The sequence below is a fragment of the Arthrobacter sp. efr-133-TYG-120 genome (assembly GCF_030209785.1).
Lineage (GTDB): Bacteria > Actinomycetota > Actinomycetes > Actinomycetales > Micrococcaceae > Arthrobacter.
The window spans coordinates 56,996-112,783 of the sequence record NZ_JARVRI010000036.1; the positions used below are offsets into that span (position 1 = coordinate 56,996).

At 63.4% G+C, this 55,788-nt stretch carries 58 protein-coding genes (2 of these 58 only partly in view); 39 read left to right on the forward strand and 19 right to left on the reverse strand.

The window, feature by feature from the left end; translation table 11 throughout:
* Positions 1-149, reverse strand: partial view of an SOS response-associated peptidase gene (locus QRN51_RS18975; RefSeq protein ID WP_284991366.1) — the beginning only. It extends 586 nt beyond the left edge of the window; the window shows 149 of its 735 coding nt (coding positions 1-149); the start codon lies at positions 147-149; its stop codon lies off the left edge, out of view.
* 104 nt (positions 150-253) lie between these two features.
* Here QRN51_RS18975 and QRN51_RS18980 point away from each other — a divergent pair, with 104 nt between their 5' ends.
* From QRN51_RS18980 to QRN51_RS19005, 6 genes are all read left to right on the forward strand, one after another.
* Positions 254-790: a universal stress protein gene (locus QRN51_RS18980; protein WP_284991367.1), complete on the forward strand. Its 537-nt coding sequence runs from the start codon at positions 254-256 to the stop codon at positions 788-790.
* Positions 787-1,287 (forward strand): fluoride efflux transporter FluC, encoded by a 501-nt coding sequence (locus QRN51_RS18985; RefSeq protein ID WP_084784312.1) that lies wholly within the window; start codon positions 787-789, stop codon positions 1,285-1,287. The genes QRN51_RS18980 and QRN51_RS18985 overlap by 4 nt, the downstream gene beginning before the upstream one ends.
* Complete coding sequence (crcB, locus tag QRN51_RS18990) at positions 1,284-1,652, forward strand: fluoride efflux transporter CrcB (RefSeq protein WP_284991369.1); 369 nt, start codon at positions 1,284-1,286, stop codon at positions 1,650-1,652. Before QRN51_RS18985 ends, crcB begins: the two co-directional genes overlap by 4 nt.
* Before the next feature lie 64 nt (positions 1,653-1,716).
* Positions 1,717-2,280, forward strand: a complete 564-nt coding sequence (locus QRN51_RS18995; protein WP_284991370.1) for a GNAT family N-acetyltransferase — start codon at positions 1,717-1,719, stop codon at positions 2,278-2,280.
* Positions 2,281-2,313: 33 nt separating this feature from the next.
* Positions 2,314-2,820, forward strand: a complete 507-nt coding sequence (locus QRN51_RS19000) for a hypothetical protein (protein ID WP_284991372.1) — start codon at positions 2,314-2,316, stop codon at positions 2,818-2,820.
* Positions 2,821-3,007: 187 nt separating this feature from the next.
* Positions 3,008-3,154, forward strand: coding sequence for a lmo0937 family membrane protein (locus QRN51_RS19005; RefSeq protein ID WP_113990531.1), 147 nt, complete (start codon positions 3,008-3,010; stop codon positions 3,152-3,154).
* Positions 3,155-3,233: 79 nt separating this feature from the next.
* Here the strand turns inward: QRN51_RS19005 and zapE are convergent, their stop codons facing one another.
* From zapE to QRN51_RS19025, 4 genes are read right to left on the reverse strand one after another with little or no spacing between them, the layout of a single operon-like run.
* Positions 3,234-3,752, reverse strand: coding sequence for an AFG1/ZapE family ATPase (gene zapE / locus QRN51_RS19010; RefSeq protein WP_284991373.1), 519 nt, complete (start codon positions 3,750-3,752; stop codon positions 3,234-3,236).
* Complete coding sequence (gene corA, locus QRN51_RS19015; RefSeq protein WP_059387449.1) at positions 3,752-4,747, reverse strand: magnesium/cobalt transporter CorA; 996 nt, start codon at positions 4,745-4,747, stop codon at positions 3,752-3,754. The genes zapE and corA overlap by 1 nt, the downstream gene beginning before the upstream one ends.
* Before the next feature lie 17 nt (positions 4,748-4,764).
* Entirely contained in the window at positions 4,765-5,190 is a 426-nt protein-coding gene (locus tag QRN51_RS19020; protein ID WP_284991374.1) for a DUF1761 domain-containing protein, read from the reverse strand.
* A 9-nt stretch (positions 5,191-5,199) separates the two neighbouring features.
* The gene (locus tag QRN51_RS19025) at positions 5,200-5,760 is read right to left on the reverse strand and encodes an Lrp/AsnC family transcriptional regulator (protein ID WP_059387451.1); all 561 of its coding nucleotides are present in this window, start codon (positions 5,758-5,760) and stop codon (positions 5,200-5,202) included.
* 169 nt (positions 5,761-5,929) lie between these two features.
* On the opposite strand from QRN51_RS19025, the gene QRN51_RS19030 reads away from it, so the two are divergent.
* From QRN51_RS19030 to QRN51_RS19040, 3 genes are all read left to right on the forward strand, one after another.
* Entirely contained in the window at positions 5,930-7,192 is a 1,263-nt protein-coding gene (locus QRN51_RS19030; protein ID WP_284991376.1) for an MFS transporter, read from the forward strand.
* A 66-nt stretch (positions 7,193-7,258) separates the two neighbouring features.
* Positions 7,259-7,924: an ArsR/SmtB family transcription factor gene (locus tag QRN51_RS19035; RefSeq protein WP_284991377.1), complete on the forward strand. Its 666-nt coding sequence runs from the start codon at positions 7,259-7,261 to the stop codon at positions 7,922-7,924.
* Positions 7,921-8,148, forward strand: coding sequence for a hypothetical protein (locus tag QRN51_RS19040; RefSeq protein WP_059387453.1), 228 nt, complete (start codon positions 7,921-7,923; stop codon positions 8,146-8,148). The genes QRN51_RS19035 and QRN51_RS19040 overlap by 4 nt, the downstream gene beginning before the upstream one ends.
* Before the next feature lie 34 nt (positions 8,149-8,182).
* On the opposite strand, the gene QRN51_RS19045 is transcribed toward QRN51_RS19040, so the two are convergent.
* Positions 8,183-8,686 (reverse strand): Lrp/AsnC family transcriptional regulator, encoded by a 504-nt coding sequence (locus QRN51_RS19045; protein ID WP_059387454.1) that lies wholly within the window; start codon positions 8,684-8,686, stop codon positions 8,183-8,185.
* A gap of 131 nt (positions 8,687-8,817) precedes the next feature.
* On the opposite strand from QRN51_RS19045, the gene QRN51_RS19050 reads away from it, so the two are divergent.
* Positions 8,818-9,981, forward strand: a complete 1,164-nt coding sequence (locus tag QRN51_RS19050; RefSeq protein WP_284991379.1) for a trans-sulfuration enzyme family protein — start codon at positions 8,818-8,820, stop codon at positions 9,979-9,981.
* Between the two features lie 6 nt (positions 9,982-9,987).
* Here QRN51_RS19050 and QRN51_RS19055 read toward each other — a convergent pair whose 3' ends face one another.
* Positions 9,988-11,262, reverse strand: coding sequence for an MFS transporter (locus tag QRN51_RS19055; RefSeq protein ID WP_284991380.1), 1,275 nt, complete (start codon positions 11,260-11,262; stop codon positions 9,988-9,990).
* A gap of 107 nt (positions 11,263-11,369) precedes the next feature.
* Between QRN51_RS19055 and QRN51_RS19060 the strand changes: the two genes are divergently transcribed.
* Both QRN51_RS19060 and QRN51_RS19065 read left to right on the forward strand, forming a co-directional pair.
* Positions 11,370-12,344, forward strand: coding sequence for a LysR substrate-binding domain-containing protein (locus tag QRN51_RS19060; RefSeq protein ID WP_284991382.1), 975 nt, complete (start codon positions 11,370-11,372; stop codon positions 12,342-12,344).
* A gap of 34 nt (positions 12,345-12,378) precedes the next feature.
* On the forward strand, positions 12,379-13,293 hold the full coding sequence (locus tag QRN51_RS19065; RefSeq protein WP_284991384.1) for an N-acetylglucosamine kinase: 915 nt from the start codon (positions 12,379-12,381) through the stop codon (positions 13,291-13,293).
* A gap of 9 nt (positions 13,294-13,302) precedes the next feature.
* Here QRN51_RS19065 and QRN51_RS19070 read toward each other — a convergent pair whose 3' ends face one another.
* Complete coding sequence (locus tag QRN51_RS19070; RefSeq protein ID WP_284991386.1) at positions 13,303-14,346, reverse strand: pirin family protein; 1,044 nt, start codon at positions 14,344-14,346, stop codon at positions 13,303-13,305.
* Between the two features lie 56 nt (positions 14,347-14,402).
* Here QRN51_RS19070 and QRN51_RS19075 point away from each other — a divergent pair, with 56 nt between their 5' ends.
* From QRN51_RS19075 to QRN51_RS19105, 7 genes are all read left to right on the forward strand, one after another.
* Entirely contained in the window at positions 14,403-14,861 is a 459-nt protein-coding gene (locus QRN51_RS19075) for an NUDIX hydrolase (protein ID WP_059387458.1), read from the forward strand.
* A 137-nt stretch (positions 14,862-14,998) separates the two neighbouring features.
* Positions 14,999-16,084, forward strand: a complete 1,086-nt coding sequence (locus tag QRN51_RS19080) for an ABC transporter ATP-binding protein (RefSeq protein WP_284991388.1) — start codon at positions 14,999-15,001, stop codon at positions 16,082-16,084.
* Complete coding sequence (locus QRN51_RS19085; RefSeq protein WP_284991389.1) at positions 16,084-16,806, forward strand: ABC transporter permease; 723 nt, start codon at positions 16,084-16,086, stop codon at positions 16,804-16,806. Before QRN51_RS19080 ends, QRN51_RS19085 begins: the two co-directional genes overlap by 1 nt.
* The gene (locus QRN51_RS19090) at positions 16,803-17,549 is read left to right on the forward strand and encodes an ABC transporter permease (protein WP_284991390.1); all 747 of its coding nucleotides are present in this window, start codon (positions 16,803-16,805) and stop codon (positions 17,547-17,549) included. Before QRN51_RS19085 ends, QRN51_RS19090 begins: the two co-directional genes overlap by 4 nt.
* Positions 17,546-18,490, forward strand: a complete 945-nt coding sequence (locus tag QRN51_RS19095; RefSeq protein ID WP_284991392.1) for an ABC transporter substrate-binding protein — start codon at positions 17,546-17,548, stop codon at positions 18,488-18,490. The genes QRN51_RS19090 and QRN51_RS19095 overlap by 4 nt, the downstream gene beginning before the upstream one ends.
* 142 nt (positions 18,491-18,632) lie before the next feature.
* Complete coding sequence (locus QRN51_RS19100) at positions 18,633-19,853, forward strand: pyridoxal phosphate-dependent aminotransferase (RefSeq protein ID WP_059387460.1); 1,221 nt, start codon at positions 18,633-18,635, stop codon at positions 19,851-19,853.
* Positions 19,854-19,903: 50 nt separating this feature from the next.
* Complete coding sequence (locus tag QRN51_RS19105; RefSeq protein ID WP_059387461.1) at positions 19,904-20,758, forward strand: polyphosphate kinase 2 family protein; 855 nt, start codon at positions 19,904-19,906, stop codon at positions 20,756-20,758.
* Here QRN51_RS19105 and QRN51_RS19110 read toward each other — a convergent pair.
* On the reverse strand, positions 20,755-21,012 hold the full coding sequence (locus QRN51_RS19110; protein ID WP_059387462.1) for an exodeoxyribonuclease VII small subunit: 258 nt from the start codon (positions 21,010-21,012) through the stop codon (positions 20,755-20,757). The genes QRN51_RS19105 and QRN51_RS19110 overlap by 4 nt on opposite strands.
* 3 nt (positions 21,013-21,015) lie before the next feature.
* Entirely contained in the window at positions 21,016-22,371 is a 1,356-nt protein-coding gene (gene xseA, locus QRN51_RS19115; protein WP_502870884.1) for an exodeoxyribonuclease VII large subunit, read from the reverse strand.
* 246 nt (positions 22,372-22,617) lie between these two features.
* Here xseA and QRN51_RS19120 point away from each other — a divergent pair, with 246 nt between their 5' ends.
* Together QRN51_RS19120 and QRN51_RS19125 are read left to right on the forward strand one after the other, a co-directional pair.
* Positions 22,618-23,508 carry a hypothetical protein gene (locus tag QRN51_RS19120; protein WP_284991396.1) on the forward strand — a complete coding sequence of 297 codons (891 nt, stop codon included), beginning with the start codon at positions 22,618-22,620 and terminating at the stop codon, positions 23,506-23,508.
* On the forward strand, positions 23,505-24,590 hold the full coding sequence (locus tag QRN51_RS19125) for a 4-hydroxy-3-methylbut-2-enyl diphosphate reductase (RefSeq protein WP_284991398.1): 1,086 nt from the start codon (positions 23,505-23,507) through the stop codon (positions 24,588-24,590). The genes QRN51_RS19120 and QRN51_RS19125 overlap by 4 nt, the downstream gene beginning before the upstream one ends.
* 62 nt (positions 24,591-24,652) lie before the next feature.
* On the opposite strand, the gene QRN51_RS19130 is transcribed toward QRN51_RS19125, so the two are convergent.
* Entirely contained in the window at positions 24,653-25,867 is a 1,215-nt protein-coding gene (locus QRN51_RS19130) for a DNA recombination protein RmuC (protein ID WP_284991399.1), read from the reverse strand.
* Between the two features lie 123 nt (positions 25,868-25,990).
* On the opposite strand from QRN51_RS19130, the gene ychF reads away from it, so the two are divergent.
* Entirely contained in the window at positions 25,991-27,076 is a 1,086-nt protein-coding gene (ychF, locus tag QRN51_RS19135; RefSeq protein WP_234748400.1) for a redox-regulated ATPase YchF, read from the forward strand.
* 21 nt (positions 27,077-27,097) lie between these two features.
* On the opposite strand, the gene QRN51_RS19140 is transcribed toward ychF, so the two are convergent.
* The 3 genes from QRN51_RS19140 to QRN51_RS19150 are packed head-to-tail and all read right to left on the reverse strand — an operon-like array spanning position 27,098 to position 29,130.
* Complete coding sequence (locus QRN51_RS19140) at positions 27,098-27,865, reverse strand: SCO1664 family protein (protein ID WP_059387465.1); 768 nt, start codon at positions 27,863-27,865, stop codon at positions 27,098-27,100.
* Entirely contained in the window at positions 27,865-28,413 is a 549-nt protein-coding gene (locus QRN51_RS19145) for a DUF3090 domain-containing protein (protein WP_284991402.1), read from the reverse strand. Before QRN51_RS19145 ends, QRN51_RS19140 begins: the two co-directional genes overlap by 1 nt.
* Before the next feature lie 24 nt (positions 28,414-28,437).
* The gene (locus QRN51_RS19150) at positions 28,438-29,130 is read right to left on the reverse strand and encodes a histidine phosphatase family protein (protein ID WP_059387466.1); all 693 of its coding nucleotides are present in this window, start codon (positions 29,128-29,130) and stop codon (positions 28,438-28,440) included.
* A 342-nt stretch (positions 29,131-29,472) separates the two neighbouring features.
* Between QRN51_RS19150 and QRN51_RS19155 the strand changes: the two genes are divergently transcribed.
* A complete protein-coding gene (locus tag QRN51_RS19155) occupies positions 29,473-29,985 on the forward strand; it encodes a DUF1877 family protein (RefSeq protein WP_284991403.1) in 513 nt (170 codons plus the stop codon).
* A 13-nt stretch (positions 29,986-29,998) separates the two neighbouring features.
* Here the strand turns inward: QRN51_RS19155 and QRN51_RS19160 are convergent, their stop codons facing one another.
* A complete protein-coding gene (locus QRN51_RS19160) occupies positions 29,999-30,778 on the reverse strand; it encodes an alpha/beta fold hydrolase (RefSeq protein WP_284991404.1) in 780 nt (259 codons plus the stop codon).
* 84 nt (positions 30,779-30,862) lie between these two features.
* On the opposite strand from QRN51_RS19160, the gene QRN51_RS19165 reads away from it, so the two are divergent.
* The 4 genes from QRN51_RS19165 (at position 30,863) to QRN51_RS19180 (ending at position 37,657) form a co-directional block, all read left to right on the forward strand.
* Entirely contained in the window at positions 30,863-32,629 is a 1,767-nt protein-coding gene (locus tag QRN51_RS19165; protein ID WP_284991406.1) for a GNAT family N-acetyltransferase, read from the forward strand.
* Positions 32,630-33,068: 439 nt separating this feature from the next.
* Positions 33,069-34,844, forward strand: a complete 1,776-nt coding sequence (locus tag QRN51_RS19170; RefSeq protein ID WP_059387469.1) for an ABC transporter family substrate-binding protein — start codon at positions 33,069-33,071, stop codon at positions 34,842-34,844.
* 180 nt (positions 34,845-35,024) lie between these two features.
* On the forward strand, positions 35,025-36,566 hold the full coding sequence (locus QRN51_RS19175) for an ABC transporter permease (protein WP_284991408.1): 1,542 nt from the start codon (positions 35,025-35,027) through the stop codon (positions 36,564-36,566).
* Positions 36,563-37,657, forward strand: coding sequence for an ABC transporter permease (locus tag QRN51_RS19180; protein ID WP_284991409.1), 1,095 nt, complete (start codon positions 36,563-36,565; stop codon positions 37,655-37,657). The genes QRN51_RS19175 and QRN51_RS19180 overlap by 4 nt, the downstream gene beginning before the upstream one ends.
* Positions 37,658-37,681: 24 nt before the next feature.
* Here the strand turns inward: QRN51_RS19180 and QRN51_RS19185 are convergent, their stop codons facing one another.
* On the reverse strand, positions 37,682-38,308 hold the full coding sequence (locus QRN51_RS19185) for a PH domain-containing protein (protein ID WP_284991411.1): 627 nt from the start codon (positions 38,306-38,308) through the stop codon (positions 37,682-37,684).
* Positions 38,309-38,462: 154 nt separating this feature from the next.
* On the opposite strand from QRN51_RS19185, the gene QRN51_RS19190 reads away from it, so the two are divergent.
* The 7 genes from QRN51_RS19190 to QRN51_RS19220 all read left to right on the forward strand — a co-directional run bounded on the left by QRN51_RS19190 (position 38,463) and on the right by QRN51_RS19220 (position 48,733).
* Positions 38,463-40,235, forward strand: a complete 1,773-nt coding sequence (locus QRN51_RS19190; RefSeq protein ID WP_502870885.1) for a dipeptide ABC transporter ATP-binding protein — start codon at positions 38,463-38,465, stop codon at positions 40,233-40,235.
* 423 nt (positions 40,236-40,658) lie between these two features.
* A complete protein-coding gene (locus QRN51_RS19195) occupies positions 40,659-42,341 on the forward strand; it encodes a peptide ABC transporter substrate-binding protein (RefSeq protein WP_284991415.1) in 1,683 nt (560 codons plus the stop codon).
* Positions 42,342-42,474: 133 nt separating this feature from the next.
* Positions 42,475-43,404, forward strand: a complete 930-nt coding sequence (locus QRN51_RS19200) for an ABC transporter permease (protein ID WP_059387472.1) — start codon at positions 42,475-42,477, stop codon at positions 43,402-43,404.
* Between the two features lie 7 nt (positions 43,405-43,411).
* On the forward strand, positions 43,412-44,362 hold the full coding sequence (locus tag QRN51_RS19205) for an ABC transporter permease (protein WP_059387473.1): 951 nt from the start codon (positions 43,412-43,414) through the stop codon (positions 44,360-44,362).
* 11 nt (positions 44,363-44,373) lie between these two features.
* Complete coding sequence (locus QRN51_RS19210; protein ID WP_284991417.1) at positions 44,374-46,086, forward strand: dipeptide ABC transporter ATP-binding protein; 1,713 nt, start codon at positions 44,374-44,376, stop codon at positions 46,084-46,086.
* Positions 46,087-46,380: 294 nt separating this feature from the next.
* A complete protein-coding gene (typA, locus tag QRN51_RS19215; RefSeq protein WP_284991419.1) occupies positions 46,381-48,309 on the forward strand; it encodes a translational GTPase TypA in 1,929 nt (642 codons plus the stop codon).
* Between the two features lie 43 nt (positions 48,310-48,352).
* Positions 48,353-48,733, forward strand: a complete 381-nt coding sequence (locus tag QRN51_RS19220) for a hypothetical protein (protein ID WP_284991421.1) — start codon at positions 48,353-48,355, stop codon at positions 48,731-48,733.
* Here the strand turns inward: QRN51_RS19220 and QRN51_RS19225 are convergent, their stop codons facing one another.
* The gene (locus QRN51_RS19225; protein ID WP_284991423.1) at positions 48,734-49,240 is read right to left on the reverse strand and encodes a helix-turn-helix domain-containing protein; all 507 of its coding nucleotides are present in this window, start codon (positions 49,238-49,240) and stop codon (positions 48,734-48,736) included.
* Positions 49,241-49,303: 63 nt separating this feature from the next.
* On the opposite strand from QRN51_RS19225, the gene QRN51_RS19230 reads away from it, so the two are divergent.
* Positions 49,304-50,602, forward strand: a complete 1,299-nt coding sequence (locus QRN51_RS19230) for an MFS transporter (protein WP_284991424.1) — start codon at positions 49,304-49,306, stop codon at positions 50,600-50,602.
* Positions 50,603-50,624: 22 nt separating this feature from the next.
* Here the strand turns inward: QRN51_RS19230 and QRN51_RS19235 are convergent, their stop codons facing one another.
* On the reverse strand, positions 50,625-50,867 hold the full coding sequence (locus tag QRN51_RS19235) for a putative acetyltransferase (protein WP_059387478.1): 243 nt from the start codon (positions 50,865-50,867) through the stop codon (positions 50,625-50,627).
* 134 nt (positions 50,868-51,001) lie between these two features.
* Between QRN51_RS19235 and fdxA the strand changes: the two genes are divergently transcribed.
* The 3 genes from fdxA to QRN51_RS19250 all read left to right on the forward strand — a co-directional run bounded on the left by fdxA (position 51,002) and on the right by QRN51_RS19250 (position 54,005).
* Positions 51,002-51,328, forward strand: a complete 327-nt coding sequence (gene fdxA, locus QRN51_RS19240; protein WP_018776555.1) for a ferredoxin — start codon at positions 51,002-51,004, stop codon at positions 51,326-51,328.
* Positions 51,329-51,342: 14 nt separating this feature from the next.
* Positions 51,343-52,491, forward strand: coding sequence for a succinyldiaminopimelate transaminase (gene dapC / locus QRN51_RS19245; protein ID WP_284991427.1), 1,149 nt, complete (start codon positions 51,343-51,345; stop codon positions 52,489-52,491).
* A 230-nt stretch (positions 52,492-52,721) separates the two neighbouring features.
* Positions 52,722-54,005, forward strand: coding sequence for a citrate synthase (locus tag QRN51_RS19250; RefSeq protein WP_059387479.1), 1,284 nt, complete (start codon positions 52,722-52,724; stop codon positions 54,003-54,005).
* 87 nt (positions 54,006-54,092) lie between these two features.
* Here QRN51_RS19250 and galE read toward each other — a convergent pair whose 3' ends face one another.
* A complete protein-coding gene (gene galE, locus QRN51_RS19255) occupies positions 54,093-55,106 on the reverse strand; it encodes a UDP-glucose 4-epimerase GalE (protein WP_284991428.1) in 1,014 nt (337 codons plus the stop codon).
* Positions 55,107-55,220: 114 nt separating this feature from the next.
* Here galE and QRN51_RS19260 point away from each other — a divergent pair, with 114 nt between their 5' ends.
* Positions 55,221-55,788, forward strand: the 5' portion of a protein-coding gene (locus QRN51_RS19260; RefSeq protein ID WP_284991429.1) for a TetR/AcrR family transcriptional regulator. It continues 59 nt past the right edge of the window; only the first 568 of its 627 coding nucleotides appear in the window; it begins with the start codon at positions 55,221-55,223; the stop codon falls past the right edge of the window.

Sequence of the window (55,788 nt, forward strand, 5' to 3'; positions counted from 1 at the left end):
TCCCCGGCGCGTCCCCGCAGAAAGACCACGGGGTCAGTCGGGTTGATCTGGAGCGTTGGCGAGGGATAGTCGGTATCACCGCGCAGCACGGCACCGAGCTTCCTCGAGAGATAGTCTGCTTCGAAACCGACACTGAACCGACCGCACATATCGACATTCTCGCGTAGCGCTTGGGACAACGCCAGTCGTAGAAGTCCATACTGGAGCAAGATGAGGAACCCGCATCCTGACCATCCGGACATTTGGAGGGCCCATGAGCAACCCGCGTGGCGAGGATATGCCGCTGGACAAGGGCAGCCCGGCCCGCTTGACAGGGCCGGTGCTGGCAGGGGTGCTCCCGCACCAGCCTGTCGCGGTAGTTGAGAAAGCCGCCGAAGTAGCGCTCAGTGCCGGATTGCACTTGGTCCTGGCCTTCGCCGATGTCACGAGCTTTCCGGCGGCAGGGGACCGGGACGGGCATCTCACGGCCCAAGCGATCGACCCCGACGGCATCGACGACGACGCCGCGGCCATCACCGAGTCCCTCCGGTCCCGCATCGCGGATCAACTCGACGGAACGGGTGTGCAGTGGACCTTCGTGACGCTCGCCGGCGAGCCCGCCCGGTCGCTAGGCCGATATGCGGCGGGTATCAACGCTTCCATGATCGTCGTGGGAACCAAGGAACATGGCCTCGGTCCGAGGTTTGAAGGACTAGTCACCGGATCGGTAGCCTTGCATCTGGCACATCGCCAAAACTGCCCAGTGCTCATGGTTCCCTTGGGCCGTCACGACCCAAGCAGGGATCAATGAAGGAAAGCAGCACCGCGCCGCACGGAGCCAAAACCCAGGCGGCGCAACCGGACCGGCAACCGCACCGTCCGCTCCATCTTCACGGGCGGTTCGTTCTGCTCGTCGCGGCCGGCGGAATCCTCGGGGCTTTGAGCCGCTACGGTTTCGGCATGGCCCTTCCGGCGCCAGGGGCGTGGCCGCTTCCCACCCTGCTTATCAATCTGTCCGGTGCGCTCGCGCTTGGCTGGCTCCTCGAAGCACTCGCCCGGAGCGGACCCGACGCCGGCCTCCGCCGGATTGCCCGCTTGGGCATCGGTAGTGGTTTCCTCGGGGCCTACACCACCTACAGCACCTTGGCGCTGGACTCGGTGCACCTCTTCGGAGCAGGACGCGGCATGGACGCCATGTGGTACCTGGCAGCCAGCCTGTTGGGCGGTGTCGCGGCCACAACCCTGGGTATTTGGCTTGGGGCGCTCCGGCACCGGTCCACCCAACAAGGTCAGAAGGCCTTGAAATGACCCTCCTTTTGATTGCGCTCGCGGGCGGCGCAGGGGCGGCCGCGCGTTTCGTGGTGGATGGGGTGGTCCGTTCCTGGGCCCGGACTGCGCTGCCGTTGGGCACGATCTTCATCAACTTCTCCGGGTCACTTCTCATGGGGATCCTGGCTGGGCTGGTCATGTCACATCAGGCTCCTGAATCCCTTCAGCTGATTCTCGGCACCGGATTCCTCGGCGGATACACGACCTTCAGCACGGCAAGCTTGGAGACCGTCAGGCTTGTCCAGAGCGGCCGGACTGGATTGGCCCTCCTCAACGGAGTGGGCACCATGGCGGCATGCGTCGGAGCCGCGGCGGCCGGCGTCGGGCTGGTCTTGTTGTTCTGAGGCGCACACGTCCGAGAAATCCCCCAGTGGCAAGCAAAGCCTGGGGAAACCCTCTGGAGAAACTATGTTCGAAACAGTAGTGCGAGAAGGCGTCGTCTTGAAGCCTCTCGAGACATGGCACGCCCGTGATTTTGCCGAGCACATGAGCAGGGCACGGGACCATATCCGGCCGTGGGTCGGGCCGACCTTTGTCACCGAGACCGTCGAGGGTGCCCGCGCTACGCTTCAGCGTTACGCCACAGCCACAGCGAACGATGGGGCGCGCATCTATGGACTCTGGAACGACGGCAGGATCGTCGGAGGCGTGATGTTTGTGACGTTCGACTCCGCCTGGGGCATTTGCGAAATTGGCTGCTGGCTCGAACCCGGTGCTGTCGGAGGGGGCCTCATCACCCGCTCGGTCGAACTGCTCATGGAATGGGCCTTCCTAGAGCGGGGGATGTCCCGCGTCGAATGGCGCTGCCGCACCGACAACGACCGCAGCGTAGCCGTCGCGCAGCGGCTGGGGATGCGTTCCGACGGTGTCCTTCGCAGTAGCTGGGTCTACGACGGCAGGCGTTTCGACAAGGAGGTATTTTCAATCCTTCGGGCCGAATGGATGAGCATGCGACCTGGTGTCGCTCACTGACAGACGTACCATGATTCCGGTAAGGGGGTCCCGATGCGTCGCTTCGGTCCAGCATGTCGCGTCTGTGCGGTTCTTGGCGCACTCGCCATCGGGGCGCCCCTGCTCCTGTCATGCGGATCGGCCAGCGTGTGCCCGGCCGTCGGCTACATCTCGTTGGTAAGCTTGCACATCACCGCGGAGCGCGCGGCGAATCTCGCCGCGCTCGTCATAGAGCTGTGCCAGGACGGCGCGTGCCACAGCTTTTCCGCCAACGCCTTGACGCCGCTTACACCCGGTCCCATTCCCCTGCCGAACTCGCCCGGGGCGCCTCAATCGGTGTCCTTGCGCATGGCGGATGGAAGCATCGACGTTCGTATCGAGGCCGGCATCAACGACCACCCGCTCGATCTCACGACGTCGGGCACCAACACCTCCGGCTGGTCGATCGGCATGAGCCATGTGAGGCTCAAGCCCACGGCTACGTATCCGGACGGCCGTGACTGCGGAGGCCCGACGACGGCTGTTGCCACCCTCGATGCGCTCGGCCTCCGTGCAAGCTAGCCTCTGCCGAGATCCCAATCCACTAACGCTCAACCGGACAAGTTTGCTCCAATATTTCCGCGTGCCGGTGTGGCTTCCAGATGGAAAAACCGCACTGAACCACCCACTCACCCCCATTGATAAGTATACTTACCAATGAATGCCTCGGCCGCCGGCCAGGGCACGCAACCAAACAAGGGAGACTCTCATGTTGCTTTGGATAGCCATCGTTATTGCCGTTCTCTGGCTTCTCGGCTTTATTGGCAACATCGGCGGCGGGCTCATTCACCTGCTTCTGGTTGTTGCTGTGATCGTCCTGATTTTCCACTTCATCCGCGGCAGGTCACGCGTCTAGGGTCCAACTGCGGCACCGCCACCCCTCCTGGGCTTAGGTTCGGGAGGGGGGGCGGATGCCGCCCCCCGCGAGCCAGCCTTCAGCTGCCCCCGGCCTCTACTTCTTCAAAAGGCTCCGTGGCCTCCACTCGGCCCAGGAGCGACAGGCGGCTCGCGATCTTGGCCCCGTCAACGGGCCCGGCACTCGTCCGGTGCGCCAAGCCGCCGGCCACATCCCAGTCCAAGGGGCCGTGGCCCACCAGGAACAGAGTGATGTCCTGCTCGTACAGGACATCAACCAGATCGCTGAGGCGTTGCCAGGCCGAGGCGGACCCGGCTACCGATCCGGCCGTCGGCGAGGGTACGCCGTCGATCACCCACGTTCCGTAGTCCTTAGCCAAAGCCATGTAGTCCGCTGTCGACATGGGGCCGCCGCACAACTCCGCGAAACTGGCCCAGAGCACATCGTCGGCCGCCTTGACGGTGAGCCGTTGCGCCGTGGGGGTGAGGATCCGCTCCTGTGACTTCGCCGGATGGAACAAACCGAAGGCTCCCAGTTGCGCGGGCGTTCCGGGAGTAATGATCTTGCCCCTGCTGAAGCCCTCCTGTCCGGGAACCACTAGAGCCAGTTCTTCCGCTTGAAGATGACATACATGACAAAGCCCGCGAGAACCATCATGCCGAGTGCCATGGGATAGCCGAGCGGCCAATGGAGTTCAGGCATAACGTCGAAGTTCATTCCGTAGAGCCCGGTGACGAACGCCGGTGCAAAGAAGATCGCGGCCCAGGAGGAGATCTTCTTGGTTTGTTCGTTTTGTGCCGCACTCGCTTCGTTTTGCCGGTTCGCGGTGAGGGTCCCGTCGAGGGTCAGGGCGTTTTGGAGCAGGTCGCGGAACCCGTTTGCCCGGGAAATTACCTGCTCGACGTGGTCTTCCACATCGCGGAGTTTGCGCTGAAGCTCGATGTCTACTCCGTATTTCTCGAACCCGCGCTTCAGGGAGGCCATCATTTCGGGGAGCGGGTTGATTGCGCGCTGGAACTGAATGACTTCGCGGGCGAGTTCATAGATGCGCCGCGAAACCAGGGGATCGCCACCGAAGAGCTGGTCCTCGATCTCGTCAATGTCGTTTTCCAGGCCCGAGATCACGGGGCCGTAGTCGTCCACCACTCGGTCCAGCAGTGCGTACAGGACGGCTTCGGGGCCATGCCGCAGAAGCTCCGGTTGTTGTTCCAGATCCCTACGGACTTTGGCCACCCCGGGTGTTTCCGCATGCCGGACCGTGACCACGAAGTTCCTCCCCGTGAAGATATGAAGTTCGCCGAACTCCACGGTCTCGGTAGCGTCCACGTATCTCGCAGGCCGCAGGACGGTGAAGAGGTTGTTGTCGTAGCGTTCCAGCTTGGGCCGCTGGTGGGCGTTGACGGCGTCCTCGACGGCGAGCAGGTGGAGGCCGAATTCGGCAGCCACGGCCGCCATTTCCGTCTCGTCCGGCCGGTACAGTCCAATCCACACCATTCCGCCGTGCGCGGCCAGTGTTTCGACGCTTTGCTCGAGGCTTCCCGGAGTCGCGGTCCGGATGCCGTTCACATAAACGGCATTGTCAATGATGGTCACGAGGTTATTCTCCTCCTCTACTGCAACGCCCCGATGATTGCCCCGGCGGCAGTCATGGCCACGATGTCATGGCCGGAGTCGATGAGGGTCACGGCGGACGGCCTGCCCGCGAAACCGTTGTGGATGACGTGGCCGCCGACTCGGAATACCACCGCAATCACCAGCGCAAAGAAACCGGCGTGCAAGCTTCCTTGCACGCCCAGCTTGCCGATGAGGACGGCCAACAGGATGCTCGTGAGGGCTGCGGCCACCATCAGGGGGATCCAGATTCCTGCGCCGCCGTCGATCTTCTTGAGGTCTTCCTCGGTCTTGCCAATGGCCTGCATCCACCGTCTGCCGAGGACCGCCGGCATGTACCAGACAAATCCGATGACCATGCTGGAAACGAAGGCCAGGAGTATCGCCAGCCAGTTGAGGTGCTGAAGAGAAGAGAGCCAATCCATTCTGGAATCCTAGTCGGCTTCCCTGACCGGCGAATCAGTGGAAACCTGTGCTTTGACCCGTTTCGCGGCGTCGGCCGTCTCAGCGGCATCCACGAGCCTGCCGATGAGCGGCTCTGTCCGGTAGGGGATATGGGTGTGCAGGGCAAGCACCGTTTCCGTGCGGATGACGCCCTTGGTTCTGAGGATGGAGCGGAGCGCGGTTTGCAGGTTGTGCGTGTCGGTGGCCACCACCCGGCATAAGAGATCGCCCCGCCCGGAAATTTCGTGCACCTCGAGGACCTGGGGGATGCGGCGCAGGGCTCCGATCACGCCGTCGAGTTCCCTGTGGGTCACCTCCAGCGTCACGAAGCCGACGACGTCGTACCCCACCTTTTCGAGGTCGACCTCGCGGCCGCCGTCGTTCAATACGCCCGAGCGGACAAGGCGGCGCATCCTCGATTGGGCGGTGTTGCGCGCAATCCCCAGGGACTCGCTGAGTTCACCGATCTGAACCCTGGGATCACGGATCAGCTCCAGCAGGATTTTCAGGTCCGTCGGATCGAGGGTGTTCAAATCATCACTCCGGCTCATTTGTGGTCATCTATGGACATCAATTTTGAAGATTTTGATCAATTCTTTCATGGACATCTGATCTATCTGGCAGGCTTGCGACATCCTGTTGCCATCAAATATTTTGGGCCGTCCAGTCCAGGCGCGCAAGGCCGGGTACCGCGATGGCCGCTGAGGCGAAGGCACGGAAATGACTGTCTTTAGCGAACTGCGCATGCGCCAGGCCACCGCCGGGCGCTGGGGCTGGGATGCTTCCACCACGGCGCGGCTTGTCCTGGCCGGCGCCGTCATGTTCACACTGCTGGTCGGTGCCAACTTGGCGAGCCCCCTGTATCCGCTGCTTCAGTCGGAACTGGGAATCACGTCGCTGGGTGTGACGATTGCCTTTGCAAGCTACGTCCTGGCGCTCGTGGCTGTGCTGATGCTTGCCGGCCACTGGTCCGACCATATCGGCAGGCGTGCAGCGCTGGTGCTTGCCGTCCTCGTGGGCTTGGTGGGCGGCTTGGTTTTCGCCAACGCAGACAACCTCTTGATGCTCTCAGCGGGCCGCATGCTCCAGGGTATTGCCGTGGGCCTCGCCACCGGAGCGAGCTCGGCCGCTTTGCGTGAATTGCTTCCGTCCCGGCCCGAGTGGGCTTCCCGCTTCACCTTGCTGTCATCCTCCGGAGGGGTGGCTGCCGGTCCTGCCATCGGCGGACTGCTTTCGCTTCTCCCGGGTGCAACCTCAACGCCGTTCTTCATTCACGCGGCCGTCCTGCTCCTCTTGCTCGTCCCGTTGTGGCTTCTCAAGGCGCGTCCGGCGATTCGGCCTGCGGAGGGCCCGCGTCCGTACATGGCGCTCGCCCCGCGACGGCCCTCGGTTTCCCGGGAAGCCAGGGGAGCGTTTTGGCTGGCCTCGAGCGTGGGATTCCTCAGCTTTGCCGTGTTCGGATTCTGCCTTTCGCTCGCGCCCGGCTATTTCGCCGTCGTGGTGCACGCTGATTCCCGCCCCATGACCGGGCTGCTCGCCGGCTTGACGCTCGCAGCGTCCGCGCTCAGCCAGCTGCTGACGGTCCGCGGCAGGTTCGCCGTGCCCGCTGGCCTGATGGTCCTGGGAATTTCCATTGTGCTGGTCGGCGCGGCGGCATCGCTGTCCAGTCCGATTCTGCTGGTGGCAGCGAGCCTGTCCGCCGGGGTGGGGCAGGGGATCGCCTTCCGCTTGGTGTTCAACGACGTTGCCAGCAAAGTCGAGGCGTCCCGGCATGCCCAGATCATCAGCACCGTGTACGTCATCACCTACCTTGGCAGCGCGGTGCCGGTCATCGGCTTGGGCTTGGCTGCCTCGGTGATCGGGCTAGGCGCGGCCGCCAGCTATTTCACTGTGGTGTGCGGGTTGGCAGCTACGGTGCTCGCTGCTGCATCCCTCCGCAGGGTGCTCCGCAGGGGCTGCCCGGCGGTTCTGACTGCGAACTAAGTTCGCAAAGATTGATTTGCAAAGAAACTCTTGCAAAGGTTTCTTTGCAAGAGTAGCGTTTCCGGCATGGACAAGATTCAAGAGCCGGAATTCCCCGTTCGCAAGGTCGACACGGCATCCCTCAAAGCGCTCGCGCACCCGTTGCGGGTTCAGATCCTTGAGATGCTGTCCCGGTATGGGCCACAGACCGCCTGCAGCCTGGCCGAACTCCTCGATGAATCCAGCGGCGCTACGAGCTACCACTTGCGGCAACTCGCCAAGTTCGACTTCGTCCATGAAGTCCAGGGCAAGGGGACAGCGCGGGAGCGGTGGTGGGAGCGGCCCAGGGGAGCCATTCAGATCACTTCGCCCGAGTTGGCACATTCGCCGGCAACACAGGAGGCATCGCGGCTGGTAACCCGCGAGTTCGAACGCAGCAGGCAGGCTGTCCTCGCCGACTTCATGGCACACGGCATGGACTCGTTGGACGAAGAATGGCTCGACGCGGCCATCGTCAACACAGCCAACGCCCGGATGTCAGCGGAGCAGCTTGGCCGCTACGCCCGCTCCATGGAAGCCTTCGCCCGCAATCTCCTGGAGGAAATCCGGAGCGAACCCGAGGCGGACGACGCCCGCCCCGTGCAGATCCATTTCAACGCATTCCCGATCCTGGGAGTCCCGGCGTGGGCCGGAGACAAGAAGTCCCGCGATGCGAAGTCGCACGCAGCAGGCACCGAAGGGAAAGAGTCATGAGCACAGCCACCGCATCATGCGGCACCTACCGCCGGCCCTCCATGTTGGAATCGGCAGCCGCCGGAATCGGATCCGGGCTTGTCTCGTGGGCCGAGCGCAGGCGCTCCATTCCTCCGCTCGAGCTGGCGGTGCAGCAAGCGGCGTTGAGGCGCCGGCAGGAACTCGGCGACTTGCGCCAGGACGCTATCGCGGCGGCCCACTCGGGACTCGAGCCACGCCGCTAAGCGGGTCTAATCCAAGCCGCGTCCAAGTCAGCCGTTATTCCGGCAGCGGCCCGTGGTTGCCCTGGATGTGGGCGAAGACCAAAGTGGTCTCGGTGTGGCCCACCACGGGGTCGGTGGCGAGGTTGTCCAGGACCCAGTCGCGGAGGTCGTCGGTGTTGGCGACCGCGATATGCAGCAGGTAGTCCACGGAGCCGGAGGTGTGGAACGTGGAGATCACTGCAGGGAGGGCGGGAACCCGGGCCGTAAAGCGGTCGATCTGGTCGCGGTCATGCGCGCGAAGGCGCACGGCGATCAAGGCCTGGACCGATCGGCCGATCGCCGGGAGGCTGAGGACTGCTTCGAAACCCTCGATAATGCCGCGTTCGGAGAGTGACCTCGTACGCATGAGCGCCGTCGACGGAGCAATTCCGACGAGTTCGGCCAGCTGCTTGTTGGAGATCCGGGCATCGTCGACCAAAGCCGCCAGGATGCGCTCATCGATCGCATCCAATGGCTCGCTGGTGCCGACGGGCCGAACGTTCTTCGGGGTGATGGTCACGGATCCTCCTGAAATTGCTGTCTATTCATCATAGGTGCCAGTTTCCACTCAATCCATTCATTTGCACTGTCAATCTCCGAATTATTGCCAGATACTGACCGAATTCAACGGTGAATAATTCAAGGAGAGCAGTGACAGCCATCGATACACTCGCAGTCCACGCCGGCCGGACGGGACTCACGGAGCAGGGCGTGCATGCCGTTCCCATCGACCTTTCAACCACTGCGCCTTTGCCTTCTGTCCACGACGGCGGCCTCGCCTACGAGCAGATGGCCACGGGCGGCGTGCCCCTCGACGGTCAGAGCACGGTGTACCAGCGTCTCTGGAATCCTACGGTAGCCAGGTTCGAAGACGGCGTAGCGGCGCTCGAGGGCGCTGCGCAAGCTGTCGGTTTTGCCTCGGGGATGGCTGCGTTCAGCGCCGTGCTGCTCGCCGCCCAATCAGAAGGCAAGACGCACGTGGTTGCGGTGCGGCCACTCTATGGCGGCACGGACCACGTCCTGGCCAGCGGCCTGCTGGGTAACCAGGTCACCTTCGTCAAGGCCGACGGCGTGCGGGATGCCCTTCGTCCGGACACCGGCCTGGTGGTGGTGGAAACCCCGGCCAACCCGAGCCTGGATCTTGTGGACCTGAACCGCCTGGTGGCCGACGCCGCAGACGTTCCGGTGCTCGTGGACAACACGTTCGCGACGCCGATCCTCCAGCAACCGCTCAAGCACGGCGTCGCGATGGTGCTCCACAGTGCCACGAAATTCCTGGGCGGCCACGGCGATGCCATGGGCGGCGTGGTGGCAACCAGTGCGGAGTGGGCCACGCGGCTGCGCCGGGTCCGTGCCGTGACGGGCGGCATCCTGACTCCTTGGCCCGCCTACCTGTTGCACCGCGGCCTGGCGACACTTCCCATCCGGGTGCGTGCCCAACAGGACCACGCCCACAAGATCGCGGCGGCGCTCGCGAGTCACGAACTCGTGGCCAAGGTGTACTACCCGGGGCTTCCCGAGTGCGATCCACTGCACCTGGTCGGCACGCAGATGAGTGGTCCGGGCTCGTTGATCTCCTTCGATCTCGAGTCGGCCGAGCATGCGGAGCGCATTCCGGGCGCTGTCCGCCTCATCACCCACGCGGTATCGCTGGGCGGCATCGACACGCTGATCCAACACCCCGCCGGATTGACCCACCGCCCGGTTGCCCCGGAGGCCAAGCCCCAGGCGCGCATGCTCAGGCTTTCCATCGGCTTGGAAGATCCCGCCGACATCATCGACGACCTGGTCCAGGCCCTCGAGTCCACCCGGTAGGGCCCGCTACTTTCCCCGTCCGGCCGGGTTCAAGGAGCCGACGACGGCGAGCTGCGGCGCCGGGGATCGGTGCACGACGGCGGTGATCACCGCCGTCGTGCATCCCAAGGCGATGACCGTCCAGGCGAGTGCGGTCCACCCGAAAGCCTGGAAGGCGAGTCCGCCGGCCCAGCCAATAATGCTGGACCCCAGGTAGTAGGAGAGGTTATACAACGACGCTGCTTGCGCGCGGCCGCTCGTCGCGATGGTCCCGGTCCAGCCTGCTCCGATGCTGTGCGCGGCGAAAAAGCCGCCGGTAAAGACCACCAAGCCAGCCAGAACCGCGGCGAGGTTGTCCCACAGGGTGAGTCCCAGTCCGGCCGTCATTGTCGCGATCCCGGCGAGCATGACCGTGCGGCGGCCGAATCTCATGGACAGTCCGGCTCCCCAGCGGGAGCTCACGGTTCCGGACAAGTAGGCCAGGAAAATCAGGCTGACCACGGTGGCGGGCAGTCCGAAGGGCGCGGCATGGAGGCGGAAGCCGAGGTAGTTGTAGACGGCCACGAAGCCGCCCATCAAGAGGAACGCTTGAATGTATAGGGCCAGCAGCCGCGGATTAGCGGAATGGTCCGCCAACGTCTTCATGGCGCCGCGGAAACCTCCGGCCGAGCGTGGGGTGAAGCGGCGTGGCTTCGGGACCAGCAGCAGAAAGAGGGCGGCCGACGCCGTCGCCAGGATGGAGACCGCGAAGGCGGCGGCCCGCCAACCCCACAATTCACCGATGGGTCCCGCGAGCAAGCGGCCGGCAAGACCGCCGAGGGTGGTTCCGGCGACGTAGCTGCCGGCAGCGAGCGCGGCGTGCACTTTGTTGACTTCTTCATTCAAGTACGCGATGGCGATCGCCGGGATACCGCCGAGGGCCATGCCCTCCAGCGCCCGCAAAGCGAGGACAAGCGGAAAGGTGGGGGCCAGGGGGACGAGCAGGCCCAAGACGGTGGCCGCCGCGATTCCGATGGCCATGGCACGCACGCGGCCGATCTTGTCGGCGACGAAGGACCACGGCAATACCGTTGCCGCTAGGCCCACCGTGGCCAAGGAAATCGTGAGCGCAGCCTCGGCCGCCGTGATGTGCAGCTCATTTGCCATGAGCGGCAAGACGGCCTGGGTGGAGTACAGCTGCGCGAAGGTGGCCACGCCGGCGAGGGCCAGGCCGGCGAGGATACGCCGGTAAGCGGTGGAGCCCTTCAGATGGCCTTCCCAATCGGTCTCTGCGGGGCTCTTGGCGGCTGCGTTTGTACTCACCCCTCCACAGTAGGGCGAGCATCAGTGATGACTCCAATGCATGATTCGCTTAATATTGATAGCGGACATGGATGGTTTTGAAGAGGTCGATCTGAGGGTGGACAAGCATGGACATCGAACACAAGCAACTGGTCCAACTGCTGCCGTTGCTCCCCCTGCTGGCTGAGCTTGGCCGGACGGAACATGTCACGGAGACGGCCGAGTTGCTCGGAGTACCCCAATCGACGGTGAGCCGGGCGCTGGCCCGGGCAAGCGCCGTCGTCGGGACCGAGCTCCTTGTCCGTGAAGGCCGCGGAGTCCGGATGACCCAGGCCGCCAAGACGCTGCTTCCCTATATCGAAGCGGCGCTCGCGGAATTCCAGGCGGGGCTGGATGTGGTCCGGCACGAATCCGATGTTGTCCGCGGCAGAATCGCGGTGAGCTTCCAACACACATTCGGCGAGGCCACGTTGCCGCTGCTCATGAGCGCATTCCGGAGCCGGCACCCTTTCACGGCTTTCGAGCTCAGCCAAGGAGCCCGTGCCGCCTGCCTTGAATCGCTCATCGCCGGTGACGCCGACTTCGCCTTGACGGCACCCGTGGCGGCTCCGGGCAGGAACCTCGGCTCGGCTTCTCTGTACCGCGAGCCGTTGCGACTAGTGGTCCATCACCGCCATCAGTTGGCCCGGCGGCCCAGCGTGCGGCTCGCCGAGCTCAAGCATGAGCCGTTCGTTTCCATGGGACCCGGATTCGGCCTGCGCTCGCTAACCGACGCGATCTTCCGGGACGCGGGCTTCCGCCCGAGGACCGCTTTCGAGAGCCAGGACTCGCATACCATCCGAGGACTCGTGTCGGCCGGGCTGGGCTACAGCATCCTGCCGCCGGGAGGACTCGGGCCTGGACCACAAGGTGTCCTTGATTCCACGGACCTGGGGTGGGTGGAGGTATCGCTCGACTCGGAGCTCGCATACCGGGAGATAGGGATTGCCTGGCGCGAACGGCGCAAGGAACCGGACCCCGTCAGGCTCTTCCGCGAACTCGTGCTTTCCGAAGGGCCCGGGCTGCTCGCAGGCCTCGTCAAAGCGCGATCCGGAACCCAATAGGACCACCCGTTGCCCCCGCGCTAGGCTTTTGGACGTGGAGACTGCAGAGAACAAAACCCCCCGGCCCGACGCAACGGTCATCGGGCTCGACATCGGCGGCACCAAGACCCGCGGTGTCCGGTTCGAAGACGGCAAACCGGTCCGCGACGAAAGCACCGGCAGCTCGAACGTCCAGAACGTGAGCCGCGAGACGGCGGCCAGGAATCTCGCAGAGCTCTTCGCCATGATCGGCGGCGGCGACGTGGACCGGGTCCTTGCCGGGGCAGGCGGAATCGACACCGACGCCGATGCCCGCGCCCTCGCCGAGCTGATCGAACCCCATGTTCCAGGGGCGCAGGTCACGGTGGTCCACGATTCCCGGCTGCTACTGGCGGCAGGCCGGGCCAGCACCGGAGTGGCTGTCATTGCCGGAACCGGATCCGCGGCCTGGGGCAAGAATGCCGAGGGGGAAGAAGCCCGTGCCGGGGGCTGGGGCTTTCTCCTGGGCGATGAAGGCAGCGGATACTGGCTGGGTAGGGAGGCGGTGCGCCACAGCCTCCGGCGCATGAACAAAGGGCTGGAACCGGATGGCCTCACAGCGGCCCTCCTGGAATCCTGCGGGGTGGACGATCCCAACAAACTCATCGCGCTGTTCCACTCGGAGGACACCGACCGGCGGTACTGGGCCCAGCGCGCAAGCGCCGTAATCGAGACCGCGCGGGAAGGCCTCGAGATCAGCCGCCAACTCCTGGACCAGGCAGGACGGGATCTCGCGGAACTCGCGGCGCAAGCCGTCCGGCAACTCGGCCTTCCCGGACCGGTGATTCTTGGCGGCGGGCTCGGCATGAACGTGGAGCCTTTACAGTCCGCTTTCCGGGCGGGACTGGCCGCACACGGGATCACCGATGTCCGGGTCCTGGACCAGGAACCGGTTTTCGGTGTGCTGCGGATTGTCGCAGAGCTGCCCTAGCCGGGACCGTTAGTCAGTAGCCCTGTTCCGGGACCTCGGCTTGAGCTGGACCCCTGGCATAGGCGGTGCGGGGATGCGCCCGGCTTCCGCTCCGGCGTCGGGCCCGTGGCCATGGATCCAACCGAAGCGCGCATTACGGGCGTCCTCGTCGCTCAGGAGCGCCTGGGCTTCCCAATCTTCGCGGGCCTGCGCCACTTCCTCGTGCGTCCGGCCCACGAAGTTCCACCACATCAGGATGTCCTCTTCGAAGGGTTCACCGCCCAGGAGCATGAAGCGGGTTCCCGGGGCTGCGTCGAGGCGGAGCGATTCCCGGCCCATGCCGAGGAATGCCAAGGGGCCGGGGTCGACTTCCTGGCCGTCGATCATCGCGGAACCGTCCAGGACCAGCACCGCATGCTCGAAATCGGGATTCAGAGGTAACTCGACGGCGCCCGAGGCTGAGACTTCCACGCCGACAATCGGGCTGAACATGACCGCGGGGGAGCGCTGTCCGGCGAACTCTCCCACGAGAACAGTGGCCCTGAAACCGTCCGCCACGACCACCGGCAGGTCGACGATCTGCTGGAACGACGGCGCACGGTGCCTCACGGCGTCGGGCAAAGCAACCCACAACTGCAGGCCACGGGACAGCGGCAGGAGGTCGCCGCCGTCGGGCGCGTCCGGGTCGAGTCCTGCCGGCAGGACACCGAACTCGGAATGCGAAATGCCGCGACCGGCCGTCATGATGTTCAACTGCCCGGGACGGACCAGCACGTCGCTTCCGACGCTGTCGCGGTGCCGCACCTCGCCCTGGAGGGGCCACGTGACCGTCTGAAGTCCCATGTGCGGGTGGGGAAGGACGCTCATCGCGATGCGGTCCGGGCCGAAGCTGTCCAGGAAGCACCAGGCTCCAACCGTCGGCATTCCGCGTTGGGGGAGGGTGCGCGAGACGTTCATGGCCCGGACGCCGCCGAGGGGAACCTCGCGGGCCGGCCAGAGCTGTACAAAAGGTCCTTGCCCGGGATGTCCGGCCGGGCAGACTTCCTGGGACGGGGCCGTTTCCAAGTTGGTCACAATACAACTCCATGTGCTGAACAGTGTTCCCTCCAGCTTAGGCCTAGGCTGGCTCCATGAGCATGCAGTTCGACACCCGCCCGGCCGCGTACGGAGTGGTCATCCGCGACGGAGCGATCCTTCTCGCCTATTGGAAGCAAGACGGCAAGGAAGGCTGGACCCTCCCCGGGGGAGGCCTGGATTTGGGGGAGCATCCAGTCGACGGTTGCCGCCGCGAGATCCAGGAGGAAACCGGATACGACGCCGACATCGGAGCGATGCTCGGCATCGACGTCGGCCACTGGCCGGGTGAGGAGCGGCTGGACGGATCAGGCCGTGATTTCCAGGCAATCCGGCTGGTCTACGAGGCAAGCATCACGGGCGGCGAATTGACCCACGAGATTGACGGCAGCACTACCCACGCCGCCTGGGTGCCACTGGGCAAGGTTCCCGGACTGAACCGGGTGTCACTGGTGGACATCGGCCTCCGCCTGCTCAGTGAGCGTCCCCTCAACGGAAAACTGCAGACGCCCTGAGCATTGCCGATTCATTACGGTCTTCGCGCCTGCACTGACATCGTCGGTGGTGCTGGTTAGGCTGTAGAACATCAGTTCGCTGTTGATTGAGTTCCATCGTTGATATTTGCGGCCCAAAAAGTTAGGTAAGCCCCGGAATGGCTGAAGCCATGATTGAGTTCCAGAGCGTCACCAAGCAGTATCAGGGCGGACAACCCGCTGTTGATGGATTGAGCATGTCCATCGACAAGGGTGCCATCACCGTGTTCGTCGGACCCTCGGGCTGCGGAAAGACCACGTCCCTGCGGATGATCAACCGCATGGTAGAGCCCACCTCGGGCACCATCACCGTGGCCGGCAAGGATGTCTCGAACGAACCTGCCGCCCAGTTGCGCCGCTCCATGGGTTACGTCATGCAGTCCTCAGGACTCATGCCGCACCGCTCGGTGCTGGACAACATTGCCACCGTTCCGCGGCTCAACGGCGTTTCCAGGGCGGCAGCACGCAAACGCGCGGAAGAACTGCTCGACGTCGTCGGGCTGGCTTCCGTGCTCGGCAAGCGGTACCCGTCCCAATTGTCCGGCGGCCAGCAGCAGCGCGTCGGCGTGGCGCGAGCGCTCGCAGCGGACCCGCCCGTGCTGCTCATGGACGAGCCCTTCAGCGCGGTGGACCCGGTGGTCCGCGACGAACTCCAGCAGGAACTCCTCCGGCTCCAGCGCGAACTGGCCAAGACGATTGTTTTCGTCACCCACGACATCGATGAGGCCACCGTGCTCGGCGACAAAGTGGCCGTTTTCGCCGTCGGGGGCAAACTGGCGCAATACGCGGCACCCGAAGAGATCCTCCGGGCACCCGCCAATGACTTCGTGGCCTCGTTCGTTGGCCGTGACAGGGGATTCCGGCACCTTTCCTTCAACGGCGCCGATGCTGTTCCGGTGCATCCGGTCAAGACCGTGGAAGCCCCGCACGTTGCCGCGGGCAGCACCGAATGGGCGCTGGTGCTCGACGGCGACTCCCGGCCTATGGGATGGGCTTCACCACGCGACGGCGCCGGGCTGATTCCCGGTGGGTCCTTGTTCCGGCGCGGAGACACGCTCCGCAGGGCGCTGGATGCCGCGTTGTCCTCGCCTTCCGGCCTTGGCGTGGTGGTGGACGACGACGGGCGGCTCGAGGGCGTCCTCAAAGCCGATGAAGTGCTGGCGTTCATCGAACAGACCCGGCACAACCGGGAGGACGCCCCCTGATGGAATGGTTCCTGGCGAACAGCGGCATGGTCTTCGAACGGGCTGGCGAGCACCTTGTCCTGGCTTTGATTCCCATGGTTCTGGGTCTGCTCATTGCGGTGCCCTTGGGGCAACTGGCCCGCCGGAACCGTACCCTCAGGACCGTGGTCACTACAGCAAGTTCCCTGCTGTACACCATTCCCTCATTGGCGCTTTTCATCATCCTGCCGCCGATCCTCGGAACCCGGATCCTGGATCCACTCAACGTGGTGGTTGCCCTCACCATGTACGCCGTTGCCCTGCTCGTGCGGGCTGCCATGGACGCCTTCGACTCCGTGGACGACGACCTCCGCATGGCGGCAGTGTCCATGGGATTCAAGCCGACCGCACGGTTCCTCCAGATCGACCTTCCGCTTTCCTTGCCTGTGCTTTTTGCGGGCCTGCGCGTGGTGTCCGTCAGCAATATCTCCCTCGTCAGCGTCGCCGCGCTTCTAGGCGTCGGGAACCTGGGAATGCTGTTCACCGACGGGCTGCAGCGGGCGTTCGTCACTGAGGTGGTGATCGGCATCATCGCGATTCTCCTGCTTGCCCTCGTCATGGACACGTTCCTGGTCCTGCTCGAGAAGCTGCTGACCCCCTGGACGCGGGCGAGCGCCGCAACCACCAGACAGGATGGTAAAGCCGACAGTAAAGCGGCGCAGTTCATCGCGGATGCCGAGATCCACGGGGAGGCCGCCCGATGAGCAACATCTTCGTTGACACCCTCGCTTGGCTCACGGATCCGGTCCACTGGTCAGGAAGCGGCGGAATCGCCACAAGGCTCTTGGAACACCTGCAGTACTCCGGGCTGGTCCTCGTAATTGCCGCGGCGATCGCCGTGCCGGTGGGCCTCTTCATCGGCCACACGGGACACGGACGCGTGGTCGCCGTCGCGTTCGCCGGGGCCTTGCGGGCACTTCCGACCCTCGGCCTGCTTGTCCTCTTTGCCCTGTTGGCTGGAAGCGGACTCATGCCCCCGGTTTGGGCCCTCGTCATCTTGACAGTGCCACCGCTCTTGGCCGGGACCTACGCCGGGATTTCCAGCGTGGATCCAACGGTGGTTGACGGGGCCCGGGCCATGGGCATGACGGAACTGCAGATCTTGTTCCGGGTAGAGCTGCCCAACGGACTCCAGGTCATGTTCGGCGGCATCCGCACGGCGGTCCTTCAGGTCATCGCGACGGTTTCCGTGGTGGCATACCTTCCGCTGGGCGGCCTGGGGCGTTATCTTTTTGACGGATTGGTCCTTCAGGACTTCCCCCGCATGCTCGGCGGGTCACTGCTCATCGCGGCGTTGGCAATCGCCGTCGACCTCGTTCTGGCCGTGGCGCAGAGGATCCTCCTCCCGCCCGGACTTTCCATCGATTCCAGCGGCGGCCACAAGGCCGCCGGAGATCTCGCAGCCGCCGCACCGGCGGGGGCTGCCGTTCAAGGAGGTACCGCATGAAGCAACCCGTCACCCTGACCCGCCGCGGGCTCGGCGGCCTGGCGGCCGGAGTCGGCATTGCCCTTGCACTCAGCGCATGTGGCGGCAGCCCGCTGTCCAGCCCGTCCACCAACGCCCCCTCCGGGGCCGGCGGCTCGCTCACGGTGGGCTCGGCAGATTTCCCCGAGAGCCAGGTCATCGCCGAAATCTACGCCGGAGCACTGAACGCCGCCGGCGTTACCGCTACGACGAAGCCCAATATCGGATCCCGCGAGATCTACTTCAAGGCCGTACAGGACGGTTCGATCGATCTCGCCCCTGACTACTCCGGAAACCTGTTGTCCTACCTGGACACGAACGCCACGCAGGTATCGGCCGATGATGTCTACAAGGCGCTGCCCGGGAAGCTTCCGCAGGGCCTGGGAGTGCTCGATCCCGCCAAGGCTGAGGACAAGGACGCCATGGTTGTCACGAAGGCCACGGCGGAGAAGTACCAGCTCAAGTCCATCGAGGACCTCGCCAAGGTCTGTGGGGACCTCACGATGGCAGCACCGGCAACCTTTGAGACCCGCGCCTACGGGTTCCCTGGCCTCAAAGCCAACTACAACTGCGTGCTCAAGGGCCTGAAGCCGTTCAGCGACGGCGGCGGGAACCTCACGCTGCAGGCCCTGCTGACCAATGATGTCCAGGTTGCCGACATCTACACCACCACGCCGTCCATCCAGGACAACGCGCTGGTGGTCCTGGATGATCCCAAGAACAACTTCAAGGCCCAGCAGGTCCTCCCGCTGTACAACATGGCCAAGATGACGGACAAGGCGAAGGCAGCCCTCAACAACGTTTCGAAGATCCTCACCACGGACGACCTCATCAACCTGAACCGCGCGGTCAGTGGCAACCAAAAGCAGAATCCAAAGGACGCTGCAGCCGCTTGGCTCAAGGACAAAGGGATCGTGAAGTAGCTTTCCCAAGCAGTGCCCGGCGGCGGAGGCCCCGGCTAAGGACGACGGCGGCGAGGAACCCTGGTGTGGGCCTCGCCGCCGTCGTTCCCAATGTGAGTGATGTCTCAACGGAAGTACATCCCCGGTGTGGCATATTTGATGAATGGCAGAATTCAAGCAGTCCACCAAGCTTCATAATGTCCTTTACGACATCCGTGGACCGATTCTTCAGGCCGCCCAGCAGATGGAGGCAGAGGGTCACCGCATCCTCAAACTGAATATCGGAAACCCGGCACCGTTCGGATTTGAAGCGCCGGACGCGATCTTGGTGGACATGATCCGCCATCTGCCGCATGCCCAGGGATACAGCGATTCGCGCGGAATTTTCTCGGCCCGTACCGCCGTCTCGCAGTACTACCAGACCCGCGGCATCCAAAACATCCACGTTGACGACATCTACCTTGGCAACGGCGTCAGCGAGCTCATCACCATGTCCCTCATGGCCTTGCTGGAGGTGGGGGATGAGATCCTCATTCCCACTCCCGACTACCCGCTCTGGACCGCCTCGGTGGCACTTGCCGGCGGCCGTCCGGTCCACTATCTGTGCGACGAGGAATCGGGCTGGCAGCCGGACCTCGAGGACATGGAATCGAAGATCACGCCTCAAACCAAGGGCATCGTGGTCATCAACCCCAACAACCCCACGGGTGCCGTGTACCCGGAGGAAACCCTCAAGAAGATCGTGGCCCTCGCTGAAAAGCATGGACTCGTTGTGTTCGCCGACGAGATCTACGAGAAGATCCTCTACGAAGACGCTGTCCACGTGAATCTTGCCGGACTCACCGGCGACGATGTCCTCTGCCTGACGTTCAGCGGATTGTCCAAGGCCTACCGGGTATGTGGCTACCGCGCCGGCTGGATGGCTATCTCCGGCCCCAAGAAAGACGCCGCAGACTACCTCGAGGGCATCAACCTGCTGGCCAACATGCGCCTTTGCGCCAACGTGCCGGCCCAGCATGCCATCCAGACCGCCCTCGGTGGCCACCAAAGCATCAACGATCTCATCTTGCCCGGCGGCAGGCTCCTCGAACAGCGGAACAAGGCCTACGATCTGCTCAACGCCATCCCCGGTGTCAGCACACAACAGGCCAGGGGTGCCCTCTATCTGTTCCCGAAGTTGGACCCCGAGGTCTATCACATCCGCGACGACGAGAAATTCGTCCTCGACCTGCTCAAAGAACAAAAAATCCTCGTCTCACACGGACGCGCCTTCAACTGGGTGCGGCCTGACCACTTCCGCATGGTGACCTTGCCGAACGTCAAGGACATTGAAGAAGCGATTGGACGCATGGCGGACTTCCTCGGGCGGTACCAAGGCAACTAGCCTGTTGTGCAAGCCGCGACGAATGCGGCCGGACCAGAGGGGACATCGACATGGCCGGGACCAAGGAGTTCACCAAGCAGGTATCCACGATCTTGAAGGCCGGCCCTGGATTCTCGCTGGATGCAGCAGACCCCGAATCGACGCCCGGCTACAAGGGAAAGAAGTCTGACGGCGTCGCCTTGCTGGCAGCGCAGGACGGTCGTTTGGACGTCCTGCAGGAGATGCTCTTTGCCGAGGGAAAATTCGGCAGCTCCAAACGAGTGCTGTTGATCCTGCAAGCCATGGACACGGCGGGCAAAGGCGGGATTGTTGAGCACGTCGTCGGATCGATGGATCCCCAGGGTGTCAAGGTTGCTCCGTTCAAGGCTCCGACTGATGAGGAGAAGGCCCACGATTTCCTGTGGCGGATCGAGAGGGCCCTGCCGGCGGCGGGATTCGTCGGGGTTTTTGACCGATCCCACTACGAGGACGTGCTGATCCACCGGGTGCACGGTTGGGCCAATGAAGATGAACTGGAACGACGCTATGCGGCCATCAACGAGTTCGAGGCAGGCTTGGCCGAACAGGGCACGGCGATCGTCAAGGTCATGCTCAACATCAGCCGCGATGAACAAAAAACGCGACTGCTGGCGCGATTGGATGACCCGTCCAAGCACTGGAAGTACAGCACAGGCGATCTCAAGGAACGCGCGTTTTGGGATTCCTATATGGAGGCGTATCAGCTGGTCTTTGAGAAGACCTCAACGGAGGTAGCGCCCTGGTATGTGGTTCCGGCGAACAAGAAATGGTTCGCGAGGATCGCCGTCCAGGAGCTTCTGCTTGAGGCCCTCGGGAAGCTGGACCTGAGCTGGCCGAAAGCCGACTTTGACGTGTCGGCGGAACGGGCGATGGCCGTCCAATCCTAAGAGGCCGTCGCTTCATCCTCGCCGTTGTTCCGGGCCGCGGCCAACCTTCTGCGGGCACCCTCCAGCCACTCTTCGCAGCGCTTCGCCAAAGCCTCGCCGCGTTCCCAGAGAGCGAGTGATTCCTCAAGGCTTGCTCCGCCGGCTTCGAGGCGGCCAACGATGGCCATGAGCTGCTCGCGGGCTTCCTCGTAGCTGAGGGCGTCCAGGTCCTCAGCGGAAGCCTTGGCCGCAGGGGATGTGTTTTCTGCTGTCATTTCTTAGTCCTCATTTTGCTTGTGCTGGCTGGGTTGTCCGGCAGGTGCCAGGGTTCCGGAAGATACAGCGGCAAGGCGGCCTTCCGCCAAACGGAGCGTCAGCTCCGTGCCGTCAGGGGCCTGGTCCGGGTTCCGGACGACGTCGTGTCCCACTCCGTCCGCTCCCGCAAGCTGGACGACGGCGTACCCGCGGTCCAAGGTTTTTTGGGGGGACAATGCCCTTACCTGGGCGCGAAGGTGGTGCACCTGGTCAAGTGCGCGGATAACCGCGGAGCTCACCGCAGTGTGGGCGTGCTTCCGGAGCCGTTCGACGTCGTCCTCCCGCGCCGTGACCATTCCTTCGGGGGACGCCAGCACAGGGCGTGATCTCAGCGCGTGGAGTCGATCCGTTTCGCGGTCCACGAGGCGTCCCACGCCGCGGCGTAGCTGCTCGCGGGCCTGGCGTACCCTCGCCAATTCCTCGGCGACGTCAGGGACGATCCTCTTTGCGGCGTCGGTGGGCGTGGATGCGCGAAGGTCGGCGACGTCGTCCAGGATGGGATGGTCGGCTTCATGGCCAATTGCGCTGACCACCGGAGTGGCCGCCGCGGATACTGCCCGGACGAGCTCTTCGTTGCTGAACGGAAGCAGATCTTCCAGGGCTCCGCCACCACGGGCGATCACGATCACGTCCACGTGCGGATCGGCGTCGAGCTCCTTGAGCGCAGCCAGGATCTGGCCGACTGCCGTGACACCCTGGACTGCGACTTCCCGGACGGCGAATTCGACGGCGGGCCAGCGAAGCGCCGCGTTGCGCAGGACGTCTTTCTTGGCGTCGGAATCGCGGCCGGTGATGAGCCCGATCCGGTGGGGGAGCAAGGGCAGCCGTTTTTTCCTCGAGTCTGAAAAAAGCCCTTCAGCGCCAAGGGCCTGGCGCAAGCGCTCGATTCTGGCGAGGAGATCGCCTAGGCCGACGGGACGGATGTCCTTGATCGACATGTTGAGCCGGCCGGTCTTGAGCCAGAATTCAGGTTTCACCAAGGCCACGACGCGTGAGCCACGCTCCAGCGGCATCTTCTGGCGGTCCAGGACATTGGACCACAACGATGCGGGCAAGGAGATCTCTGCGTCGGTATCACGCAGCGTCACGAAGGCGCTGCCGCCGCGACGGTTGAGCTCGATGACCTGGCCTTCGATCCAAGCGGCCGGAGCCCGTTCTATGTGGGTCTTGAGCTTGCGGGACAGCAACTGCAGCGGCCAAGGATTGTCGGGACTGGTCTCCGACGCCGTCGCCGGAAGGGTTGACTCTGCCTTCGTGGGTTCTCCTTGGCGGGACTCTTCGTCCTCTGATCCAGGGTTCGGGAATCCCGAAATCGGCAACGCGCGTGGCGCCCCGCCGGGTACGGCGTCATAGGACACGCGGGTAGCCTCCTGTTGGTGGCTGGTGCATGGTTCTGTCCTCGCTGGTACTTTGCTAGGGGTGCCGGAAGTATTCCTGCTATAAGAGCTACTGAAATTTTGCTACCGAAAAGCAGGCGGCAGGCTTCCAACTCTATCCATACCTTGTAGCATGCATGGCCGACATTTACCCGTCGTCGCCCCGCCTGGAACTGCTGCACTCCAAACTTGAGGAATCCATTGCGCTCGTTCGTCTCTGCAATCGCAGTGATCTTTGCCCTTCTGCTCACAGCAATCGCCGTCCCGATGGCATGGACGGACACCAACATCGTCCGGGAAGACGGGTTTGTGGCGCTTACCTCTTCGATCGGGAAGGATCAAGCGTTCCAAGCGCGCCTGGCGGCTACTGCCGTCGCAAGCCTGGAATCCAAGGTCAACCTGCCGGCGCCGGTGGAACAACTTGGCGCTTCCTTCCTCAAGGACGCGGCCACCGCGATGACCACGTGGCCCGAATATCCGCAAGCGTGGAATGAAACCGTACGCCGGAGCCACCAACTGACTTTCGCAGGCAGTGCCCGCCCCGGGAACTCGACCGCGGGAACGTCCTTGGTGCTCGACGTCGGCCCCTTGGTGAAGCTTGCCGCTGACCGGCTGCACGCGGCAACGGGCCTCCCCATTGCGACGCCGGACTCCACGCTGATCAACATCGGCGGCCCCGCCCAGCGCCAGCAGGTAGATGCCATCGCCGCATATGCGCCGATGTGGTGGATTCCCGGCCTCGGCGCCGTCCTGCTGTTTGCCCTGGGCCTGCTTGCCGCGAGGCGCAGGGGTGTGGTTCTCCTCTTTGCCGGACTGGGCTTGGCCGCAGTCGCGGCGCTGTGGCAAGTGGCCACGACGGTGCTGAAGGGCGCAGGCGATGCGGGCCTGGGCGGAACCGCTACGGGTGGCCTCTTCGCGCGTGAGCTGCTGGCAGCGGCGGTCGACAATTTCGCCGGCTGGATCACCATCGCCTGGATTGCCGCTGGAGTGCTCGCGCTTCTTGGCCTGCTCGGCGTGATCTTCTCACGCAAAGCCAGGCCGAGCGTGCGGGTGAACGCTGCCGGTAGCATGGAGGGATGACCAGCTCAGCAGTTTCCATTCCGATGCCCTCTGTCCCGCGTAGGCGTCGGACGCCGGAAGAGGTGCTGGCCGCCGCTCCGGTCGCCGGCCCCAAGCGCGTCTTGCTCGCGGCCCCCCGCGGATATTGCGCAGGCGTCGACCGTGCGGTCATCGCGGTGGAGAAGGCACTGGAACACTATGGGCCGCCGGTTTACGTGCGCAAGCAGATCGTGCATAACGTCCACGTGGTCACCTCGCTGGAGGAGAAGGGTGCCATCTTCGTTGAAGAGACGGACGAGGTACCCGAAGGCGCCCTCGTGATCTTCTCGGCCCATGGCGTGTCCCCGGCGGTCGTGCAATCGGCCGAAGACCGCGGTCTTCGGACCATCGATGCCACCTGCCCGCTTGTCACGAAGGTGCACCGCGAAGCCGTCCGCTTCGCCAAGGAAGACTACGACATTCTCCTGATCGGCCACGACGGCCACGAGGAAGTGGAAGGAACGGCGGGCGAAGCCCCGGACCACATCCAGATCATCAATGGTCCGCATGAGGTGGACAAGGTCACTGTGCGCAATCCGGAGAAGACCATCTGGCTTTCGCAGACCACGCTGAGCGTCGACGAGACCATGGAGACCGTCCGGATGCTCAAGGAGCGGTTCCCCACGTTGCAGGATCCGCCCAGCGACGACATTTGCTATGCCACTACCAACCGCCAAGTGGCCATCAAGAAGATTGCCCCGCAGGCCGACCTCGTGATTGTGGTGGGATCTGCGAATTCTTCCAACTCCGTGCGGCTCGTCGAAGTGGCGCTTGAATATGGCGCCAAGGCCTCTTACCGGGTCGATTTCGCGAACGAAGTCGACGAGAGCTGGTTCGAAGGCGTCGCCACAGTGGGCGTGACGTCCGGCGCCTCCGTTCCGGAGGTCCTGGTCCAGGACGTTCTCCGATTGCTGGCCGACTACGGTTACGGTGCGGTTGAAGAGGTGGTGACGGCGGAGGAAGACCTGCTGTTCTCCCTGCCGAAGGAACTGCGCGCCACCCTCAAAGAGGCCGGGGACGTCACTCGCGCCTTGGGTGGGCGCGGGAACCGACCGACTTCGTAGTCTGGGTCCTGGGTCCTGGGTCCTGGGTCCTGGGTCCGGGCCCGGACGACTACCAGACAGTCCTAGGCCGCGGATTCGTCTTCGATCAGTTCGGGTGCGGCAAGGGTCCGCGGCACGGCTTCCACGGCCGACGGCGACACCAGCCCGTCGGCGTCCATGGAGTTGAGCTTCCGTGCGGTGGGCAAGACGCGTGCTTCAAGCGTTCCGACCAGCGCGTTGTAGCGATCCACCGAGGTCTTCAGCGACGAACCCAGCTTGCCTACGTTGTCGCCGAGCGTCCCCATGCGTTCGTAGAGCTGCCGGGCGAGCTCGAAGAGCTCCCGGGCATTGTCCGTCAGGACGTCCTGGCGCCAGGTGAAGGCGACGGACTTTAGAACTGCCAACAAGGTGCCGGGGGACGCGAGCACCACGTTTCTGGACAAGGCGTGATCCAAGAGCGCCGGATCCGCTTCGAGGGCGGCGGCCAGGATGGACTCCGCGGGCAGGAAGCAGATCACCAGCTCTGGCGAGTTGCCGGGGATGTCCCAGTACTTCTTGGACCCCAGGGCATCCACGTGGGACTTGAGGGCCTTCGCATGTGCGAGCAGCAGGGCATCCGCGCCGTTGCCCACAGATTGGAGGCCGTTGACCCGCTGGGTGGAATTGCCCTGTTCCTGGGCAGCGAGGTAGGACGCCAACGGAACCTTGGCGTCCACCACCAACTGCTTTCCACCCGGCAACTGGACCACAAGATCCGGCCGGACGGCGTTGTCGGCGGACGCGGAATGCACTTGCTCGTGGAAATCGACGTGACGCAGCATGCCGGCGGCCTCCACCACCCGGCGCAGCTGGACTTCACCCCACTGCCCCCTGGCACTGTTCGACCGAAGGGCGGAGGCCAGTGCGTGCGTGGAGCGCAGGAGTTGTTCATCGGACAGCCGGGCTTCCTGGAGCTGTTGGGCAAGCTGGCCGTACTGCTCCAAGCGATCACGCTCCAGAAGCGAGACCTGTTGCTGGACGGCCGTCAGCTTCTCGGCAACGGGGGCGAGCGCGCGCAACACACTGCCATCCTGGTTCCTGGACTCGTTCAGTTCACGGTTCTGCGACAGCAGAAGCCGCCGTTCGGCGTCGGCGGCGGCAAACTGGGCGTTCACCGCGGCAAGCCGGGCGGAGACGCCGTCGAAATCTTCCTCAAGCGCGGCAGTGCGGCGCCTGAACAGCAGGAAACCAGCCACCACCCCGGCGGCCGCTCCCAGAAGAAGCATGAACAAAGCGAGTATTACTGCAAAACCATCCATGTCTCCAACCTTGGCATAGTGGTCGGACAATATAGCGAAGCCGGATCTCGGCGCCCGGGCGTGGGGTCCACGGTTCCACCCGCGAAAGCGGAGAGGGGCACTCAACGGGTAGAATCAATGCTCGTGGCTCTTACTATTGGCATCGTCGGACTGCCCAACGTCGGCAAATCAACTCTTTTCAACGCACTGACCCGCAACCAGGTGCTGGCCGCGAACTACCCGTTCGCCACCATCGAGCCAAACGTCGGCGTCGTCAACCTCCCGGACCCGCGCCTGCAGAAGTTGGCGGAGGTCTTCGGATCGCAGCGCCTCCTGCCCGCGGTCGTCTCGTTCGTTGACATCGCAGGTATCGTCAAGGGCGCCTCCGAGGGCGAAGGCCTGGGCAACAAGTTCCTCGCGAACATCCGCGAAGCAGAAGCCATCGCCCAGGTCATCCGCGTCTTCGATGACCCCGACGTTGTCCACGTCGACGGCAAAGTCGATCCGCGCTCGGACATTGAGACGATCAACACCGAACTGATCCTGGCCGATCTCCAGACGATCGAAAAGGCCATTCCCAGGATCGAAAAGGAAGTCAAGATCAAGAAGCGGGAAGCCGCGGAACTCGCAGCGATCCTGGCTGCCCAGGCCGTCTTGGAACGTGGCGACACGATCTTCTCTTCGGTCAAGAGCGACAAGCTCGAGATGGAGCACCTCAAAGAGCTCAGCCTCCTCACGGCCAAGCCCTTCATCTATGTCTTCAACTCGGACGAAGGAATCCTCGGCAACCCTGAAAAGCAAGAGGAACTGCGCGCCATGGTGGCGCCGGCGGACTGCATTTTCCTTGACGCCAAGCTCGAATCGGATCTCGTCGAACTCGACGAGGAAGAAGCCCGCGAGATGCTCGAGATGAACGGCCAGGACGAATCCGGCCTCGACCAGCTGGCACGCGTCGGCTTCCACACGCTTGGACTGCAGACCTACCTGACTGCTGGTCCCAAAGAAGCCCGCGCCTGGACCATCCACCGTGGCGACACCGCGCCCCAGGCCGCAGGAGTCATCCACACGGATTTCCAGCGCGGATTCATCAAGGCCGAAGTTGTCTCCTTCGATGACCTCATCGCCGCCGGGTCCATGGCCGAGGCAAAGTCCCGCGGCAAGGTCCGAATTGAAGGCAAGGAATACGTCATGGCCGACGGCGACGTGGTGGAGTTCCGCTTCAACGTCTAGCCCCTGCGGGAGGGCAATTCCCTAGAACAGCGGCCAGGGCACCGCTGGCATCTCACCGCTCGGAGCCGGAAACCGCCCTGCCAAGCGCAACCGGGCGCAGCGCGCGGCGAGCGATGCGATTTCTTCGGCACTGAGCAAGTCCGCCAGGTTTCGGCCCAGTTCACCGTGCAGTCCTTCGCTGACACGATCGATGCCCTCGCGTTCCTCGGCGGTCAGAGGGTCTCCCAACCATCCCCACAGCACCGTGCGCAGCTTGTGGTCACGGTGAAAGGTGAGGCCATGGTCCACGCCATGGCGCTGTCCGTCCGGCATGGCGAGAATGTGGTCACCCTTGCGGTCGGCGTTGTTGACGACGGTGTCGAACACCGCCATGCGCCTGAGTGCTGGCGAGTCTTCGTGGACGAGGGTGACCATGCGTCCGTTGCCATCCCGTCCCTCGAGAACGTGTTTCCAGCCCGTCTCCGGCACGTGGTCTGTCGCCACGAGGTCCACGGCGTTTTGGGCGGGGTCTTGGTCCTGCCAGAGCTGCACCATACCTTCGCCCATCGGACCATCGCGCAGCCAAGTGTGCGGCACGATGTCCCAGCCGAAAGCCTGCGAGACCAGGTACGCGGCCACCTCCCGGTGGGCCAGGGTGCCGTGGGGAAAGTCCCACAGCGGAGTTTCGCCGGCTATGGGCTTATAGACGACCACCACGTCGCCGATGCTGCCCAGAAATGTAGCGTTTGAAGCCGTCGTGATGCGGCCGGTGAGCTTCAACTCGGCGGTCCTGAGCTCCGGCGTCGGCATCAGACCTCGGGAAGGGTGCAGATGTGCCCGTCGGCGTCGATGGGGTACCCGCAGAGCGGGCACGTCGGACGCCCGGCGCCCACGATCTCACGGGTGCGCTTGGCGAAGGCGCGGGCCGTGCCGACCGGCATGCGGACCAGCAGCATTTCGGTCTCGTTAGCGCTGTCCTCATCGTTGTCGTTGTCGTCGGCGTCGGCATCGGTGATGGGGAAGGCCTCTAGTACGATCTGGGCCGTGGTTGGGTCCCACCCTAAGCTCATGGCGCCGGTGCGGAACTGCTCCTCAACGGACTCGAGCTGGTCATTGTCGACAAGTTCAACGGGAGTACCCGTGGGGACGCTGAAGGGGTTGCCCTCCACGGTGATGAGCTGGTCGAGAATTTCGTCGATCTTCTCCGCGAGCAGAGCCGACTGCTCTTTCTCCAGGGCCACAGTCACGATCTGCGTCCCGGCGCGCACCTGCAGGTAGAACGTGCGCGCCCCCGGAAGGCCAATGGTGCCGACGACGACCCGATCAGGCCAGGCAAACTCGTGAACACGTGTAGGCATGTCAGTATTCTAGGCACATGAGGTTCATGGCGCCTTCCGCCCTGGACCGCCGCCCACCGGCGCATCGCCGGACTGGATGCCGTTCGACAGCCAGGACAGATCACCCGCATCGGTGTTGGTCGCGTAGACGCTCGGCTGGTTACCGCCGTAGCGCACGATCGATACGGAAGCGGGGTTCACGGTAATACGCTGGAACAGGTCAAGGTGCATGCCGAGCGCGTCGGCGAGGATTGACTTGATGATGTCACCGTGACTTACCGCAACCCACACAGCTCCTGGCCCGTACTCGGCTTCGAAGGCTGCATCGTGGCGCCGAATCGCGGCCACCGACCGGGCCTGCATCGCGGCCATGGATTCACCTCCGGGAAAGACGACGGCGGACGGTTGGGACTGCACAACCGGCCACAGATCCTCGGTCGCGAGATCACTGAGCATGCGGCCCTGCCACTGACCGTAATCGCACTCGGTGAGATCGGGATCGACCGGCGCGTACGGCGTGCCAGCCTGGCGATCGAGGATGAGCTGGGCGGTCTGCTGACAACGCTCAAGCGGGCTCGACACCACCGCGACCAAGGGCACCGCGGCGAGCCGGTCTCCAGCCAGAGCCGCCTGGTCGCGCCCGACCTGGTCCAGGCTGATGCCGACCGCCCGCCCGGCCAGCAGCCCCGTGGCATTGGCTGTAGTGCGGCCGTGCCGCACGAGAATAACTGTCGCCATCCACCCAGCCTAACCACCCGCACGCTGCGGTGGCTCGGATATTTACGCCGTCCTATCCGGCACGGGGTAGACCAGGGCGACTTCGCCGGCCGGATGCCTGCTGCCCACGGCGATCACGGCGTTTACATCCTGGTCAGGTGCCCGGTCTTTCGCCGATGGCCGATCCCCGACGTTGCCGAAGTTCGTGCGGCCGGGCAGATCGCGGCCATCACGCCTCTCAGGGGTGCGTGAACAAATCGGTGCGGCTGGTCATCGACATGCCGGTACAGTTCATCTCGCGAGTTATCCACATAACGCAACTCAGCCCTCCTGCGCAGCTTGCGCTTTGGCAATACTTGGTGAATGGGAATCAGATATTACGCATATGCATTCGACGGCGAACTCACTGAACAGGTGCTTTCCGACCCGATGACCTTCGTGTCCGTCGATCCACTTGCTGATGCTTGGGGCCTTGACCCTGGTGTCGGGACCAGCGGTACCACCTTCGAACAATTGATATCTGAGCGCGACATGCTCTATCTGGACAAGGCATGGCGGCATCTGCAGGTTCTCACGGCCCCATTGGGGGCGGCCATGGCGGCGCGACCCGCTTTTCGTATGTTTGAAGGCAACGTGACCATGCATGGCGAAGGTTGGGATCCGTGGGTAAGGGCCCTGACTCCGTCCGAGGTTTTGTCGATTGCTCAGGACTTGGACGATATCTCTGATGCGGAGGTGAGGCAGCGGTTGCCGGATTCGCCATATGTCGATCGGGACCTTGACGTCGAGTATGCCGTTGGCTATCTTCGACGGGCCCGGGTCTTCGCCACCAATCTCGCCGACGAGGGGCGCGGCATGGTCTACCTGATCGGGTAACGATCATCCTGGCTTAACCCCAACCGGCGACATCCTGGCTCAGGATATTAGGCCAGGTTTCGACGTCCTCCGGGGTGCGGGCTACTGTCAGCGTTGCTTGGGGGAGCAGCGCGGCAAGGGTTTCCGCGGTTGACAGCGGGTGGCCCGGATCATCGACCCAGGCCAGGATCGTCGCCGGTACGTCGATTCGCGCGAGGGCCTCAAGATCAGGCAGATCGCTGAGTGCCGCGCCTCGAAACAACGACGGCAAGAGGGCGTCGGCGACGTCGGGCACGGTCTCTGGCGCCCCAATTGTGGCCGGCGGCGGTGTTGCCCCGCGCGTGGTGGCCAGGAATTCCTCGACGCCAACAGCCTCGATAAGCGCCGCGGCAGCCCGGTAGTTTGCAGCCTGTGCGGCTCGGGTTTCCCACGCGGTGGGTGGCACCATCAGCGTGAGCCCGCTAAAGCGGCCAGGCTCGCGGGAAGCGGCGTGCAAGAGCGTGCCGGTACCCATCGAGGGACCGACTCCGTGGACACGTTCGCCGGGGAACCAGCGATCGAGCAGCCGCAGGAGGTCATCGGCGAGGTTTTGCCATTGATAGTCCTCGGGGACCTTGCGCCCTGTCGACCGGCCATGGCCGCGTGCGTCGTACCGCAGCAGTCGAGTTCCACTCAGCCCTCGGCCGAGGTCGAGGTTGAGCACCCGATCACGCGCGCGGCTTGATGTCAGGCCATGCAGTTGGACAACCGGGTGTCCACCTTCGTCGCTCAAAGCAACCGCAAGCTCGGCTCCGGGAACCTCGAAAGTGGGCATCAGGCTCCTCGTTCCGTGACTGGCAGCGCCACCTTGAGCGGCCGCGTTGAACGTTCAGGCTATCTGGGGCGATAGGATACTGCCATGCGCCTGACCAACGTCACGCACCTGCGGCTACCGTTCGGACGACTTTGGGGCTATGACGTCAGCGTGTCTGCGCTCCGCCGGCGTCTTCCGGTGTCCTTTGACCAGCGGCTCCATGTAGGAGCCGGCGACCGGTCCGGCTCCTGGATGGCAATGTCTTTTCGGCTGCCTGCACCAACTCGTCGTGAGTCGATTGCCGATGCCTGGCTGGCCGTCGTCGGCCGCCACGGCACGCTGCGAACGGCTTTCGTTCCCGGTGCGGACGGTGAGCCGGAGCTTTACGAAATTGATATTGGTCCGGGAACCTGGGTGGAGCATCAGGTGTCTCCAGGCCAAGCCGTCAATGATGCAGTGCGGGACATTCTCGACGCCGCGTGCTCGCCATACCAACAACCCTCACACCGCCTGTGCGTATTGGAGACTGCTGCCGGACTCACGGTTGTGATTGCAGCCGACCACTCCCACGTCGACATGTGGTCGATGCTGGTGATCGCGCGCGACCTGCTGTCGGCCCTCGACGCCGGGAGCGCCGGCCGCGAATTGTTGCCCGAGCCAGCCCCGGCATTTGTTGAGCACACGCAAGCACTTCTAGACCGGAAAGCGGCGCCGGACCACGTGCGTCAACGGTGGGAACAAATCATCGGGGACAGCGGCGGAGTCATGCCGCAATTCCCGTTGCCCCTGGGTGCGCCCGATCCTCAGCGCGAGCGTGTGGAAGTCCGGGATGTGTTCGATCTCGACGACGGTGCGGCGTTCGCGGCGCAAGCCCGCAACGACGGCGTCTCGACGCTCGCACTCGCTGTTGTTGCGATGACCGCGGTGACCCGCGAGTTGGCGGGAACCCCGCTGCGGGCTGTGTTTCCCGTGCACAGCCGCTTCGACGACAAATGGCATGACTCAGTCGGCTGGTTCATTACCAATTCGGTGCTTGAATCTGCGGTCCCCGAGCCGCTCGCCGCGGCGGCCGCGGTAAAAGAGGCTGTGCAGCTTGGCTCGTGGCCGCTCGCGGACGTTCTGGCTCCATGGGGCGGCATGCCCGCCGCTCCTGGGATGTTCGCGATCTCCTGGCTGGACCTACGCAGGCTGCCGGTACGAATCGACTCGGTCGGACTCGACGCCCAGTACGTGAGCGCGACAATCGACACGGACGGCGTCATGCTTTGGTTCATCCTGGACGAGTCCGGCCTGCATTTGAGGTGCCGTTATCCCGACACCGTTGAGGCTCGAGCCAACGTCGGCGGATGGCTCGATCTGCTGGTCGCTCGTTTGCAGGCAGATGCGCGATCCTCGGTTCGAGGACTGCTGCGGGTGGCGGGCCGGACCTTCAGGCTGGAACGGGCGAGCCGCGATGATGTCGAGGCCATCGCCGCGCTGCTGTCCGATGATCAGTTCGGCCCCGATCGTGAGTGCGTCGAGCTCGAACGATACGAGGCGGCCTACAACCTGGTTGTTCGGGACCGCTCCAACTATCTGGGAGTTGTCCGAAATGATGCCGATCGCATCGTTGCCACGATGCAATTGACTGTTATCCCAGGACTTTCCCGGGGTGGTTCTTCCCGCTTGCAGATCGAGGGACTGCGGGTTGCTGCCGCGGAACGTTCACAAGGCCTGGGCACCGCGATGCTTGAGTGGGCACACAATTTTGGGCGTGCGCGCGGGGCGCAACTGGCACAAGTGACCACAGACGAAGCACGGGAGCAGGCTCGAGCCTTCTACACCCGACTCGGATACCGGACGGCCCACGTAGGACTGAAGCGCCGGATATAGAAGTCCGATACCTCGCCCTCGCTGCGTTCTTTATCACGGGGACCGCCCACATAAGTGAATTTCTCGCCCATGCACCTCAACGTAAACCCCAACACGAGGTCTGGATACCGCTGCACGCTGCCATCGGATCGTGAGATCTGTTCCAGGCACTCCCCGCCAGGAGGGTTCAGTGATGGGGAATTAACTGACATAAGCCCCCGGTTCGCCGTGAATCGGGGCTTATGTCATGTTGGCGCGGATCACGGAACCCCTAGGACGTCCTTCAATGATTGCATCTCGATAACAAACTTTACTGGCGGGAAACTTTAGACCCAAAGATCCGTTCCGGGCGCTAGGCTACTGCTCATGTGAGACGAGCCACAAGCCTGCTGAGGGGGTTGTGGCAGTCTGCCGGAGTCAACAGCGCCGGCTTTTTCCACTCAAAAAAATAGGAGGCGGAATGCGTTTCGGACGTACTTCCAAAGCAGTGGGTATTGCGGCAATCGCCGCGATCGCACTGAGCGCCTGTGCCGGCAATTCCGGTGGCAATACCCCATCCACTGGAGCAGCCAAGACGGGTGGCACGGCCACTGTGGTCGAGGTCAACGCTTTCAACACGTTCAACCCCAACACAGCCGATGGCAATACTGACATCAACTCCAAGGTCAGCTACGCAACGCACTCGGGCTTCTACTACATCGACAACAAGCTGAACGTCGTACACAACGACAAGTTCGGCAAGATGGAGAAGGTCTCGGACAACCCGCTGACCGTCAAGTACACCATCAACGATGGTGTGAAGTGGTCTGATGGCACCCCGGTCTCCGCAGCTGACCTCCTCCTGCAGTGGGCGGCGTTCTCCGGCTACTACGACGACGCCGATGCCAAGGCAAAGACGGGCACGTCCTATTTCTCGTACGCTGGTGACAACACGGGCCTGAGTCTGACGGACTTCCCGGAGATCAGCAACAACAACAAGACCCTCACCCTCAAGTACTCCAAGCCGTTCGCTGACTGGGAGATCGTGCTTGGTGGTCCCGGCATTGACGTTCCTGCCCATGTCCTTGCGCAGAAGGCCGGCCTGAAGGACACCCAGGCCTTGATTGACTTCTTCAAGAGCAAGCCGCGCGGAGACTCCAAGGCACCGCTGCCCGCCGACCCGAAGCTGAAGGCAATGTCGGACATGTGGAACACCGGCTTCGACACGAAGACGCTTCCCGCTGACCCGACCCTGTTCCTCTCAAACGGTCCTTACATCGTCAAGAGCATGAACCAGGACCAGTCCCTCACCATGGTTCGCAACAAGGACTACAACTGGGGACCGACTCCAAACCTTGACGAAATTACCGTCCGGTACATCGGTTCGGCGCCGGCACAGGTCCAGGCCCTCAAGAACGGCGAGGCGGACATCATTGCCCCGCAGGCTTCCGCGGACACCCTCGACCAGTTGAAGGCTCTCTCCAGCCAGGGCGTCACTGTCGACCAGGGCAACCAACTGGCCTTCGACCACTTGGACCTGAACTTCTCGGGTCCGCTGGCCGACCAAAACGTGCGTACCGCCTTCATGAAGACGGTGCCCCGCAAGGACATCGTCAGCAAGATCATTGGCAAGCTTGACCCGAACGCGAAGCCGCTGGACTCGCAGATCTTCGTTCCCCAGCAGGCTGCCTACGCTGACTCCGCCAAGAACAACGGCTCCTCGGCCTACCAGGACGTGGACATTGATGGTGCCAAGAAGCTCCTGAACGGCGCTACTCCGGAAATCCGCATCATGTACAACAAGGACAACCCCAACCGCGTTGACGCCTTCTCGCTGATCCGCGAATCCGCCACCAAGGCTGGCTTCAAGATCGTCGACGGCGGCCTGGGCAAGTCCGACTGGGGCAAGGCCTTGGGCAAGGGCGGCTACGATGCCACCATCTTCGGCTGGATCAACCCGGGCGTCGGTGTCTCCGGCGTTCCGCAGATCTTCAAGACCGCTGGTGGCAACAACTTCAACCAGTTCAGCAACACTGACGCTGACAAGTTGATGGAAGAGCTCGTGGTCACCACCGACCGCAGCAAGCAGGATGATCTGCAGAAGCAGATCGACAAGAAGATCTGGGACTCCGCATACGGCGTGCCGCTCTTCCAGTCCGTGAACGTGGACGCCTACAGCGACCGCATCACCGGTGTGAAGCTCATGCCGAACCAGACTGGCGTTTGGTGGAACTTCTGGGAGTGGGCTCAGAAGTAAGGCCCAACTAGCGCGCAATATCGCCAGCCGAGGCGCCGGGACCGACGTATCATGGTCCCGGCGCCTTCGGGTTGGCGAACCGGCACATTGTCTGCTTCCCCAACGACCTCAAGCAGGGAAGGGGCACGATTCTGCGATAGGCGCCGGAGACCCCGGGCCTGGATTTCGAGGTTCTTCACCATGGTGACCTATATCGTCCGGCGGCTCGTAACCGCCGCATTCATTCTCCTTGGAGCTTCTTTCCTGGTGTATCTCCTGACGGCGTTGTCCGGGGACCCTTTGGAAGAGCTCCGCACCAGCAGCGCGCCGAACCGGCAAGCACTGATGGATGCGCGGATCAATCTGCTCGACCTCGACACACCGGCGCCGCTGCGCTATTTCAAGTGGTTGGGAGGCGCTGCCCAGTGTCTGGTTCCCTTCGGCAATGCCTGCAATCTCGGTAAGAACATTGCGGGGCAGCCAATCACGGAGGCGCTCGGTTTCGCGCTGGTCCAAACCCTGACGCTGGTTACCGGTGCGACCATCCTTGCGATTCTCATCGGCATTTCGCTCGGCATCGTTACGGCACTGCGCCAGTACAGCGCGTTGGACTACGGCGTAACCTTCATGGCGTTCCTGTTCTTCTCCCTGCCGATCTTCTGGGTAGCCGTTCTCCTCAAGGAATTCGGTGCCATCGGCTTTAATGACTTCCTCCGAAATCCCGAAATACCGCCGGTCGTGGCCCTTGGAATCGGGGCCGTCCTGGGCATCGTCGGGGCCGTCGTCGTCGGCGGTGCGGTGAGGCGCCGACTGATCGTCGGAGGCTCGGTTTTTGCGGCTGTTTCGCTTATTCTCTTCTACTTCTCGCTGACTCAATGGTTCCGCAATCCGGGCCTGGGGCCGGTCATCATCGCCATCATGGGGGTGGGAATCGCCTTCGGAATCACGATTTTGGTTTCCGGACTCAAGAACCGCAAGGCCCTGCAATCAAGCCTGATCGTGGTGGGCATTGGCGTGGTTGCCTACTTTGCTGTGCAGCCGCTGCTCAATGACGCGACCGGGCTGATGATCTTCCTCCTGGCCATCGCCACTATCTTGGTTGGCGTGGCAGTGGGGTACTTCATGGGCGGCTACGACCGCGGCCAGTCCATGCGCGCCGCTGGGCTGACCGCCTTCCTGGTCGGGTTCCTTGTGGTTGTGGACAAATTCATGCAGGCTTGGCCGTCCTATTTCAACAACAGCCGGGTGCGCGGGCGCCCCATCGCCACGATCGGGGCAGGAACCCCGAACATCCAAGGCGATTTCTGGATCATGTCGACAGACACCTTGACCCACCTCGTCTTGCCGACGATTGCCCTCATCCTTGTGTCGTTGGCCAGCTACACCCGGTTCACACGCTCGTCGATGCTCGAAATCATGAACATGGACTACATCCGGACTGCGCGGGCAAAGGGTCTGAGCGAACGTTCCGTGATCATGGGCCACGCCTTCCGGAACGCCCTGATCCCTATTGCAACGATCGTTGCTTTCGACATCGGTGCGTTGATCGGTGGCGCCGTCATCACGGAAACGGTCTTCTCCGTTCGGGGCATGGGTTTCCTGTTCATCGACGGACTGCTGCACACTGACCCGAACCCCGTGATGGGCGTGTTCCTTTGTGTTGCAATCACCGCCATGGTCTTCAACCTGATAGCGGACCTCGCGTACTCCGCGCTCGACCCACGCGTAAGGATCAAAGCATGAGCCAGCCAACCCAAGAGGAAGAACTCCTCGCGCAACAGGCGCTTGCCGAAGCTGCAGCCACCCATGCAAGCAGCGAAGTCACCAGCGGCCTGAGCCAGGGCCAGATTGTCCGCAAGAGGTTTTTCGGCCACACCGGCGCCCTGATCGGGCTCGCGGTTTTTGCAGTGATCTTCCTGCTTGCTTTCACCTCGGTGGGCGCATTCGGGATTCCCGGATGGTGGAAGTACAACCATGTGGACGTTTCGCCCTTGGTCAATGACGGTGCCCCCACGTCGTCGTTTTGGCCGCTCGCCTGGGGAGAGCACCCCTTCGGCCAGGACCGTATTGGACGCGATCTGTTTGCCATGACCATGCGCGGTGCCCAACAATCCATCACGGTCATGGTCCTGATCGGCGCCATCGCGGGCGCGGTCGGCGCAATCGTCGGGGGACTCGCCGGCTATTTCCGCGGCTGGGTCGAAGCCATCCTCATGCGCCTGACCGATGTCATCATCATCATTCCGTTGCTGCTCCTCGCGGCCGTTGTCGGCCAGATAGCCAACCGCAGGGATGAGGGAAGCTGGCTGACCGGATTTGCCGCCAACAACGGCGTCGTAGTCCTTGGCATCTTTCTCGGCTTTGTGAGCTGGGTGGGCCTCGCCCGCCTGGTCCGCGGTGAGTTCCTGACCCTGCGCGAGCGGGAGTTCGTAGACGCAGCCAGGATCTCCGGCGCGTCCAACGCAAGGATCATCTTCAAGCACATCCTCCCCAACGCCGTCGGTGTGCTGATCGTCAACGTGACGCTGACCATGTCCGCGGCGATCCTGCTCGAGACGGCCCTCAGCTACCTGGGCCTCGGCGTGAAGGCTCCCGACACCTCGCTCGGCCTGCTGGTCGCCCAGAACCAAGAAGCGTTCGCCACACGGCCGTGGCTGTTCTGGTTCCCCGGCCTGTTCATCATCCTCATCTGCCTCAGCATCAACTTCATCGGAGACGGCCTGCGGGACGCCTTCGATCCCCGGCAGAAGAAGTTCAAAGCCAAGACCGCCATCGAAACCACGCGCCACTCGAGCACGACGGCGCCCGTTGCCGACGCCTCGAAAGGCAGCTGAGTGCTACCCGTCCAGGGAAACCTCCTACAGGAAGACCGCCCAGTAACTGGCCGCGGCCAGGGCTACCGTGGCTGCTATCCGGAACCATCCGATGGCAACGGTCACCGAAGCGTCTTCAGCCCGGCCGGGCTCCACGCGTCCGGCCTCGACCAGGTCCTGCCAGCGGGTGCGCACCAGGATCGCTGCGGCGCCGGAATCGGTGTTCTTGAGATCTCCGGGGCGAACCGAGCTGCTGGGGCCGTAGGTGGTGCCCGGGAGTCCTTTGAGATGCTCAGGGCGGGCATTGCGCCCGCCCCAGATTCCCGGCGCGGGAGCAGCCCACGCCGGATACTTCTTGCGGGGCGTCACCAGCGTGAGGGCGTAGCGGGTATCAACCTGCACCAGGGCATCCCAGGGAACATCGATGGTCCGGAAGGGATTCTCCAGCGCGACGCCGGAATCCCGGACCACCACAACCGGGCGCCAGAAGAGCAACCAGCCAAGAAACGCTACGAAGAGCAGGGGAGTGGTTCCGGGAAGGGAGCGCGGTCCGGCTGCCACGAGCGCAACGACCACTCCGAAAACGGCAACTGCCCAGCAGATCCAAGCAAAAATCTTGCTGGTGCGGGCCTTGAAGATTTCGACATTTCCGGCATACGGCGCTCTGCTCATGCCCCTAATAATTCAGGATTCCGGGCTACTTCACTAATCACCCCTTGGAGGGTGGCCCGGTCGGAAGGGAAGACCCAACATGACTGACAACGCCAGCCCCGAACCGGAGGCCACCCACCTCGAGACCGAGTCGGATAAGAGCGCGCGCGGGGCCATGGTCCTGGAAGTACGCGATCTCAGCGTCGACTTCGGTGTGGATAAGAAATGGGTCCCTGCCGCCATCGGACTGAACTACGAGGTCAGGGCCGGCGAGGTCCTCGCGATCGTCGGTGAGTCCGGGTCCGGCAAGAGTGCAAGTTCCATGGCATTGCTTGGCTTGTTGCCCAGCAACAGCCGTGTCCGGGGGAGCGTCAAGCTCTCGGGCAAGGAGCTGCTGGGTGAGAAATCAGGCAACATCCGTGAAGTCCGCGGCAAGGATGTCGCGGTCATCTTCCAGGAGCCCATGACCGCGCTCAACCCTGTGTACACCGTGGGTACGCAAATAGTGGAGACGATCCGGCTGCACAACTCGATCTCGCCCGATGAAGCCAAGCAGCGGGCCTTGCGCATGCTCGAGCTGGTGGAGCTGCCGGACCCGGAGAAGGCCTTCAAGTCGTATCCGCACCAGCTCTCCGGCGGCCAGCGGCAGCGAGCCATGATCGCGCAATCATTGTCCTGTGATCCCAAGCTCCTGATCGCAGACGAACCCACCACTGCCTTGGATGTGACTGTCCAGGCTGAAATCCTGGACCTGATGCGCAACCTGCGCAACAAGCTGGACAGCGCCATCGTCCTGATCACGCACGACATGGGCGTTGTGGCCGACCTCGCCGATCGAATTGCCGTGATGCGCCAGGGCGTCATTGTGGAGAGCGGCACTGCGCAACAGATCTTCAGCAACCCGCAGCACGGATACACACAAGCTCTTCTAGCCGCTGTTCCCCACCTGGGACAGGGTGCTGACAGCGCCGACGTTGACGTCACCGCGGCGTTGGCTGCCGCAACCCACTCCGAGCTGGAATCGGTCGATCACGATGAGCTGATCCGCCGGGAACTTGAGAACCAGGCCGCTTTGAAGGCGGCGGCCGAAGAAGCAGCCAAGCCCAAGGGTGAGCCCGTACTTGAGCTGGTCGACGTCGCCATCGAGTACCCCAAGCAGGGCCGGGTCCCCGCGTTCCGAGCTGTCGAGGGAGCCAACCTCGTGATCTACCCCGGCCAGGTTGTAGGCCTTGTGGGGGAGTCCGGATCGGGCAAGACGACCATTGGACGCGCCGCCGTCGGGCTCTTGCCCGTAGCCGAGGGCAGCATGCGCGTGGTGGGGCAGGACATTTCCGCCGCAAAGCGGAATGGAAAGCAACTGCACGAAGTGCGCCGCGACATCGGCATGGTGTTCCAGGATCCGTCGTCGTCGTTGAATCCGCGGCTGCCCATCGGCGAAAGCATCGGCGAACCGATGTACCTCGCCGGGGTCGCGAAGGGCGTCGATCTGCAGAAACGGATTGAGACCCTCCTGGACCAGGTGGAATTGCCGCGCGGGTACCGCAACCGCTATCCACATGAATTGTCAGGCGGCCAGAAGCAGCGCGTCGGCATTGCCCGGGCGCTCTCCCTGCAGCCCAAGCTGATGGTCGCGGATGAGCCGACATCGGCGCTGGACGTCTCGGTGCAGGCGAAGGTCCTGGAACTTTTCCAGAACCTGCAGAGGGAGCTGGGATTCGCGTGCCTGTTCGTGACGCACGACCTTGCCGTGGTTGACGTGCTCGCGGACCGGATCTGCGTGATGCAGCGGGGCAGGATCGTGGAGCAGGGCACCCGCGACCAGATCCTTCGCAATCCGCAGGAGCCGTACACGCAGAGGCTGCTGGCCGCGGTGCCGCTGCCTGACCCCGAGAAGCAGCGTGAGCGTCGCGAACTGCGCGCCCAGCTCATGGCGGCCGGCATCGAGTAGCAACCCGAAGGCGCTCGCGGCGGCACGAACTGATGGTCGCAACCGAAAGAGTCTCCGTCGCCATGGGCGGCGGGGGCTCTTTTTTGGTGCTTGTTGACGCGCCGGCCAGGCCGGTTGCACTCCGTACGGGATGCCCGAAAAACCCTGGTTTTCCGGGGGAAACCAAGGGTCAGGCATGTCGAGTGTAGCAAGGAAAATCCCATTTCGTGAAATGACTGCTTCATTTACTTGAAATGACTGCTTCATTACTAAAACTGTCAAGTGCACACTTCGTTGTTCATGCCAATGGGATTCCATATTTCGGACAAGCTGTGGTTAGGATTACACATCCATGTAGGCCGCGTCACAGGATAATTCTGTGCCTGGCCCCGGGGGCAGCTATGAGTTGCCCCGACCCATCCCCCTGAATCCATAGGAGGCGGAATGCGTTTTTCGCGCACTTCCAAAGCTCTTGGCTTGCTCGCAGTCGCCGCGCTTGCCCTCACCGGATGCGGCAGCGCTGGCTCCGGAAGCAGCGGCCCGACCGCTGCCGGCGATCCGAACAAAATCATCACCGCATACAGCAATGAACCCCAGCACCCCCTCATCCCTTCCAACACCAACGAGGTGTACGGCGGCCGCGTTGTCGACCTCCTGTTCGAAGGCCTGACCAGCTACGACGCCAATGGCAAGTCCGTGAACGCACTCGCGGAATCCATTGACACGAGCGACGGCCAGAACTACACCATCAAGGTCAAGAAGGGCGCCAAGTTCACCAACGGCGAGGCAGTCACCGCCAAGAGCTTCGTTGATGCTTGGAACTTCGCCGCACTGAGCACCAACGCCCAGTCCAGCAGCAGCTTCTTCGAATCCATCGAAGGCTACGACGCAGTCAGCGCCGTCACGAAGACCAAGGGCGCGGACGGAAAGTCAACGTCGACTCCCGCACCGACCGCCCAGACGATGTCCGGCCTGGTGCTGAAGGACGACTCGACCATCACTGTCAAGCTGGCCCAGCCGGAGGCCGACTGGCCGCAGCGCCTCGGCTACTCCGCCTTCATGCCGCTTCCGGCCGACGCCCTCAAGGACCCGAAGGCCTTCGGCGAAAACCCGATCGGCAACGGCCCGTACAAGATGGCCGCCAAGGGTGCCTGGCAGCACGACAGCCAGATCGCCCTCGTCAAGAACCCGGACTACCAGGGCACGCGCATGGCCAAGAACGGCGGCGTGACCTTCAAGTTCTACACCGACCCGGCTCCGGCTTACACCGACGTCCAGGCCAACAACCTTGACGTAACCGACGTCCTGCCCACGAACGCCCTGAAGACCTACACAACGGACTTCCCGGACCACAGCCTCAACAAGGCTTACGCGGGCAACGCAACCCTGAACATCCCGAACTACCTGCCTGAGTTCCAGGGACCCGCCGGCCAGCTGCGCCGCCAGGCCATCTCCATGGCGATCAACCGCGATGAGATCACCAAGGTCGTCTTCAACGGCACCCGCATCCCTGCGAAGGACTTCACGTCGCCGTCCATCGATGGCTACAACGCCAACGTGACAGGCTCCGACGTTCTGAAGTTCGACGCCGCGAAGGCCAAGGACCTCTGGGCAAAGGCAAACGCCATGAGCCCGTGGCCCGCCGACAAGGTTCTGCAGCTCGCGTACAACACCGATGGTGGCAACAAGGAATGGATTGACGCCGTTGCCAACAACCTGAAGAACAACCTCGGCATCAAGGCAGAAGGCCAGCCGTTCGCCAAGTTCGCCGAGATCCTGAACCTCCGCACGGCCAAGACCCTCCCGGGCTTCACCCGCGCCGGATGGCAGGCAGACTACCCGTCGCTGTTCAACTTCCTCGGCCCGCTGCTGAAGACCGGAGCCAGCGCCAACTACGAGGGTTACAGCAACCCTGAGTTTGACAAGCTGCTCACCGAGGGCCTGGCTTCCAAGTCCACGGACGACGCCAACAAGAAGTTCACCCAGGCTCAGGAAATCCTCTTCAAAGACCTCCCGAACCTGCCCCTGTGGTACCAGGCACGCCAGGCTGTATGGAGCCAGAACGTCAGCAACGTTGACTCCGGCTGGAACGGCGTCCTGCTGTACTACAACATCACCGCAAAGTAGTCCTACTGGACTTGTTCCAAGCTCGTTAGCGTATGGGGGTCCGGCCACAAACCGGGCCCCCATGCCTTGATTCGGCACGAAAGCTGTCCCAAATGAATCCCCACATTTTCAAGAGCGCCCAGGAACCGTTGCTGTGACCCAGTACATCCTCCGGCGTTTGCTGCAGGTCATTCCCGTGTTCCTGGGAACCACCCTGCTCGTGTACTTCATGGTCTTTGCCCTCCCGGGCGACCCCATCCGCGCCCTGTTCGGCGACCGACCGCCCAGCGAGTCCGTCATTGCCGCGCTGCGCCAGCAATACAACCTCGACCAGCCGTTCTGGGTCCAGTACGGACTGTTCCTCAAGAACCTCTTCACGTTCAACCTCGGGGTGGACTTCACCGGCCAGCCAATCGCCGCCACCCTCGGCCGCGTTTTCCCGGTCACCGCCATGCTCGCCGTCGAGGCCCTTGCCATCCAGGCTGTCTTCGGTGTGGCCTTCGGCTTGATTGCAGGCTTGCGCAAGGGAAAGATCTTCGACTCCACCGTGCTTGTCGCGTCCCTCGTGGTCATTGCCGTCCCGACGTTCGTCCTGGGCTTCGTGCTTCAGCTCGTCGTTGGCGTACAGCTTGGCTGGGCCAAGCCGACCGTTGGATCCAACGCGGATTGGGGCACCCTGATCCTTCCGGCCACCGTCCTTGGCCTCGTGTCCTTTGCCTACGTGCTGCGCCTGACCCGCGCCTCGGTCATTGAAAACATGAACGCCGACTACGTCCGCACGGCAACCGCAAAAGGCCTGTCCCGCCCCCGCGTGGTCCTGGCCCACATCCTGCGAAACTCCATGATTCCCGTGGTCACCTACCTGGGCGCGAACCTGGGTGGCTTGATGGGCGGCGCGATCGTCACCGAAGGCATTTTCAACGTGCCCGGCGTCGGCCAGAAGCTCTACCAAGCCGTGATCCGCAGCGAAGGCCCCACAGTCGTCGCCATTGTGAGCGTCCTGGTACTGGTCTTCGTTGCCGCCAACCTGTTGGTGGACCTCCTTTACGCCTGGCTTGACCCCAGGATTCGCTATGAAAAGTAGATCCGTTATGAAAAGTAACCGTCAGATCGAGCACTATGTTGCCCCTATCGACGAGACACCGCTGCTGGCGACCGATACCCTCAAGGTCGACGCAGCACCCCTGAGCCTGTGGGCGGATGCCTGGCGGAAGCTCCGCCGTCGGCCGCTCTTCATCATCTCGGCGCTCATGATCCTGCTGCTCCTCGTAGTCGCGTTCTTCCCGGGCCTCTTCACGCAGACTGCCCCGAACGACAACTGCCAGCTGGGCGACTCCCTCGCGGGCCCCTCGGCCGGCCACCCCCTGGGATTCACGTTCCAGGGCTGCGACATCTACTCCCGCGTCATCCACGGCACCCAGGCATCCTTGACTGTCGGCGTCGTCTCCGTCATCTTCGTCCTGATCATCGGGGTCACCCTCGGTGCACTGGCCGGCTTCTTCGGCGGCTGGGTTGACACCATCATTGCCCGCATCGGCGACATCTTCTTCGCGTTGCCCTTGGTCCTTGGCGCGCTGGTAGTTACCCAGCTCCCCTTCTTCCGTGAGAACAAGAGCGTCTTCACGGTGGTCATGGTCATCGTGATGCTCGGCTGGCCCCAAATGGCCCGCATCACCCGTGGGGCCGTGATCGAAGTCCGCAACGCGGATTTCGTCACGGCCGCACGCTCGCTCGGTGTCTCCAAGATCGGCACGCTGGTCCGGCACGTCGTTCCGAACGCGCTCGCGCCGATCATCGTCCTGGCCACCATGGAGCTTGGCGTCTTCATCGTGACGGAAGCAACGCTGTCCTTCCTGGGCATTGGCCTGCCCGGCAGCATCATGTCCTGGGGTAACGACATTTCCGCGGCGAAGGACACGTTGCGCACCAACCCCGAGGTGCTGATGTTCCCCGCAACCGCACTGTCCATCACGGTCCTGAGCTTCATCATGCTTGGCGACGCGCTGCGTGACGCCCTTGACCCCAAGAGCCGCAAGCGATGAAGGAGGCAATCATGACAACATCCAACGTCACCATCGACGAAGCCGGAACCGAAGAGCGTCCGCTCCTTGAAATCCGGGACCTCGCCATCTCCTTCCAGACGGCGAGCGGCGAATTCCAGGCCGTCAAGAACGCGCACCTGACCATCATGCCCGGCGAGACTGTCGCCATTGTGGGGGAGTCCGGTTCGGGGAAGTCGACGACGGCGCTCGCCGCCATTGGCCTCCTGCCGGAGAACGGCAGGGTTTCCAGCGGGCAGATCCTGCTCGACGGCGAGGACATCTCCCACGCCCCGGAACGGCGCATGATCGAGCTGCGCGGCAACACGATCGGCATGGTTCCGCAGGATCCGATGTCCAACCTCAACCCGGTCTGGAAGATCGGATACCAGGTCCGCGAGACGCTGCGCGCCAACGGCAAGCCCAGCGGTCCTGCCGACGTCGCCCGCGTCCTGGGGGAGGCCGGCTTGCCGGACTCCGCACGCCGCGCCAAGCAGTATCCGCACGAATTCTCCGGCGGCATGCGCCAGCGGGCCCTGATCGCCATCGGCCTGTCTTGCCAGCCGCGGCTCCTGATCGCCGATGAGCCGACGTCGGCCCTGGACGTCACGGTGCAGCGGCAGATCCTTGACCACCTCGAAGCCATGACGGCGGAGCTCGGCACGGCAGTCCTGCTCATCACCCACGATCTCGGCCTCGCTGCCGAGCGCGCGGACAAAGTAGTGGTCATGTACCGCGGCAACGTGGTGGAGGCCGGTCCTTCCCTCGAATTGCTTCGCAACCCGCAACACCCCTACACCCAGCGGTTGGTGGCCTCGGCGCCGTCACTCGCTTCGCGTAGGATCCAGGCCGCCAAGGCCGAAGGAATCCAGACGGAAGAACTCCTGGCGCCCACCGAAGCTGTGGCCGAAAAGGCATTGGCCGACGACGTCCTGAAGGTCGAAAGCCTCAGCAAGGTCTTCAAGCTGCGCTCCGGCGTCGGCAAGGCAACGGACTTCACTGCGGTGGACAACGTCTCGTTCAACGTCAAACGGGGGACGACGACGGCGATCGTGGGTGAATCGGGTTCCGGCAAGTCCACCGTGGCCCAGATGGTCCTCAACCTGCTCGCGCCGACGTCGGGCCGGATCGTTTTCGACGGTGTGGACACCTCCACCTTGAACAGCCGGGAAATCTTCAAGTTCCGGCGCCGCGTCCAGCCGATTTTCCAGGACCCGTACGGTTCACTCGACCCGATGTACAACATCTTCAGGACCATCGAGGAACCGCTCCGGACCCACAAGATCGGTGACAAGGTCAGCCGCGAGAAGAAGGTCCGGGAACTCCTGGACCAGGTGGCGCTGCCTCAGTCCACCATGCAGCGGTACCCGAACGAGCTCTCCGGCGGCCAAAGGCAGCGCGTCGCGATCGCGCGCGCGCTCGCCCTCGACCCCGAAGTGATCATCTGTGACGAAGCGGTCTCCGCTTTGGACGTCTTGGTGCAGGCCCAGGTCTTGAACCTCCTGGCCGAGCTGCAGTCCAATCTTGGCCTGACGTACCTGTTCATCACGCACGACCTCGCCGTCGTGCGGCAGATCGCCGACCATGTCTGCGTGATGCAGAAGGGCAAGCTCGTGGAAACGGGCAGCACGGACGACGTCTTCGATTCGCCGCAGCAGGACTACACCAAGGCCCTGCTCAACGCGATCCCGGGTGCCAGCCTGATGCTTCCGCCCGTGGTGGCCTGACGGTGCTGGCGCCCGTGCGCTGAGTGCCAGCCGGGGGAGCAGAAGAGCCGGTACCACTTCCGTGGGGGAAGTGGTACCGGCTCTTTTGCTGTTTCCGGCTCATCCCGAGTTCGCTGCCGATTGTGATGAAGGGCACAATTCGATGACCTGGAGGGTGATTTTTAGGCCAATAAATACCACAGCGTTTAGACTCTATGAAGGTGCCCTGTGTCAAAGGGTCTAATCCGTCGTGCGTTCCGGTTGGAAATGTCGCGATACAACAGCTGACTTCACCACTGAATCGAGCCATTACGCATGTCTGAAACCACCACCAACACCGCCGCGACCACTGCATCGCGCAGTGATCTGCGCAACGTCGCGATTGTGGCCCACGTTGACCACGGCAAGACCACGCTGGTCGACGCCATGCTCAAGCAGACCAACTCCTTCGCCGAGCACAACCACCTGGAAGACCGCGTCATGGACTCCGGTGACCTGGAGCGCGAAAAGGGCATCACCATCCTCGCCAAGAACACCACGGTTGCCTACAACGGCCCGTCGTCCAATGGCGAGACCATCACCATCAACGTGATCGACACCCCCGGCCACGCCGACTTCGGTGGCGAGGTGGAGCGCGGCCTGTCCATGGTTGACGGCGTGGTCCTCCTGGTCGACGCTTCGGAAGGTCCGCTGCCGCAGACCCGCTTCGTCCTCCGCAAGGCCCTTGCCGCGCACTTGCCCGTCATCCTGCTGGTCAACAAGACCGACCGCCCCGACGCCCGCATCGAAGAGGTTGTCCACGAGTCCATGGACCTGCTCCTTGGCCTGGCCTCCGACCTCGCGGACGAAGTTCCGGACCTGGACCTGGACAAGATCCTGGAAGTACCCGTGGTCTACGCCGCAGCCAAGGTCGGCCGCGCCTCCCTCGAGCAGCCGGCTGACGGCTCGGCCCCGGAAAACGAAGATCTCGAACCCCTCTTCAAGGCGATCATCGAGCACATCCCGGCGCCGACCTACAACCCGAACGGTGTCCTTCAGGCGCACGTCACCAACCTGGACGCTTCCCCGTTCCTTGGCCGCCTTGCACTCCTGCGCATCTACAACGGCACCCTCCGCAAGGGCCAGACCGTCGCCTGGGCGCGTGCCAACGGTGAGCTGAAGAACGTCAAGATCACCGAGCTCCTGGCCACCAAGGCCCTTGACCGCGTACCGGCAGAGTCTGCCGGCCCGGGCGAGATCGTGGCTGTTGCCGGTATCGAGGAAATCACCATCGGTGAGACCCTCACTGACGCCGAGAACCCGCAGCCGCTGCCGCTTATCACGGTGGATGACCCCGCGATCTCCATGACCATCGGTATCAACACCTCCCCGCTGGCCGGCAAGGTCAAGGGCGCCAAGGTCACGGCGCGCCAGGTGAAGGATCGCCTGGACAAGGAACTGATCGGTAACGTCTCCATCAAGGTCCTGCCCACCGAGCGTCCGGATGCTTGGGAAGTCCAGGGACGTGGCGAGCTTGCGCTGGCCATCCTCGTGGAGCAGATGCGACGCGAAGGCTTCGAGCTCACTGTCGGCAAGCCGCAGGTTGTCACCCGGACCGTCGACGGCAAGATCCACGAGCCGATGGAACACATGACCATCGACGTGCCTGAAGAGTACCTCGGTGCGGTCACGCAGCTGATGGCTGCCCGCAAGGGCCGCATGACCAACATGGCCAACCACGGTACCGGCTGGTGCCGCATGGAATTCATCGTTCCGGCACGTGGCCTCATCGGCTTCCGCACCAAGTTCCTTACGGACACCCGTGGCGCCGGCATCGCTTCCTCGATCTCCGAAGGCTACGAGCCGTGGGCCGGCCCTATCGAATACCGCACCAACGGTTCGATGGTTGCCGACCGCGCCGGTGTGGTCACCCCCTTCGCCATGATCAACCTGCAGGAACGCGGCTCCTTCTTCGTGAAGCCCACGTCCGAGGTCTACGAAGGCATGATCGTCGGCGAGAACTCCCGCGCCGACGACATGGACGTCAACATCACGAAGGAAAAGAAGCTCACCAACATGCGTGCCGCTTCCTCTGACACCTTTGAGAACCTGACGCCGCCGCGCGACCTGACCCTCGAAGAGTCCCTCGAATTCGCCCGCGAAGACGAGTGCGTTGAGGTAACCCCGGACTCCATCCGCATCCGCAAGGTGATCCTGGACGCCAACGAGCGCGCCAAGGCTACCCGCGCACGCGCCAAAGTCTGATCCTGCGCAGATCAAGTACTGACGCGCCCAACGGACTGACGCATTGAATAAGGGAGCCACCGGAACAGCACGCGGCATTGCCGTGGCTGTTCCGGTGGCTCTTTTTGCTGCCTTTGCAGGCACCGCACTGCACCGGCAGGCGCTCCGTATTGCCGGCGTCGACGTCTCTTGGGGTCCCGCAGCGGCACTGCTCCTGCTCGCATCGCTCCAGCTCCTGCTGGGTGCGTGGTCGCGATCCTTGATCCCGACGGCGGTGGTGGGCATTGTTTGTTACGCCGCCGTAGGCGTGCTCTCCACGGGCGGAACGGGCAAGCAGCTGATCGTCGCGGATGTGCCCGGAAATGTGTGGGTTTACGGGAGTGCGGGCATCACTTTCGTGATGCTCTTGTGGTGCCGGCGCTACGGGCGTCCTCCGCGCGCTTAGCTAGTCGGCGCTTGGGTCCCGGTGGTGGGCAATCAAGAGCGAGGTGGCCTCGCCGTCGTCGTCTGCCGGAAGACGCATATATTCCTCGACGACCGCCCGCAGCTTGCCCATCATCTCCTGCTGCCGTGCAGCATTGAACTTCACGCCAAGCCGCCAGACATCGATGTCCCCTGGCATGAGCCCGCGGGTTTCCTGGACGAATGTTTCGATCAGGACAGGGGCAATATCGTCGACGGGAGTGCTCCACGAGGTGCGGGTGGCGATGTACGGCACCTCCTTGGCGCCCCTCTTTCCCTTCCGGCCTTCCTGAGGTTCAAGAAAACCGGTGCGCACCAAGGTCCGGACATGATGCAGGCTTGACGCCGGATTGATGTCCAACAGCCCCGCAATCTCTTTGTTGGTGCGAGCGTGGTGCAGGCAGAGCCGGAGAATCCTCAGGCGCAGGGGGGAGCTCAAGGCGCGGCCCTTGGCCACCAGGTCGCTGTCCTCCCGCTCGTGTTCCGTCATGGTGGCCAGTGTAGCCAGCCTTGAGTGATTGACATATACCAATCACTACAGGAAACTGGGCGGGTGAACGCCGGGACCACGGACAATGCTCAGCAAACTGACACAGCTCAGCACACTGCCTCGCTGTGGCGGGACCGGAACTTCATCACCTTCTGGTCGGGCCAGGCCGTCAGCCAGCTTGGGGCGCAACTGGGGCAATTGGCGTTTCCCGTCCTCGCGGTGACTTTGCTCGGCGCCAGTGAGTTCGAAGTCGGCGCGCTCAATGCCGCCGGCCTTGCGGCCTTCCTGCTGATCGGTTTGCCGGCAGGAGCGTGGGTTGACCGCTGGCTCAAGCGTCGCACCATGATCGTGGCGGACCTGGTCCGGACCGCGGCAATGGCGACCGTACCAATCCTCTGGTGGGCCGGCATCCTGCAGATCTGGCACCTTTACGCCGTAGCCACCGTCGTCGGGGCCGCGACGGTCTTCTTCGACGTTTCCTACCAGAGCTATGTGCCCGTGCTCGTGGATGCCGCGAAAGTGCCGCAGGCGAACTCCAAGCTCGAGGCCACCTCCCAGATCGCACGGATCGGGGGTCCTGCCGCGGGCGGTGGCTTGCTGACGGTTGTGTCCGCCCCGGTGCTGTTCGTCGGGGAGGCGATCGGGTATCTGCTGTCGGCCATCTTCCTGCTCAGGACGCGCGATGCGGAACGGCCCGTGGCCGCGAAGGATCGGCAGCCGCTGGCAAGCGAAATCAAGGAGGGCCTGGTCTTCGTGGTCAGGCATCCCCTGATCAGCAGGATTGCGGCGTGCACGGGCGGGGTCAACTTCTTCACCACGCTTGCCTTCACCTTGATGCCGGTGTTGGTACTTCGTGAACTGGAACTCGGTCCGGAGGGCATGGGCCTCATCATGGCGGTCGGCGCCGTGGGCGGACTGATCGGGGCGGTTGCCGCGCCCAGGTTGGCGGCCTGGATCGGCGAGGGGACGGTTATTCCCGTGGCGTCGATGATCAGCTCGCTTTTCCTCCTCCTGGTTCCGTTGTGCGTGCTTGCCCCCGAGCGATGGATGTCCCTGGTGATGCTCATCGTCTCCGAGTTCGGGTTTGCTTTCGGAGTGCTGGTGTACAACATCATGCAGTTGAGCATGAGGCAGCGCGTGTGTCCGCCCCGGCTCCTGGGGCGCATGAATGCGTCCATTCGCTTCGTGGTGTGGGGGGTCATGCCGATCGCTGCCCTAGCCTCGGGCCTCCTGGCCGAGAATATCGGCCTCGTACCGACACTCTGGATCGGCTTGGGCGGAAGTCTTGTTTTTGTTGCGCCTGTGCTGTTCTCCCCGCTGTGGGGAATGCGCAGGCTGCCGGACGAGGTGCATGGCGCCTGACCCTCCGGGACATGAGGCGGAACTACTCGCGGGTTGTGCGCGGATCCCGGCGCTGGGGCGGAGGAGGGACTGCTTTTGCCGCCACAACAAGGGCCAGCGGGATCTCGACGTCGGACTGTCGGGTACGGATGGTGCACGCACCGTCGGCGACCGAGAGCAGGTAGCCGAGGGCATCGGTGAAGCCGTTGTCCAGGCGGTATCGGACAACTACCCGTGTTCCGGATACGGTATTGAGCAGGAAATCCTGGGGCCGGGGCAGATTCACCAGTTCATAGTAAGACGCCCGGCTAGGTTGCTGAGTTCCCGCTGGGGGATAATAGGCTCAGAATTCGATGTACCGGCCACAGGGCCGGTGGTACTACCCGGAATTTCCGGGACAACTGTGGAGAGGCAAGGGACGTGACCTACGTAATCGCGCAGCCGTGTGTGGACGTCAAGGACAAGGCATGTATTGAAGAATGCCCTGTTGACTGCATCTACGAAGGCGAACGTTCCCTCTATATCCACCCGGATGAGTGCGTGGACTGCGGAGCTTGCGAACCCGTGTGCCCGGTGGAAGCGATCTACTACGAGGACGACACCCCGGAGGAATGGGCCGACTACTACAAGGCCAACGTCGAGTTCTTCGATGACCTTGGTTCGCCGGGCGGAGCCGCCAAGATCGGCAACACCGGTAAGGACCACCCCTTCATCGCCGCGCTGCCCCCACAGAACCAAGACCACTAAGAACGGTTGCTCCTTTGATTTCTGCGGCCCCCGCTTTCGGCCTCAACCTGCCTGACTATCCTTGGGAAGCGATGGCGCCGTACGTGGCCAAGGCTTCAGAACACCCGGGCGGGGCAGTCAATCTCTCCATCGGAACCCCCGTGGATCCGACGCCGCAACTGGTCCGCGAGGCGCTTGCCCGGGCAGCTGACGCCCATGGTTACCCGACGGTCCACGGCACGGAAGCTCTTCGCGAGGCCGTATCCAACTGGTTCGCCAGCCGCCGCGGGGTCCCGGGAATCGATCCGAGGGACGTCCTGCCGACCGTCGGCTCCAAGGAATTGGTGGCCTGGTTGCCGTTCCTGCTGGGACTGAGCGCAGGCGACGTCGTGGTCCGCCCCACTGTGGCGTACCCGACCTACGACATCGGCGCCATGCTCGCAGGCGCCACTGCCGTCGCGGCAGACAGCCTGGACGAACTGGACTCAGCCACCCGCGCGAGGGTCCGGCTCATCTGGATCAATTCCCCCGGCAATCCCACGGGCAGCGTCCGTGACGTCGAATCCCTCAGGCAGATCGTCGCCCAGGCGCGCGAGATCGGCGCAGTCGTGGCGTCGGATGAATGCTATGCCGAACTCGGCTGGGGCGAATGGGATGCCCAGCGTGGCGGCGAGGCAGTGCCTAGCGTCCTTGACCCGCGCGTCACGGGAGGATCCACGGACGGACTCTTGTGCGTCTACTCCCTCAGCAAACAATCGAACCTCGCCGGCTACCGTGCCGCCTTCGTGGCTGGTGACTCGTCGATCGTGGCGAATCTGGTCAACAGCCGCAAGCACGCCGGCATGATCGTGCCGTATCCGGTCCAGGAAGCCATGCGCACCGCGCTCGGCGATGCCGGCCACGTGCTCGCCCAAAAGGATCTCTACCGCGGGCGCCGTGAACGCCTCCTGCCGGCACTGAAGAACTTCGGCCTGGAGATCCACGAGTCCAAAGCTGGCCTGTACTTGTGGTCCACCGCAGGGGAGGCGACGTGGGACACAGTCCGCCGTTTCGCGGACCTGGGGATCGTCGTCGGGCCCGGGGTGTTCTATGGAGACGCGGGCAATGGTTTCATCCGTGTGGCGCTCACCGGCACGGACGAACGCATCGATGCGGCAGTCGAACGCTTGGACACTGCCCGGTAACAATGCTGTGACTTCCCGCACAGGGCGCGTCATTCCGCCAGTAACCGTAGCTTGTGAATTAGTTTGTCCCGCTTACTGGCGGTAGCTTTTAACTGACTATCAATGGTGGCTTTCTCCACGAAGGCAGTTCGGCCGATGGTGTCTGCACCTGCAGACTCCTGGCTGGAGTCACCAGATGTTGGTTGGATCAAGCTTTCGACCGAGGCCAAGAGCCTCATGAAGGGGACTCCATGACTGAGACCACCAGCGCTACCCTGCGCCATGCCGGCGGAGAGCTCGAGCTCCCGCGGATCAAGGTTGTAGAAGGGAACGAAGGATACGACGTTTCCAAGCTGCTGAAGCAGACGGGCGCCGTCGCCTATGACCCCGGCTTCATGAACACCGCCGCCACCACGTCGGCAATCACCTACATCGATGGCGATGCCGGTATCCTGCGGTACCGCGGCTACCCGATCGAGCAGCTTGCCCAGCACTCAAGCTTCCTGGAAGTTTCCTACCTGCTGATCTACGGCAACCTTCCCACTCCCACTGAGCTGGACGCGTTCGACCAGCGGATCCGCCACCACACGCTGCTCCACGAAGAGCTCAAGGGCTTCTTCGGCGGTTTCCCGCGTGACGCGCACCCGATGCCGGTGCTTTCCTCGGCTGTCTCCGCGCTGTCCACGTTCTACCAGGACTCCTTGGACCCGTTCAACCCGGAGCACGTGGAAGTTTCCACTATCCGCCTCATGGCGAAGCTCCCGGTCATCGCGGCCTACGCCCACAAGAAGTCCATCGGCCAGCCCATGCTGTACCCGGACAACTCCATGAACCTCGTGGAGAACTTCCTGCGCCTGAGCTTCGGCCTGCCGGCAGAGCAATACGAGCTGGATCCCGTCGTCGTCAAGGCGCTGGACCTCCTGCTCATCCTGCACGCCGACCACGAGCAGAACTGCTCTACGTCGACCGTCCGCCTTGTGGGCTCCTCGAACGCGAACCTGTTTGCTTCTGTTTCCGCAGGCATCAACGCCCTCTTCGGTCCCGCCCACGGCGGCGCCAACGAGGCCGTGCTGAAGATGCTGCGCCAGATCCAGGCCGACGGCATCAAGCCCGAGGAATACATGGAGAAGGTCAAGAACAAGGAGGACGGCGTCCGCCTCATGGGCTTCGGACACCGGGTCTACAAGAACTACGACCCCCGCGCCAAGATCATCAAGGCGACGGCACACGAGATCCTGGGCAAGCTGGGCGGCAACGATGAGCTCCTGGACATCGCGATGCGCCTCGAAGAGAAGGCCCTTGCGGACGACTACTTCATCCAGCGCAAGCTCTACCCGAACGTCGACTTCTACACCGGCCTGATCTACAAGGCCATGGGTTTCCCCGAGAAGATGTTCACCGTGCTGTTCGCGATCGGCCGACTCCCCGGCTGGATCGCCCAGTGGCGCGAAATGATCAACGATCCCCAGACGAAGATCGGCCGTCCGCGGCAGCTCTACACAGGAGAGCCGGAACGCGACTACCCGGCGGTCTAATCCCCGCCGGTGTGGGCCCAGCACGCGGGGTCACTTACAGCCCGTCCCAAGGGACATCATGGGCCGTAAGTGACCCCGCGTTGCACTTTAAGAGCTGTAGCCGAGAGGGTTGTTCTTCTGCCAGCGCCAGTGGTCTTCGCACATCTGGTCCACGGTCTTCGTGGTGGACCAGCTCAGGTCGGCCAGGGCAGAGGAGGCGTCGGCCCAGAATGCGGGCAGGTCTCCGGCGCGGCGGCCCGTGATCTCGTACGGCAGCGGGTGGCCCACGGCCTGCTCGAAGGCGTGGAGCATCTCCAGTACGGACGTGCCTTTCCCGGAGCCAAGGTTCCAGCGGTGAACGCCGGGGCGCTCCGCAACGTAGTCCAATGCGGCGACGTGGCCACCGGCGAGGTCGACGACGTGGATGTAGTCCCGCAGGCAGGTGCCGTCCGGGGTGTCGTAGTCTCCGCCGAAGACCATGAGCTTTTCGCGGCGGCCGACGGCGACCTGGGCGATGTAGGGGACCAGGTTGTTGGGGATACCCTGGGGGTCCTCGCCGATCCGGCCCGAGGGGTGTGCGCCCACCGGGTTGAAATAGCGCAACAAGGCGATGTGCCAGCGTTCGTCCGCGGCGCCGAGGTCCGTGAGAATGTCCTCGATCTGTTCCTTGGTACGGCCGTAGGGGTTGTTCGCCCCGATCTCCATCTTCTCGATGTAGGGGATGGGGTTGTGCTCGCCGTATACCGTGGCGGAGGAACTGAAAACGATCGACCGGACCCCGTGCTTGTCCATGGCGCGGAGCAGGTTCAGCGTGCCGACGATGTTGTTGTAGTAGTAGTTCAGGGGTTCCTGCACGGATTCGCCAACTGCCTTGAGCCCGGCGAAGTGGATGACGGCGTCGATGCTGTGCTGATCGAACACGGCTTCAACCGCGGCCTCGTCCACCAGATCCACTTTATGGAACGCCGCCGTCTTTCCCGCCAGCTCACCGACGCGGCGCAGGGACTCTTCGCTTGAGTTCACGAGGTTGTCCAGCACGACCACTTCGTGTCCGGTTTCCAGCAGGGACAGGACGGTGTGCGATCCGATGTAGCCGGTGCCACCCGTGACAAGAATTCTCATGCAAGCAACGCTAGCCGAACTTGCCAAGGCTCGCTCAGTGTTGCGTGCGCCACAGTCCCGCAGTTCCGGTGCGCCGGGCGGTACCGTTCAAGCACGTTCGTGCTAAAAAGATCTGTGCCCAAGATTGTTGATGCCGAAGCCCGGCGCCAGGAAGTAGTCGAAGCTGTCTTCAGGATCATCGCCTCGGATGGCCTGGAACGTGCCTCCTTGCGGGAGGTAGCCGATGAAGCCGGGCTCGCCGTCGGCTCGGTCCGGCATTACTTTGCCAGCAGCGATGAACTGCTGGTCCACTCCTTTGCCGTGGTCATCGACAGGATCGCCGCGCGGCTTGAGGACGCGTTCGCCGTCGTCGAATCCTTGGATCCGGATTCCGCGGAACACGACGCCGCCGTCTTAACCCTGGTGGGCCAATTCCTTCCGCTCGACGAGGAACTGGCCGTCGACGCCTGTGTCTGGATGGCATTCCGGCACGCGGCCCGAATCCGGCCAGTACTCGAACAGGAAGCGGCACGCAGCCACCGGGCCGTGGCCGCCGTCGTCGGCCGCTTGGTGATGCGGCTGATGCCCGACGGCGGATCCGGCCAGGAGCGCCTGGTGACCGAGGCCGAGCGCCTTCTGGCCACCCTGGACGGACTGTGCATGCACGCCCTGCTGCAGCCTGAGTGGATGACGGCCGAGGTCT

Excerpts from the sequence above, each read along its gene's own strand:
- QRN51_RS19140 (WP_059387465.1), bottom strand. The coding sequence starts at position 27,865 with ATGCCGACGCCGGAGCTCAGGACCGCCGAGTTGAAGCTCACCGGCCGC.
- QRN51_RS19175 (WP_284991408.1), top strand. The coding sequence starts at position 35,025 with ATGGTGACCTATATCGTCCGGCGGCTCGTAACCGCCGCATTCATTCTC.
- QRN51_RS19035 (WP_284991377.1), top strand. The coding sequence starts at position 7,259 with ATGGACAAGATTCAAGAGCCGGAATTCCCCGTTCGCAAGGTCGACACG.
- QRN51_RS19190 (WP_502870885.1), top strand. The coding sequence starts at position 38,463 with ATGGTCCTGGAAGTACGCGATCTCAGCGTCGACTTCGGTGTGGATAAG.
- QRN51_RS19025 (WP_059387451.1), bottom strand. The coding sequence starts at position 5,760 with ATGAGCCGGAGTGATGATTTGAACACCCTCGATCCGACGGACCTGAAA.
- QRN51_RS19170 (WP_059387469.1), top strand. The coding sequence starts at position 33,069 with ATGCGTTTCGGACGTACTTCCAAAGCAGTGGGTATTGCGGCAATCGCC.
- QRN51_RS19110 (WP_059387462.1), bottom strand. The coding sequence starts at position 21,012 with ATGACAGCAGAAAACACATCCCCTGCGGCCAAGGCTTCCGCTGAGGAC.
- QRN51_RS19040 (WP_059387453.1), top strand. The coding sequence starts at position 7,921 with ATGAGCACAGCCACCGCATCATGCGGCACCTACCGCCGGCCCTCCATG.
- QRN51_RS19005 (WP_113990531.1), top strand. The coding sequence starts at position 3,008 with ATGTTGCTTTGGATAGCCATCGTTATTGCCGTTCTCTGGCTTCTCGGC.
- QRN51_RS19195 (WP_284991415.1), top strand. The coding sequence starts at position 40,659 with ATGCGTTTTTCGCGCACTTCCAAAGCTCTTGGCTTGCTCGCAGTCGCC.
- QRN51_RS19150 (WP_059387466.1), bottom strand. The coding sequence starts at position 29,130 with ATGGCGACAGTTATTCTCGTGCGGCACGGCCGCACTACAGCCAATGCC.
- QRN51_RS19225 (WP_284991423.1), bottom strand. The coding sequence starts at position 49,240 with ATGACGGAACACGAGCGGGAGGACAGCGACCTGGTGGCCAAGGGCCGC.
- QRN51_RS19090 (WP_284991390.1), top strand. The coding sequence starts at position 16,803 with ATGAGCAACATCTTCGTTGACACCCTCGCTTGGCTCACGGATCCGGTC.
- QRN51_RS19000 (WP_284991372.1), top strand. The coding sequence starts at position 2,314 with ATGCGTCGCTTCGGTCCAGCATGTCGCGTCTGTGCGGTTCTTGGCGCA.
- QRN51_RS18985 (WP_084784312.1), top strand. The coding sequence starts at position 787 with ATGAAGGAAAGCAGCACCGCGCCGCACGGAGCCAAAACCCAGGCGGCG.
- QRN51_RS19205 (WP_059387473.1), top strand. The coding sequence starts at position 43,412 with ATGAAAAGTAACCGTCAGATCGAGCACTATGTTGCCCCTATCGACGAG.
- QRN51_RS19160 (WP_284991404.1), bottom strand. The coding sequence starts at position 30,778 with ATGCCCACTTTCGAGGTTCCCGGAGCCGAGCTTGCGGTTGCTTTGAGC.
- galE (WP_284991428.1), bottom strand. The coding sequence starts at position 55,106 with ATGAGAATTCTTGTCACGGGTGGCACCGGCTACATCGGATCGCACACC.
- typA (WP_284991419.1), top strand. The coding sequence starts at position 46,381 with ATGTCTGAAACCACCACCAACACCGCCGCGACCACTGCATCGCGCAGT.
- QRN51_RS19020 (WP_284991374.1), bottom strand. The coding sequence starts at position 5,190 with ATGGATTGGCTCTCTTCTCTTCAGCACCTCAACTGGCTGGCGATACTC.
- QRN51_RS19185 (WP_284991411.1), bottom strand. The coding sequence starts at position 38,308 with ATGAGCAGAGCGCCGTATGCCGGAAATGTCGAAATCTTCAAGGCCCGC.
- QRN51_RS19080 (WP_284991388.1), top strand. The coding sequence starts at position 14,999 with ATGGCTGAAGCCATGATTGAGTTCCAGAGCGTCACCAAGCAGTATCAG.
- QRN51_RS19085 (WP_284991389.1), top strand. The coding sequence starts at position 16,084 with ATGGAATGGTTCCTGGCGAACAGCGGCATGGTCTTCGAACGGGCTGGC.
- QRN51_RS19165 (WP_284991406.1), top strand. The coding sequence starts at position 30,863 with ATGCGCCTGACCAACGTCACGCACCTGCGGCTACCGTTCGGACGACTT.
- QRN51_RS19095 (WP_284991392.1), top strand. The coding sequence starts at position 17,546 with ATGAAGCAACCCGTCACCCTGACCCGCCGCGGGCTCGGCGGCCTGGCG.
- QRN51_RS19030 (WP_284991376.1), top strand. The coding sequence starts at position 5,930 with ATGACTGTCTTTAGCGAACTGCGCATGCGCCAGGCCACCGCCGGGCGC.
- QRN51_RS19125 (WP_284991398.1), top strand. The coding sequence starts at position 23,505 with ATGACCAGCTCAGCAGTTTCCATTCCGATGCCCTCTGTCCCGCGTAGG.
- QRN51_RS18995 (WP_284991370.1), top strand. The coding sequence starts at position 1,717 with ATGTTCGAAACAGTAGTGCGAGAAGGCGTCGTCTTGAAGCCTCTCGAG.
- QRN51_RS19130 (WP_284991399.1), bottom strand. The coding sequence starts at position 25,867 with ATGGATGGTTTTGCAGTAATACTCGCTTTGTTCATGCTTCTTCTGGGA.
- QRN51_RS19105 (WP_059387461.1), top strand. The coding sequence starts at position 19,904 with ATGGCCGGGACCAAGGAGTTCACCAAGCAGGTATCCACGATCTTGAAG.
- QRN51_RS19060 (WP_284991382.1), top strand. The coding sequence starts at position 11,370 with ATGGACATCGAACACAAGCAACTGGTCCAACTGCTGCCGTTGCTCCCC.
- crcB (WP_284991369.1), top strand. The coding sequence starts at position 1,284 with ATGACCCTCCTTTTGATTGCGCTCGCGGGCGGCGCAGGGGCGGCCGCG.
- QRN51_RS19210 (WP_284991417.1), top strand. The coding sequence starts at position 44,374 with ATGACAACATCCAACGTCACCATCGACGAAGCCGGAACCGAAGAGCGT.
- QRN51_RS18980 (WP_284991367.1), top strand. The coding sequence starts at position 254 with ATGAGCAACCCGCGTGGCGAGGATATGCCGCTGGACAAGGGCAGCCCG.
- QRN51_RS19155 (WP_284991403.1), top strand. The coding sequence starts at position 29,473 with ATGGGAATCAGATATTACGCATATGCATTCGACGGCGAACTCACTGAA.
- QRN51_RS19100 (WP_059387460.1), top strand. The coding sequence starts at position 18,633 with ATGGCAGAATTCAAGCAGTCCACCAAGCTTCATAATGTCCTTTACGAC.
- QRN51_RS19075 (WP_059387458.1), top strand. The coding sequence starts at position 14,403 with ATGAGCATGCAGTTCGACACCCGCCCGGCCGCGTACGGAGTGGTCATC.
- QRN51_RS19250 (WP_059387479.1), top strand. The coding sequence starts at position 52,722 with ATGACTGAGACCACCAGCGCTACCCTGCGCCATGCCGGCGGAGAGCTC.
- QRN51_RS19180 (WP_284991409.1), top strand. The coding sequence starts at position 36,563 with ATGAGCCAGCCAACCCAAGAGGAAGAACTCCTCGCGCAACAGGCGCTT.
- QRN51_RS19145 (WP_284991402.1), bottom strand. The coding sequence starts at position 28,413 with ATGCCTACACGTGTTCACGAGTTTGCCTGGCCTGATCGGGTCGTCGTC.